Below are 57,671 nucleotides of genomic sequence, written 5' to 3'. Positions count from 1 at the left end.
CATGTTGGCCGGGGCTCCGGCCGCCTCGTTCTTGTTCGGCAGCCAGACGCTGGTGATGCGGCCGAGCGCGTCGAAGTCGGCCGTGCTCGTGTCGCCGGCGATGCCGGTCTCGGCCAGGGCCAGTTGCCGCACCGGGTCCAGGGTCCTGGTGGAGAGCTGACAGTCCTTGCTCGACACGGTGACGGCAGAGCAGTCGACCCCGGCGCGGGCCTGAACGACGGTGGTGACCGTGGCGGGCAGCGCCCCGGTGTCCGGCGAGTACCTGGTGAAGGTCTTCTGGGCCAGGCCGGTCGAATTGGGCGTACGGGTCATGGTCCGGGCCCGGCCGTGAACGTCGTACGTGGTGGCGGTGGCGTCCAGCCACTTGCTGACGGTCACCCCGTTGGTGGTAGCGGCCGTCTGCATCAAGGTGGGGTTGCCGGCGGTGGGCTTCTGCGGGCTGGTCTGCCCGTCGCCGATGAAGGAGAACGTCTTGCCGTCGTACGACGTCCGCGTATTCGAGATCAGCGTCCCGGACGGTGTCGCGCCGGCCGCCGAGCAGTCCTGGTTGGTGTTGATGACCTCGGCCGGCAGGACGAACGGGGCCGTGCCGCCGCCGACCAGCGAGACCGCGCCCTCGACGTAGCGGGTGAAGCCGCACCGGGCGACGTTGCCGGCCGCCCCGACCTCACCGCGGTCGTCGTTCTGCACCTGCATACCGGTGGTGCTCTGACCCAGCGTGGTGTTGTAGAACGTGCGGGTCTCGTTCGTGCGCCACCCGTACGACACCTTCTGCCGGGCGAACGTCTGCGCCGTGACCACCATGTTCGCCTTGAGCGCGGGCAGGCCTTCGCGGGCGCGGGAGGCGGTCGGCCCGATGACCTTCGGAACGGTGATCGACGTCGCGCTCGGGGCGCCGTTGAGGTAGCTCACCGTCTCGAAGGCCTGGCCGGAGAACTCCGCCGAGTCGGCGACCGTCACGGAGCCGTCGGTGCTGGTCAGCGAGGTCGCCGGACGGGTCTTGTCGCCGGGCAGGGTGTCGCCGTTCATGCCCCGGAAGTAGAAGGTCCTGGTCAGCGTCTTCTGGTCGTACACCTGGTTCTTGTTGGTGTAGTGGAAGACGGAGGTGTCACCGGTGGTGACGTCGACCTGCTCGTAGCCGCGGAACTGGCCCCAGGTCCGGTTCTCCTTCTTCACCACCTCGTTGTCGTCGTAGCGCCAGCCCGGGTCGCCCTTGTAGGCGTACTCGGTGACGGTCTTCGGCTGGCTGCCGTCCTGATAGTGGTTGTAGTTGTCGATCGTGGTGATCCGGGTGACCGGGTGCGTGTAGAACCAGTCGATCAACGCGCGCGGCTGAGCCTCGGGCGTCCAGTAGACCGGGAAGCAGCCGGTCTTGTTCGTCGACGCGTACGCCTGAGCCGCCGTGTCGTCGTCGTCGTTCAGATCGCTGGCCGGCACGCCGGCGCAGTTCGGCGTGGAGTAGTCGACGATCGTCTCGGCGCCCGCCTCGGACACGACAGTGCCGATCCGGTTGAACCACATCGCCTCCAGGCCCGGCAGGGTGCCGACCCGGTTGCGCAGCTGCCGCGGGTAGAAGGTGACGGTGCCGCCGTCGGCGTCGGCCGTGGCTCCGCCGAGCCGGTCGAGACCGGTGTGTTTGACCGACTCCAGCCACAGGGTCGGCGCCTCGTCGCCGTTGGCCGGGAACGTCTGGTTCAGGTCGTACTGGTCGACCGGCTTCAGCGCGCTGCCGACCAGCGCGTAGGTGACGATCTTCTTGGTGCGCTGCCGCGACCAGAAGGTGGGTGCGTGCGTGGTGCAGTCCTTGCCGCTGGAGCAGTTCAGATCGACCGGAGTGTCCGGCCAGTACTCGGGATGAGCGACGGTGAAATCGTCGCACGTGTTTCCGGCCGGAACGCCCACCAGGCAGCGCTCGTCGTTGGTGAAGACGATCCGCGCCGGCGGGTTCGCCACGTACGGCGTGCCGCGGAAGCCGTAGTCGATGCGCTTGAGCGCGCCGCCGCGGACGTACTCCACGGCGGTGTCCTTCATGTTGGCGCCGTAGTAGCCCAGCTCCTGGTTGTAGTAGTACGCCATCGCGTTGCCGTTGCGGTCGACGACGTAGTCAAGGCCGAACCGGTAGCCGAGCTTGCAGGCGGTCGCGGCGAACGAACCGTCCGGGCAGGCCGATATTCCGCCGTGTGCCTTGTAGACCGGCACCGTACGAACCGACTTGGTCTCCTCGTTGTCGGTGGTCCACCCGGGCAGACGGTTCAGGCCGAAGTAGTACTGCACGCCGTTCTCGACGACCCGGAAGTACTCGTTGTTCTTCGAGCCGTTGGTCGCCCCGAACAGGTTCTCGATCTTGGTGGTCGACGAGTCGTCGGCCGGGCGGAAGGTGTGCGTCGCGTCGTCGTAGACGATCGCGGTCGACTTGCCGTTGAGCGACAGCGTCAGGATCTGCCCACCCCAGCAGACGTCCCCGGCGTTGTCCGGCGCGCCCGAGTCGTCGATGTCGTCGCACGGCTTGTAGGTCCGCTCGACGAAGCTGTCCGGCAACGACCAGCCGTCACCGATCGCCGAGGACTGGTTGTTCGTCCCCGACGTCCGGGCGTCCAGGGCGTTGGAGCTGTAGGACAGGCTCAGCGCGGGCGCGCCACCACCGGGAGCGGGAGGAACGACGATCGGGTAGCTGTAGGTGAAAGCGCCGGTGTTGCCGCTGGTCGACCAGGAGCCACCGGGCGACAGGTCGGTCGCCTTGTAGTCGCCGGTCTCGCTGGAGGTGCCGGCCGTCGCGGCCAGCACGACCGAGCCCGAGGCCACCGTCGCCGACAACGCTTTTGTAGCGGGCAGCGGCGTCTGTGTGCGGCACTGCTCAAGCTGAGGCGTCGTCAGCGCGCACGAGGGCAGCTGGACCAACCGAAGGCGGGACGCGAAATTGCCGCCGTAGGCGTTGCGGAACGTGGACGGGTCGACGTCGACGTCGACCGGGCCCGCGGCGTCTCGTACGGTGAACATCAAGCCGTTGACGCCGGCCGCCTGGGCCGTCTTCTGGTCGGCGGTGGTGACCCGGACCTGGGTGGCCGCGGCGCTGCTCACCGAAACCGGGGAGGAGCCGGCGCGGACCTTCGACCGGCCGGTCAGCTTGACCGTGGTGTCCTGGGCGGCCGGCAGCGCGGCGTTCTTCGAAGCGTCGAATTTCGCGTAGGTCTTCTTCGGGATGTCGCGGGGCTTGACCTTGCTCTTGCCCAGCTCGACCCGCTCGATCTTCTGCGGCTCGGGGAAGTCCGGCTTCTTCGGGTCCGCGGCCGCCGCGACCGGCGTCAAACCGATCAGGGCCGGGCCCGTCACCGCGACCAGGCCCAGCACGGCCAGGCGGCGCCATCGCGCCACCAGTCGCGGAGTCCACCTGTTCTTGGGCAGCATCCAGCGTCCTTCCCCGTTTACGCACTTCAGAGCGCAGGCCTACGCCCGGTGCGGCGTAACGCCACACCGGTTGATCAAGCCCCAGGCGGATCAGAGTACGAAACGGGGAGACCCCGGTCTATATCGATGAACTTTGTCACTTTCATCGACAGTGGACACTATTGGTATTGACTAAATTCCGTAGTAACGGCCAGTAACTCTCAGCGACTGGTCGGCGACTCAGTCGTCCACGGGCTCTCGGACCAGGATCTCTTCCAGGCTCGCGATCTGCAGCACCATGCGGACCATGGCCGTCGGTTCCTTGAGCATCAGGGTGATGCCGCGGGCGGCGGCCGCCCGCTGGGCGGCGACCAGCACGCCGATGCCGCTGGAGTCGAGGAAGGCCACCCCGCTCATGTCCACGTCGACGCGGTCGGTGTTCGGCGCCTCCACGGTGCTGCGGAGGACCTCCCGGAGCACGTCGACCGTCTCCAGGCTGATGTCGCCCTCGGGCGCGACCGTGACGGTGTTCGCGTCGCGTTCGATCCGGTACTGCAAAGACATGTCGATTCCTGTCGGTCACGTGGCGGCTCGTCGCCGCGCGATACCCCATCGCGCGCGCGTCAAACGTCTGCCCGGTAGAACGACCAGCATGCGATCATGACGCGTGACCGGCACACCGAGCTTCGCGGCGATGCTACGCGAACTGCGCTCACAGGCCGGGCTGACGATGGACGAGCTGGCGGCGACCTCCGGGGTGAGCGCCCGCGCCATCAGCGACATGGAACGTGGCCGGAGCCGCCGGCCCCAGCGCCGCACGATAGCGGCGCTGGCCGACGCGCTCGGCCTGGACCTCCGGCAGGGCTCGCAGCTCATTGCCGCAGCGCGAGGGCGCCCACTGTTGCCGTTGCCGGAAGACGCGGAGCCCTTCGTGGGCCGCGAGGCCGAGCTGACCCGGTTGCGGCAGCTGGCGCGGCAGGCGCTCGGCGAGCGCACCGCCCCCGTCGTGGTGATCTGCGGCCTGGGCGGCACCGGCAAGACGGCCCTGGCCGTGCGCGCCGCCCGCTCCCTGGCCGCCGAGTTTCCCGGCGGCGCGCACTTCGCCGACATGAGCGGTGGGACGGGGGACGATCTCCTGCGGGCGCTCGGAGTGCCCGAGCGCGACATCCCGGCCGGCGCCGAGGACCGGGCCGGGCACTATCGCGAGACCGTACGGGAACGGGCCGCCCTGGTGGTGCTGGACGACGCGGTTGACGAGGCACGAGTGCGGCCGCTGCTGCCGGCCGACGGGGCGGTGCTCACCCTGGTGACCAGCCGCCGGCTGCTCAGCGGGCTCGAAGCGGTGCACCGCGTCCACCTCGGTCCCCTCGAACCGGCCGACGCGGCCCGGCTCGTGGACGGTGAGGTGGCCGCCCTCTGCGGTTTTCTTCCGCTCGCCCTGCGGGTGGCGGCCGGACAGACCGCCGGTGACCTGGCGACCGCCGACCGGCGCCTGGATCGGCTCGCCGATCTGGGATTCCCGGTCAACGACGTGCTCGCACGGCCCTATCGCGCGCTGACGCCACCGGCAGCCCTGGCGCTCCGCCGACTTGCCCGGTACGAGGCCGTCGACGACGAGGACGCCTTGGAGGAACTGGTCGAGGCGGGTCTGGCCGAGATCGGCAGCGGCGGCTACCGGCTGCACGAGCTGGTCCGGCTCTTCGCCGGCCGGTCGCCCGGGTGAGTCACAGGGTGGCCAGCTCCTCCCGCACCGCCGCGACCGACTCGTCCATGCCGGTTCGCACGAAGAGTGCCTCGGCCTGCCGCAGCGCGATCCGGGCCGGCTCGGCCCGGCCGTCATCGCGCAACACCCGCCCCAGAGCCAGGACCGCCTTGGCCTGCATGTCCCATACGCCGATGGCGGCGTACCGTTCGGCAGCCTCGCCGAACACCACCGCTGCCTCCTCGTGCCGGCCGGCCTTCCACAGGGCGTGGCCCACCCCCAGCCGGGCCCGGCCCGCCATCAACCCCGCCACCGAGGGCAGCACCGGACGGGCCGGATCGTCGATGACCTCCAGCACCTGGCCGAAGAACGGCAGTGCCTCGGCCGGGCGGCCCGCGAAGTACTCGATGTCGCCCCGGGCCAGCAGCACCTGGCACATCGCGTCGTAGTCACCGGTCTCCTCGAAGATCACCGCGGCCCGCTCGTCGTAGGCCGCCGCCTCGGTGAGGTTCCCTCGGTCGACCTCGGCCTGCGAGGCGTAGTGCAGGGCCCAGCCCTCCTGTGCCCGGTCGCCGCCGAGCCCGGCCAGCCGCAGCGCTTCGAGGGCCCGGCGCAGCGCCTCCTCCTCGTCCCGGCGAAAGGTGAAAACCCAGGACAGGTAGTTGGTCTGCGTGGCCTCCTGAGCGAGGTCGCCGAGCTCGCGGGCGGCGTCGCGGCCGAGCGTGAAGACCTCCTCCCAGCCGTCCCAGTAGGACCAGAAGTCAGAGAACCAGTGCATGGCCTCAGCGGTGTCGAGCACGGCCCGGGGCCGATCGGCGGAGCGCATCGCGGCCAGCCAGTTGTCCGCCTCGGCGCGCAGCCACGCCTCGGCGTCACCGGTGGAGCCGAGCCGCAGGCCGCCGTCGAGCGCCGCCGGGGTGCCGTCGCCCTCGTACCAGCGCCCGGCCGCAGTCGCCGCGTCCAGCAGCCAGCCGGTCATCCGCCGCGCCGAGGCGTGCCGCTGCTCGGCGGTCTCCTCCTCGACCAGGCGGGCGCGGGCGAAAAGCCGTACGAGATCGTGGAAGTGAAAGCGGTCCGCCGTGTCCGACTGGAGCAGGCCGAGCTCCAGGAGCTCGTCGAGCGCGTCCTCGGCCACCGGCCGGTCGGCGCCGGCGACCACGGTGGCCAGAGCGGTGCCCGCGTCGCCGCCGGGCACCAGCGACAGCCGGCGGAAGGTCTGTGCCGCGGTTGGCGACAACTGGGCGTACGACAGGGCGAAGGCCGTCGTCATCAGCAGATCGCCGGCCACCAGACGGTCGAGGCGGCGTTCCTCGTCGGACAGGCGATCAGCCAGATCGCGGAGCGTCCACCCTGGACGGCTGCGCAGCCGGTTGCCGGCGATTCGCATGGCCAGCGGCAGATGGCCGCAGAGAGCGGCGACCTCGGCCGCCGCCTCGGGTTCCGGCGGGGTCTCGCCGGCGAACGGATCGCTCAGGATGGCGTGCAGCAGCTCGATCGCCTCGTGCGGCGAGAACGGGCTCAGCTCCAGCCTGGTCACCCCGTCGAGGGCGGCGAGCCGGCGCCGGCTGGTCACGACACTCACGCCACGGGCTTTCCTGAGGTACGGCTGTACGTGCTCCTCGTCCGCGGCGTCGTCGAAGACGATCAGGGCCTGTTTCTCGACGAGGAGCCGCTCGTACAGTTCGGCCCGCTTGCCCGGCCCGGCCGGCAGGGCGTTCGGCGGCACGCCCAAGCCGTGCAGGAGCCGGGTGAGGATCTCGTCGGTTCCGGCCGGGCGGTCGGCCATGCCGCGCAGGCCGACGAAGAGCACCCCGTCCGGGAAGCCGCCGGCCAGCGACCGGGCCGCGTGCGCGGCCAGGGTGGTCTTGCCGGAACCGGCCGGGCCGCTGATCACCACCGGTGGGCCGCCCGGCCGCGCCGAGAGCCGCAGCCGGTCGAGCTCGACCGCGCGGCCGACGAAGTCGCCCGGCACCCGGGGCAGCCACGCGCCGCTCGGTGAGGCCGTCTGCCGCCGGCGCCGGTTCTCCCGGGCCGCGGCCAGCAGCGCCTGCCGGTCGTCGCCGTCCAGCCCGAGCGCGTCGGCCAGTGCGGTGATCGTCCGGCGTTGCGGCGTGTGGCTGCGCTCCCGCTCGAGGTCGCTGATCGCGCGCACGCTGAGCCCGGACGACCCGGCCAGCTCCTCGAGCGTCAGACCGGCACGCTGCCGAAGCTCACGCACCACCGTGGCCAGCGATTTCTCCGCCATGAGCGCCTCCCACGATCACTGTAGGCCGCGGTTCTGCGTGTGTTTCCGCATGGTCATCCGGCGTGGCGGGCGCTTGGCTGATCACGGGGCGTCGGAGGAGGAAGGATGCCGGGGAGAACTTTGCATGTGATGGGCGACGCCGCGATGGCTCGTGGCGACTTCACCAGTAGTGCGCGGCTGCTGTCCGGTGCGGCCGACCTGTGGCGGGCCGAGGGGCGGGCCGGGCCGCTGGCCCGGGCACTGACCGGGGCCCGGAGCCGGATTCCCCTGGGCGACCTGGCACGGGCCTGGTCCGACGCCGGCGAGGGGCGCGCCCTGGCCGGTGCGACCGGCGAGACCGCGGCCTGGCTCAGCCTGACCGGCACGGCGGCGCTGGTGGCGACCATGCGCGGCGACCACGACGAGGCGGCCGGGTTGGTGCGGGACCTTCGCGTCGCGGCCACGGTCGGCCGGGCGCCGGGCGGATGCGAGGCGGCCCGGCAGGCCGAGGGGCTGCGCGCGCTGCTCGAGGGCCACGCCGTGGAGGCGTACGACATCATCAAGCAGTTGTTCCTGGCCGGAGGGCCGCTGCGGCGGTGGCACGTGGCGATCGACCTGGCCGACGCCGCCGCGGCCGCGGGTGAGGTGGAGGAAGCCCGGGCGCTGCTCGCCGAGCTGCCCGCAGCGGCCAGGCGCCTGCCTTCGGAGTTGCTGATTTCGGCCCGCGTGTACGTCGAAGCGGTGCTCACCAGGGACGACGGCGGCCATGCCGGAGCCTTGGCCGCGCTGCCGCCCGGATGTGTGCTGGCGCGGGCGCGGCTGCACCTGCATCACGGTCGCCGCCTGCGGCGGCAGCGCCGCTATGTCGACGCCCGGGAGTCGCTGCGGGCCGCGCACGATCTGTTCGACGGAATGGGCGCCGTGCCCTGGGCCGAGGCGGCCCGGAGCCAGCTGCTGGCCACGGGCGACTCGTGCGCCCGGCGGCGCGGGGAGACGTACCTCTCGGCTCAGGAAACGCAGATCGCCGAGCTCGCCGCACGCGGCCTGAGCAACCGGGAGATCGCGGACCGGTTGTTCATCTCGCACCGGACCGTCGGATCGCACCTCTACCGGGTCTACCCGCGGCTGGGAATCACCAGCCGCGGGCAGCTCGCGGCGGCCCTGGCTACTCGCCGGGCTTCTTGAACTCGACCTGCTCCTGGCCCTCCATGTAGTCGGCCAGGGTGCGGTAGACGACCGGGTTGACGATGCTGTGCGGCATCCGGTCGGTGTGGTTGGCCCAGTCCGGGTTGACCATGTAGCCGGCCACCACCAGGTTGCGGGAGCCCACGACCAGCGACGCGGTCTTGTCGTTGTCGGTGGTTCCGGTCTTGCCGAAGATCGGGTGACCGATCGTGCGGTACGCGTTCGGCTCCGTCGAGCCGGCACAGTTGCCCAGCTGCGCGCGGTCGCCGACCGGGCAGCGGGCCGCGTCGAGGGCCTTGCGGGCCACGTCGGCGCTGGTGGCCCGCTTGCAGGCGGGCTGGCCGGCGTTGACCTTCGAGCCGTTGGCCGCGTAGATCTGCTTGATCGGCGTCGGCGCGCAGTACATGCCGTCGCCGGCCAGCGTGGCGTACGCGTTCGCGATCTCCAGCGGCGTCGACGCCGTCACGCCGAGGGTGAACGCGCCGAACTGGTGCGCGGCCTCCGGGGTGGCGATCAGGTCACGGTCGCCGCCGCGGTACTGGAGGCCGAACCGCTTCGAGACGTCGACGACCTTCTCGGCGCCGACCTGCTCCTGCAACGGCACGAAGTACGTGTTCACCGACTTGCCGAAGCCGGTCCACATGTTGAACGTGCCCTTCTCGCTCTTCGAGGCGTTCTCCGGGCAGTAGAACGAGGTGCCCGGGCAGGCGGCCGGCGAGTTGCGCGCCACCGGGTAGCTCGACTTGTAGAAGTAGTCCGACGTGATCGAGTGGCTGAGCTCCAGGCCGTTCTCGAGCGCGGCCACCATCGTGAACATCTTGAACACCGAGCCGGCCTGATAGCCGCTGATGTCGCCGCCACCGGTGATGATCGGGTTGGTGGTGTTCGGATAGGTGGCCCGGGCGCCGGCCTTGCGGGTCTGCGGGTTCGAGCTCAGCGGGTTGGTGCCGTCGTCGAGTTTGTAGTTGCGGTTGGCGGCCAGCGCCTTCACCCGCCCCGAGCCGGGCTCGACCGCCGCGATCAGGACGGCGTTCTTGTTCTTGTCCTTGATCTTTTTGGTGATTTCCGTACGGGCCGCGGTCTGCGCCTTGACGTCGAGCGACGTGACGATGCGGTAGCCACCGGTCTTGAGCTGGCGCTCCCGCTCGTACGAGTTGTCACCGAACGCGGACTGACCCATCCACCAGCGGTAGAAGTAGTCGCAGAAGAAGCCCCAGTTGTTCTTCGCGACCGAGGTGCAGCCGTTGCCGGGACGGTTCGTCGTACGGCCCAGCTTGACCTTCTTGGCCTCGTCGCCCTGCGCCTTGGTGATCTGGCCCAGCTGAACCATGTTGTCGATGATGTAGTTGCGCCGGTCCAGCGCCTGCGGGTAACCGGTCGCGGTGGTCGGGTCGAACGCGGTCGGCGCCTTCACCATGCCGGCCAGCAGCGCGGCCTCGGCGATCGTCAGGTCCTTGGGCGACTTCTTGAAGTAGACCCGGCTGCCGGCGTAGACGCCGTAGGCGCCGTTACCGAACGGGGCCAGGTTCAGGTAACGCTCGAGGATCTGCTTCTTGTCCAGGTCCTTCTCGACCTGCAAGGCGTACTTGATCTCGGTGACCTTGCGCTCCGGGCTGTCCCGGGTCGCGTCGATCGCCTCCTGCGGGGTCTTGGCGCCGTACGCCTGCGCCATGCGGACGTACTGCATGGTCAGGGTCGAAGCACCCTGCTTGGAGCCACCGTTGTTGTTGTTGACGGCGGCCCGGGCGATGCCCTTGAGGTCGACGCCGTTGTGCTCGTAGAACTTGTGGTCCTCGGCGGCGACGATGGCGTTCTGCATGTTCACCGAGATCTGGCTGATCGGCACATCGCTGCGGAACTCGTCGTAGAGGACGGCGATCTGCGTCTTGCCGTCGTTGGCGAACACCCGCGTCACCTGCGGGGTCGACTGCTGCACGAGCGTGCTCGGCAGCGACGAGAACTCCTGAGCGCCCGCCTTGGCCACCAGCCCGCCGAGCGCGAACGCCGGGAACGAGGCGGCCGACACCACCACGCCGGTCAACAGCCCGCACAGGAGCAACAAAACAGCCTTGGTAGGCCACTTACGGTCTTTCGTCCGGTTACCGACAGACACGGAGCTCCAGACCACCTTTCTCCACGAATACCCCGAACACGCCGGCACAGGGAACCATCCCCGCGCAACAGGCAGGCGCCAAGACTACGTGATCTTGTTTAGGGTTGCCTGGGAGCGTCGATGAGCCCGCGGGCCCCTTGACGCAGCAGCGACAACGCCACAGCAACACCGAGAGTAACCGGATCGTCGTCCCATTCGCGCGCTTCGAGCACCCTCTTGCCGTCCGGCGAGAAGACCCGCCCCTTCAGCGACAGCCGCCCGCCCGCCTCACTGACCGCGTATCCGGCGATCGGGCTGTTGCAGTGCCCTTGCAGCACATGAAGCAGCATCCGCTCGGCCACAGTCTGCCGCCAGGTCTCCGGATCCCCCAGCGCGGCCGCCGCCTCAAGCGTGGCCGTGTCATCCTCCCGGCATTGAAGCCCGAGCACCCCCGCCCCGACCGGCGGGCACATGACATCGACGGGCAGAACCTCGGTGATCCGTTCCGGCTGCCCGATCCGCTCAAGCCCCGACACCGCGAGAAGCAGCGCGTCGACCTCGCCGGCGTCGAGCTTGGCCAGCCGGCTGTTGGCGTTCCCCCGGAGAGGAACGGTCTCGAGCTGCGGAAACTCCCGCCCGAGCTGAGCCACCCGCCGCACCGCCGAGGTGCCGACCCGGGTCCCCGCCGGCAGCGCCGCCAGCGACAACCCTCCGGGATGCACGAGAGCGTCCCGAATGTCATCCCGAGCCAGATAGGCGGCGAAAATAGTCCCGTCTGGCACCGGTCGATCCCCCGGCACGTCCTTCATGCAGTGAACGGCCAGGTCACAGCGCTTCTCAAGCAGCGCCTGATCGATCTCTTTGGTGAACGCTCCCTTGCCGCCCAGCTCCGACAGAGCCCCCGCCCACCGATCCCCGCGAGTGGTGAACGCCACAACTTCAGTCACCACATCGGGCCGCTTGACCGCCAGCTCCACCCGAACGCGCTCAACTTGAGCCAGCGCCATAGGCGACGACCGACTGCCGATCCGAACAAGGTGCTTCTGAGGCATCAATCCACCCTAAAGCCCCCACTCGAACCGCGACGTCTCCGCCATGCGTCATCATGCTCGCCGTGAGATCGAAGTGGCCCTCGTGGCAGTGTCGCGGCCCTGGCGGGAGCGGCGGCGTACCACATCGTCGACACGTGGCCGCGCGATGGCGGAACCCCGCAGTCCCAGACCGTCAGCATCGCGCCGGCCACCTTCCGCATCAGCGGGGAGGCGGTCAGGATCAACCTACGGTGCAGGCGCCGCCGCACATGCCGGCCAGCGCTCTGGCGCTGACCGCCAGGACCACCGGCAAGCAAGCGGACGCCGTCGTCACTTGCCGCATCGTCAGCACGGAGTTCCCCGGCACGGCCTCGGCCGAGGACACCGATTCGGGCCCGCACGCCGTGGTCAACTGCTGAAGCCGAGTCCCAGCTGGACTCAAGCTTGGTGGACCGGGACCGGCGGGTCTGGAAAACGCGCGTCACAGTCATCGCACAGCGTCAGTTCCGTGGTCCGCCATTCGCGAAGTTTCGCGGCGGCACCGCACCACTCGCACACAGTTTGGGAGAGAGTTCCGAACCAGGCCGTAATGGAGTCCAACTCGGCCGCCTCTTCAGACGACCACTGCCGCTGGCCTTGAACCCAGCGGCGTGGAAACGCCTGGTAGGACAGCTCGCCGTACTTCTGTTTGATGGCCAGAAGCTCGTACTGCGGGAAGACGGCCAGGAGCCGGTCATGGCACTCCTCAACGAGGGCCCGCCATCCCTCACCAACCCACGCAACGTCAAAGTCACCGTCGCGGCCGTGCGGCCGCAGCTTACCGACCAACTCAGGGCTGTTGCCGGGATCGAGGCACCACACAGACCAAGCTTCCCATGCGATAGACATCGCTGCGCGCCTCATCGCCACGAGCAGGCGTCGAGCGCCCACGCCGCGCGACAAGCGGCATGAGAATGCGCATCTCGCTGATTGGAAACGTGCTTGCCCGTATCATTTTTTATTGGTGTGATCGTTTCTTTGCTGTCGATCTTCGGGGTGGGGTGCCGAGCCATTCGCCGGAGATGCTGGCGTTCCGGCGCGATGCGGCGGAGCGGCGGCGGCGGGGTCTTAAACGACGCCATGCGTTGAAGTTGTGTCGGCTGCATGGTTGTTCGCGGTTGCGCGGAGAGCTGGGTTTGCCTGATCCGACCGAGCGGATACCGCCGCTGGTCTGGGATGACGAGGTCAGCTGGGTGCGGCGCCGAGACGCCAACGCGGCCCGAATCGACGGTTCGGGCTGAGGCGGTGCAACGGGTTGAGGCGGCGACGCCGGACCGGCTGGGCCGGGCGAAAGTAACCGCGCGGGCCGAGTCCACCGGACCGGGCGGATCCTCACGCGCCGCTCGTCGGCGCCGGACGGGCCATTCGGGATCGGACGGCACGCATGACTCTGGCCGACGGCGCGCAATTTCGGCAGCACACCTATCGGCAGCGACATCACGAAATGATCGGCGACACCAGAATGGCGACCGGGCGATCTCCGCAGTCGACTGAAAAGCGCCGCCGATGCTTCGACGACGGGCGCCTCGAAAGGCATGTAAAATCCGGACGATCAATTTGCTGCCTGAAGGCAGCTTCCGTAGTGAACTGTCTAGCGCAGTTGCGGCGACCGGCCCGCACAGCGAACGCTTCAGGTCGCAAGCCAGTCCCTCCCATCAACCCGCGCGACCGGCCTGGAATTGCCGCGCGACCCACCACCCAGCGTGCCTGCGTGACCGGCTTACCCTCCGGACCACAGCGCGGCAGCGAACAGCTCCATCCACCCACCGCGCGGTGCCCGCCGGCCGGACTCACCGCTCAGCCGCGAGTGACCCCTCCCCTGGCCGACACCAAGCTCCCCGGCAAGGCCGGGGGCGGAGGGTGCCCACTCATGGCGTAAAGCGCTCCCCAGCCAGCCGTGAGTGGACACCCTCCGCCCCCGGCCGTCCAGCGCGAGCAAGCCCACCCCGCCCAGCCATCGCGTCATGTGATCGCGCCACCACCGAGATGAACTTTCGACGGATGACGTAAAAGTTTAAGACGGTCGATCCAAAAGTCTGGACACGGACGACGCGAAGTTCATAACGTGAGCAGCACTACGGGAATGTTTCCGGCAGATGTCCCCCTCGCTCATCCCCAGGTAAGGAAGGGACTCCGTGAACCATCGAACCCGAATCCATCGATTAACTGCGATGGCTTCAACCACTCTCCTCCTCTCCCTAGCGGCCGCCGCCCCAGCGTCCGCAGTCATCAACCCCGCCGACTTCCAGCAGGTCACCCTGGCCAAGGGCGTCGCCGAGACCGGCGAACCCATCGGCCTCGCCGTCCTGCCCGACCGCTCCGTTCTGCACACCTCCCGGGACGGCACCGTCCGGCGCACCGACGCCGCCGGCGCCACCTCTGTCGTGGGCACCATCCCCGTCTACACCCACGACGAAGAGGGCCTTCAGGGCGTCGCCGTTGACCCCGGCTTCGCCACCAACCGGCAGATCTTCCTGTTCTACGCTCCTCCGCTGAACACCCCCTCCGGTGACGCCCCCGCCACCGGCGCCGCTGCCACCTGGGCCACCTGGGCCGGCGTCAACCGCCTCTCGCGGTTCACCCTCAACGCCGACTTCACCATCAACCAGGCCAGCGCCGTCACCGTCCTCGACGTGCCCACCGACCGGGGCATGTGCTGCCATGTCGGCGGTGACATGGACTTCGACGCCGCCGGCAACCTCTACCTGTCGACCGGCGACGACTCCAACCCGTTCGACTCGGCCGGCTATTCGCCGATCGACGAGCGCACCAACCGCAACCCGGCCTACGACGCTCAGCGCAGCGCCGGCAACACCAACGACCTGCGGGGCAAGATCCTGCGGATCAAGGTCAACGCCAACGGGTCGTACTCGATCCCCGCCGGCAATCTCTTCGCCCCCGGCACCGCCAACACGCGGCCCGAGATCTACGCCATGGGCTTCCGCAACCCGTACCGGATCAGCGTCGACAAGGCCACCGGCCACGTCTACGTCGGTGACTACGGGCCGGACGCCGGCACCACCTCGGCCACCCGCGGCCCGTCCGGTCAGGTCGAGTTCGACCGGGTCACCGGCCCCGGAAACTTCGGCTGGCCCTACTGCACCGGCACGAACACCACGAACGAGACCTACAACGAGTGGGACTTCGCGGCCAACACCGGCGGCGCCAAGTACAACTGCACCGGCGGGCCCACCAACAACTCGTTCCGCAACACCGGCCTGACCACCCTGCCGCCGGCTCAGCCGGCCTGGATCCGCTATGCCGGTGACGCCGGTTCCCCGCCCGAGTTCGGTGGCGGCTCCGAGTCCCCGATGGGCGGTCCCGTCTACCGGTACAGCGCGAGCAACCCCTCCACCACCAAGTTCCCGCAGTCGTTCGACGGGCAGTTCTTCGCCGCCGAGTTCGGCCGCGGCTGGATCAAGCCGATCGTGGTCAACGCCAACGGCACACCGGGCGCGATCGACACGTTCCCGTGGAACGGCAAGCAGGTCATGGACTCGGCGTTCGGGCCGGACGGCTCGCTGTACGTCCTCGACTACGGCACCGGCTACTTCAACGGCGACGCCAACTCGGCCCTGTACCGCTACGACTACGTGGCCGGGGCCAACCGCGCTCCGACCGCCGTGGCCAGTGCCAACCCCACTTCCGGGTCCGCCCCGCTGACCGTCACGTTCTCCTCCGCGGGCAGCAGCGATCCCGAGGGCGGCGCCCTGACGTATTCGTGGGCCTTCGGGGACGGCACAACGTCAACGGCGGCCAACCCCACCAAGACGTACGCCACCAATGGCACCTATGCGGCGACGCTGACCGTTCGTGACCCGCAGGGCGCGACCGGCACCGCCAGCGTGCCGGTGACCGTCGGCAACACCGCGCCCAGCGTCACCATCACCACCCCGGCCTCCGGTCAGCTCGTGTCGTTCGGCGACAGCGTTCCCTGGAGCGTCACCGTCACCGATCCCGAGGACGGCACGATCGACTGCTCGAAGGTCACCATGGCCTACGTGCTCGGGCACGACCAGCACGGGCACCAGATCACGTCGCAGACCGGGTGTTCCGGCACCATCGCCATCCCGACCGACGGTGAGCACGACGACGCCGCGAACATCTTCCCGATCTTCGACGCGTCGTACACCGACAAGGGCGGGCTGACCACCCACGCGCAGCACATCCTGCAACCGCGCAAGCGGCAGGCCGAGCACTTCAAGACGTCCTCCGGCGTCAACAAGTTCAGCAAGACCACGGCCGAGGGCGGCCAGACGGTCGGCGACATCAACAACGGCGACTGGATCCAGTTCGACCCGTACAAACTGAACAACGCCACCTCGTTCACGGCCCGGGTCTCCTCGGCCGGCAGCGGCGGCACGGTCCAGGTCCGTACGGGCTCCCCGACCGGCACGGTCATCGGGTCGGCCACCGTCGCCCCGACCGGCTCGTGGGACACCTTCGTCAACGTCACGGGCACCATCTCCGGCGCCCCGGCCGGGACGACCTCGCTCTACCTGACCTTCGCCGGTACGGGAACGGGCGCGCTCTACGACGTCGACAGCTTCACCTTCAGCACGGCCAACCTGCTGTCGCTGAACAAGCCGGCCACGGCGTCCAGCACGGAGAGCGCCACCTATCCGGCGTCCGCCGCGGTGGACGCGTCAACCACGACGCGGTGGTCGAGTGCCTTCGCCGATCCACAGTGGATCCGGGTCGACCTGGGCAGTTCACAGGCGATTTCCCGGGTACGTCTGCAGTGGGAGGCCGCCTACGGCTCGGCGTACCAGATCCAGACGTCGCCCGACGGCAGCACCTGGACCACGGTCCGCTCGGTGACCGGCGGCGACGGCGGCGTGGACGACCTGACCGGCCTGAACGCGCAAGGCCGCTACGTCCGCGTCAACGGCACGGCCCGGGCCACCGCCTGGGGCTATTCCCTCTTCAACTTCGAGGTGTACGGCAGCTGACCTTCCCCGCAAGAAGGTGGGCGCTCGTTCCCCCACGCGGGCGCCCACCCTCCCCCTAGCAAAGGAGGTTCCATGCGCAAGCTCCTGGCAGGCGCGATGGCCCTGACCGCCATCGCCGCCTGCACATTCACCGCGTCGAGTGCGAACGCCGCCGACGCGCCGTACGACGTCCTGGTCTTCTCCAAGACCGCCGGCTTCCGGCACGACGCGATCCCCGTCGGCATCCAGACGATCCGCGATCTGGGCGCGGCCAACAGCTTCACGGTCACCGCGACCGAGGACGCGGCCGCCTTCAGCACGGCCAACCTGGCCCAGTACGAGGCGGTGGTCTTCCTCAACACCACCGGCGACGTCCTGAACGCCACGCAGCAGAGCGCCTTCGAGACGTACATCAAGGGTGGTGGAGGTTTCGCCGGCGTGCACGCGGCGGCCGACACCGAGTACGACTGGCCGTTCTACGGCCAGCTGGTCGGCGCCTACTTCCATTCGCACCCGGCCATCCAGCAGGTCACCTCGAAGGTCGAGGACCGGGCGCACGCGAGCTCGGCCCACCTGCCGCAGTCGTGGACACGCACCGACGAGCTGTACAACTACCGGACCAACCCGCGCAGCAGCGCGCACGTGCTGGCCACCTTGGACGAGTCGACGTACTCGGGCGGCAACATGGGCGCCGATCACCCGATCGCCTGGTGCAAGACCGTCGACTCGGGCCGGTCCTGGTACACCGGATTCGGGCACACCCAGGCGTCGTACGCCGAGAGCAACTTCCGCAGTCACCTGCTCGGCGGGATCCGTTACGCGGCCGGCCGGGCCAAGGCCGACTGCCGTACCGAGACCGGATACACGCCCATTTACAACGGCAGCACGACCGGATGGACGCAGGCCGGGCCGGGCAGCTTCACCAACACCGACGCGACCCTCACCTCGACCGGTGGGATGGGCCTGCTCTGGTATTCGGCGCGGCAGTTCACCTCGTACTCGCTGAAGGCCGACTGGCGCCTGACCGGTGACAGCAACTCGGGCATCTTCGTCGGCTTCCCCAACCCGAACAACGACCCGTGGGTGGCCGTCAACCAGGGCTACGAGGTGCAGATCGACGCCACCGACGCGGCCGACCGCACCACCGGCGCCATCTACACCTTCAAGTCGGCCGACCTGGCCGCCCGCGACGCCGCGCTGAACCCGCCCGGCGAGTGGAACACCTACGAGCTGCTCGTCGAGGGCCAGCGGATCCGGGTCTACCTGAACGGCCGGCTCGTCAACGACTTCACCAACACCGACCCGGCCCGCAACCTGGACGGCTACATCGGCCTGCAGAACCACGGCAGCGCCGACACGGCCGCCTTCCGCAACGTGCGGGTCAAGGACCTGAGCGTGGCGCCGCCGGCGTCGAACGTGGCCCTGAACAAGCCGACCACGGCGTCCAGCGTCGAGAACGCGAGCTACCCGGCCTCGAACGCGGTCGACAGCTCGTCGACGACCCGCTGGTCGAGCGCGTTCAGCGACCCGCAGTGGATCCGGGTCGACCTGGGCGCCACCTACACGGTGTCGCGGGTGCGCCTTCAGTGGGAGGCCGCCTACGGGTCGGCGTACCAGATCCAGACCTCGGCCGACGGCACCACCTGGACCACCGTCAAGTCGGTGACAGCGGCCAACGGCGGTGAGGACGACCATCCGGGTTTGAGCGCGCAGGCCCGGTACGTGCGGATCAACGGAACGGCGCGCGGGACCCAGTGGGGCTATTCGCTCTACAACTTCGAGGTCTACGGCAACTGAGCAGTAGGAACAGGGAGGTTCATATGACGACCGGCGTGTGGTTGATCGGAGCTAGAGGATCTGTGGCGGTGACCAGCATGGTCGGGGCCACCGCACTACGCGCCGGGCTCGCCGAGCCGCTCGGTTGCGTCACCGAGCTGCCGGCACTGGCCAGCAGGGCCGTTCCCGGCCTGGGCGAGCTGGTGTTCGGTGGCCACGACATCAGCGACATCACCCTGGAGAAGAAGGTCGAGGACCTGGTCGCCGCCGGCGTGCTCCCCGCGGGCCCGGCGGCGGCCGTCGCCGACCAGCTGCCGGCCCTGCAGCGCGAGCTGCGGCCGGTGCCGGTGGCGGCGACCCAGCTCGAGGTGGCGCGTCTGATCGCCCAGGACATCGACGACTTCCGGCGGCGGCGCGGCCTCGAACGCGTCGTCGTCGTCAACGTCTCCTCGACGGAGCCGGCGGCCGTTCCTCATCCGGGCCACTCCTCGCTGGCCGCGCTGGAGACGGCGCTGGGTGCGCCCGGCGTCGTTCTGCCGCCGAGCTCCCTCTACGCGTACGCCGCCTTCACCGCCGGCTGCGCGTACGTGGACTTCACCCCGTCGACCGGCACGCGGTTGCCGGCCCTGCGGGAGCTGGCCGACTCGGTGGGCCTGCCGTACGCCGGCCACGACGGCAAGACCGGCGAAACGCTGGTGAAATCGGTGCTGGCGCCCATGTTCGCCATGCGCAACCTGCGCGTGCGCACCTGGGCCGGCACCAACCTGCTGGGCGGCGGCGACGGCGCCAACCTGGCCGACCCGGCGGCCAACGCGGCCAAGGCCGGCAGCAAGCAGCGGGTGCTGGCCGAGACCCTCGGCTACCAGCCACAGGGCAGCAGCCACATCGAGTACGTCGACGACATCGGCGACTTCAAGACGGCCTGGGACCTGATCACCTTCAGCGGCTTCCTCGGCACCCGCATGCGCATGGAGTTCTCCTGGCACGGCTGCGACTCGGCCCTGGCCGCCCCGCTGATCCTCGACCTGGCCCGCCTGACCGCGGCCGCACACGCGGCCGGCCGCAGCGGCCCGCTCACCGACCTGGCGTTCTTCTTCAAGGACCCGATCGGCGAGGTCCCACACGCCCTTCCCGACCAGTGGGCCCGGTTGGTCGCTTTTGTCCATGGCCTGTCCGATGGGTGATCCCGCCGTCGCCGCAGTGCCGGCCTCCGCTGCGGCGCCTGCCTCTAACGCGGCTCCCGTCTCTGCCGCGGCGCCCGTCTCTGCCGCGGCGCGTGGGGACCGGCCGAGCTGGCGCGATCTCGCCGAGCTGGTCCGCGCCCCCGCCGCGCTGTCGGTGCCGGGCGACACGATCGCCGGGGCCGCGGCGGCCGGCGGAATGCGGCGTTCGACACCGGCGCTGATGGCCTCGTCGGTCTGCCTCTACTGGGGCGGGATGGCCGCCAACGACTGGGCCGACCGGGAGCTCGACGCCCGCGAACGCCCGGAACGGCCGATCCCCTCGGGCCGGGTCAAGCCGCGACAGGCCTTGCTGACCGCCGCCGGCCTCACCGCGGCCGGCGTCGGGCTGGCCGCGCTGGCCGGCGGCCGGCGAGCGCTCGCGGTCGCCGCCCCGCTGGCCGCGGCGGTCTGGGCCTACGACGTCTGGGCCAAGAACACGCCCGCCGGCCCGGCCGTGATGGCCGCCTGCCGTGGCCTCGACGTGCTGCTCGGCGCCAGCGGCGGCGACGTACGGCGGGCCGTGCCCTCCGCCCTGACCGTGGCCGCGCACACCTACACGGTCACGGCCCTGTCCCGGCGCGAGGTCTCCGGCGCCACGGCCGCCCTGCCGTCGGCCACGCTCGCCGGCACGCTCGGCCTGGCGGTGGCCGCGGCGGCGGCACCCACCCCCGGTCGCCGCTTCTCCGCCGCGCCCGGCGCCCTCGCCGTCTGGTATCTGGCCGGATACGGCGGAGCGCAGATCCGCGCCGCCGCCGACCCCTCGGCCGGTCGGATCCGCGCGGCGGTCGGGGCCGGCATCACCGATCTGCCGCAGCTTCAGGGTGCTCTCACGGCCCGGGCCGGCTCCCCCGCGTACGGGCTGGCGCTCGCCTTGGTCGCGCCCCTGGCCCGGCGCCTGGCCCGGAAGGTGTCGCCCACATGAGATTCGGCTACGGAACCAACGGCTTCGGCAACCACCGCCTGCCCGAGGCCCTGGCCGTCATCGCCGACCTCGGCTACGACGGCGTCGCCCTGACCCTCGACACCAACCACCTGGACCCCTTCGACGCCGACCTGGCCCGCCGCACCGCCGAGGTCGCCGCCGACCTCCAGCAGCACAACCTGGCTGTTGTCATCGAGACCGGCGCCCGCTATCTGCTCGACCCGTGGCGCAAGCACTCGCCCACCCTGATGGACGACGATCCCGCGCTCCGGCTCGAATACCTCAAAAAGGCGGTCCAGGTCGGCGCCGATCTGGGCGCCGAGGCCGTCTCCTTCTGGGCCGGCATCGGGCGGGCGGAGCATTGGGGCCGGCTCGTCGACGGCTGCCTCGAAGTCGTCGATGTCGCGGCCTCGGCCGGAGTGACCCTCGGCTTCGAGCCCGAGCCCGGCATGCTCGTCAACGACATCGCCGACTGGCGGCGGCTGTACGCCGATCTGGGCGAGCCCCCGAACTTCGGCATCACGCTCGACATCGGCCACTGCCGTTGCCTGGAGCCCCTCCCGGTCGCCGACTGCGTCACGGCCGTCATGGACCACCTCGTCAACGTGCAGATCGACGACATGCGGCGCGGGGTGCACGAGCATCTGGAGTTCGGGACCGGCGAGATCGACTTCCCGCCCGTGCTCACCGCGCTCGCGCCCTATCCGGGCCTGATCTCGGTCGAGCTGCCCCGCCATTCGCACGCCGCGCCGGCGATCGCCGCGCAGTCGCTGGACTTCCTCAGGAACGCGGCCAAGGAGGTTTCGCATGACCACATTGGATGACCTGCACGCGAGGCTGGACGGCAACGAACGGCTCACCGCCGATCTGAAACGGGTCAACAACGATCCCGGCGCGGTCGCCGCGCTCTTCCCGGCGGCCGGCCGCAAGTACGGGCGGGAGCCGCTCACCGGCGACTGGGCGACCGACGAAGCCGCCCGCGCCCTCCTGCTGGCCGCCGTGCCGCCCGAGCAGGTGGGCGACATCTACCGCTACGGGGACACGGCCGAGAAGCTCGCCGTGCTGAAGGCGTTGCCGTTGCTGCCGATCGGGCCCAGCGCCGTCCCGCTGCTCGAGGACGCGCTGCGCACCAACGACACGCGGCTCGTCGCGGCCGCCCTCGGGCCGTACAGCGACCACCTCGACCAGGAGGCGTGGCGCCAGGCCGTGCTCAAGTGCGTCTTCATGGGCGTACCCCTGCAAGGAATCCACCGCCTGTCCGAGAGGGCCGACGCACGGCTCGGGGCGATGCTCCGCGCCTTCGCCCTCGAACGCCAGGCCGCCGGCCGCGACATGCCGCCCGACGCGCTCGCATTGCTCGACCAGCTGAAGGAGGCCTGATGCGCATCTTCGATCCGCACATCCACATGACCTCGCGCACCACCGACGACTACCAGCGGATGGCTGAGGCCGGGGTGCGGGCGGTGGTGGAGCCCGCGTTCTGGCTCGGGCAGCCGCGCACGAACCCCGGCTCGTTCACCGACTACTTCGACTCGATCATCGGGTGGGAGCCGTTCCGGGCCTCGCAGTTCGGCATCCGCCATCACGCCACGATCGCGCTGAACCCCAAGGAGGCCAACGATCCGCGCTGCCGGCCGGTGCTCGACCTGCTGCCGCGCTATCTGGCCAAGGACGGGGTGGTGGCGGTCGGCGAGATCGGGTACGACTCGATGACACCGGCCGAGGACGAGGCGTTCTCGGCCCAGCTGGCCCTCGCCCTCGACCACGACCTGCCGGCGCTGGTGCACACGCCGCACCGGGACAAGGCCCGCGGCACCCAGCGCAGCATCGACGTCATCAAGGAGTCGGGCATCGACCCGGGCCGGGTCGCCCTCGACCATCTCAACGAGGTGACCGTCGACGCGGCCCGCGACGCCGGGGTCTGGATCGGCTTCTCCATCTATCCGGACACGAAGATGTCGCCCGATCGCATGGTCGAGATCCTTCGCAAGTACGGCACGGAGCGCGTCCTCGTCAATTCGGCCGCCGACTGGGGCAAGTCCGATCCGCTGCTGACCGTGCGCACGGCCGAGGCGATGCTGGCCGGCGGATTCTCGGACAAGGACGTCGATCAGGTGCTGTGGCAGAACCCGGTCGCCTTCTACTCGCAGTCGGGCCGGCTCGACCTGTCGGACGTCGAGGGCGCCGAGGCGACCTTCGCCGGCAACTCGATCCTGCGGGGAGGCAGCTGATGCATCTGAGCTACTGCACCAACGTGCATCCGGCCGAGGACCTCGACGGCATCATCGGCCAGCTCGACACCTACGCCCTGCCGATCCGGCGGCGCCTCGGCTCGGACGTGCTCGGCCTCGGCCTGTGGCTGGCCGCGCCGGCCGCGGCGGCGCTCGCCGGCGATCCCACTTTGCGAAGGAAACTGCGTCGAGAGCTTGATGTACGGGGTCTGGAGGTGGTCACTCTCAACGGCTTCCCGTACGAGGCGTTCCAGGCGCCCGTGGTCAAGCACGCCGTCTACTACCCGGACTGGACCGAGCGGGAACGCCTGGACTACACGCTGAACTGCGCGCGGGTCCTGGCCGATCTCATGCCGGACACGGCCAACTACGGTTCGGTGTCGTCGCTGCCGCTGGCCTGGCGCACCCCGTGGGACGTGGAACGGCAGGCCGCCGCGACCCGGCATCTGGACGACCTGGCGCGGGGCCTCGACCGGATCGCGGGCGAGACCGGGCGGACGATCCGGGTCGGCTTCGAGCCGGAGCCGGGCTGCCTGGTCGAGAACACGGCGCAGGCGGCCGAGCTGCTGGCCAAAGTGGACACCCGATGGCTGGGCGTGTGCCTCGACCTCGCCCATCTGGCGTGCGCCTGGGAGAAGCCGGCCGAGGCGCTCGACCGGCTGCGGCGGGCCGGCATCCCGGTGGTGAAGACCCAGGTGTCGGCCGCGCTCCAGGCCGACGATCCGCTCGCGGCCGAGGAGGTGCTGAGGTCGTACGCCGAGAAGCGTTTCCTGCATCAGACGCGCTCGGCCGAGGGCGGGTCGGCCGACGACCTCGACGAGGCGCTCGACCGACGGCTGCCGGGGCCGTGGCGGATCCACTACCACGTGCCGCTGCACGCCGAGCCCGAGGCGCCGCTGACGTCGACCGTGCCGGCGATCCGGGAGGCGCTGTACGAGCTCCTGACGGCGCCCGGCGAACGATGCGAGCACTTCGACGTGGAGACGTACACCTGGGGTGTCCTCCCGGAGTCACAACGGCCGAGAGATGAAGCGGGGCTGGCCGACGGCATCGCGGCCGAGCTCGCCTTCGCGCGCGACCTGATGGCGGTGAACCGATGAGCAAGCTGCTGGTGCTCGACGTGGTCGGGCTGACCCCGCGCCTGCTGGCGCACATGCCCCGGCTGAAGGCCTTGGCCGGTAAGGGTTTCCAGGCCGAGCTCGGCACCGTGCTGCCGGCGGTGACCTGCTCGGCCCAGTCCACGTTCCTGACCGGGGCCCTGCCCAGCGAGCACGGGATCGTCGGGAACGGCTGGTATTTCCGGGAACTGGGCGAGGTCTTCCTCTGGCGGCAGCACAACGCGCTCGTCGGCGGCGACAAGATCTGGGACGACGCCCGGCGGCTGCGGCCGGACTTCACGGTGGCCAACGTCTGCTGGTGGTACGCGATGGGCGCCCGGGTCGACTGGACCATCACGCCGCGCCCGATCTACCGCGCGGACGGCCGCAAGGAGCCCGACTGCTACACCTATCCCCCGTCGCTGCACGACGAGCTTCCGCCGTTCCCCCTGTTCACATACTGGGGACCCGGCGCGGGCATGCCGTCGTCGCAGTGGATCGTCGACGCCGCCCGGCACATGCTGAGGACCAAACAGCCCGATCTCACCCTCGTCTACGTGCCGCACCTCGACTACGACCTGCAACGCTTCGGCCCCTCGGCGCCCGAGGCGTCGGCCGCCGCGGCCGAGCTCGACAAGGTGCTGGCTCCGCTGCTCGACGACGCGGCCGCGAAGGGCACCACCGTGGTGGTGCTGTCCGAGTACGGCATCACCGACGTGAGCCGGCCGGTCGACGTGAACCGGTTGCTGCGCAAGGAAGGGCTGCTGGAGGTCTACACCCAGGACGGGATGGAATATCTCGACCCGTGGGTGTCGCGGGCCTTCGCCGTGGCCGACCACCAGGTGGCCCACGTCTACGTCCGCGACCAGGCCGACGTCGCCGAGGTGGCCAAGCTCTGCGCGGCCCTGCCCGGCGTCGACCAGGTCCTCGAGGGCCCGGACAAGGCGCGGTACGGGCTCGGCCACGAGCGGGCGGGCGACCTGGTGCTGGTGGCCGAGCCGGACTCCTGGTTCACGTACTACTACTGGCTCGACGACGCGCGGGCGCCCGACTTCGCCCGGGTCGTCGAGATCCACCGCAAGCCCGGCTACGACCCGGCCGAGCTGTTCTTCGACCCGGCCAACCCGGCGGCGGCCAAGCGGCGCGCGGTCACCGCGGTGGCCCGCAAGAAACTGGGCCTGCGCTACGTGATGGACGTGGTCGGCCTCGACGCCGGGGCCAAGGCCGTGCGCGGGTCGCACGGCCGATTGCCCGACGATCCGGACGACGGCCCCGTGTTCCTGTGTTCCGACCCGGCCCGGGCCCGCAAGGAGATCGCGGCGACGGAGGTGAAGGCCCTGTTGCTGGAATTGGCGGGGCTGGCGTCATGACGCTCCAGGCGACGCGCCGGCCCCTGAGTCAACGGTTCGACACCGCCTTGGCCGAGTTCATCGACCGCCAGGACCCGGCGTGGCCGGACGGCGCCCCGCGCGGCGCGCTCGACTCGCTGCGCCGCTTCGTCCTGGCCGGCGGCAAGAGGCTGCGGCCCACCTTCGCCTACTGGGGGTGGCGCGGCGGCGGGGGCGAGGACTGCCCCGAGGTGATCCGGGCCGCGGCGGCGCTGGAGCTGTTCCACGCCTTCGCGCTCATCCACGACGACATCATCGACGGCAGCGACCGCCGTCGCGGCCAGCCGTCGATGCACCGCCTGTTCGCCACCGTCCACGACCGCCACGCCTGGCGAGGCGACTCGCTCGCCTTCGGCCGCAACACCGCACTGCTCTGCGGCGATCTGTGCGCGGCCTGGGCCGAGCAGATGTTCCACGAATGCGGGCTACCCCCGAGACAGATTCACCAGGGGTACGCCGCCTTCGCGCTCATGCGGACCGAGGTCATCGCCGGCCAGTACCTGGATCTGGTCTCCGGCGTCGGCGACGGCTCCGTGGCGAGCGCGCTGACGGTGATCCGCATGAAGTCGGCCCGCTACACGGTCACCCGCCCACTGCAGATCGGTGCCTGCCTGGCCGGTGCGCCGCGCTCGCTGTCGGCGTCGTTCACCGAGTTCGGCGACCCGCTGGGCGACGCTTTCCAGCTACGCGACGACGTGCTGGGCGTCTTCGGCGACCCGGCCGTCACCGGCAAGTCCACACTGGACGACCTGCGCGAGGGCAAGATGACGGTGATGATGGCGCTGGCCCGCGACGCCGCCGACCGCGACCAGGCGGCCCGCATGTCCGAGCTGTTCGGCGACCCGGCCCTGGACGCCGACGGCGCCGAGGAGCTGCGCTCCATCATCAAGGAGACGGGCGCGCTCGACCGCATAGAGCAGATGATCCGGGTCCGGGCCGAGGCCGGCCTGACGGCCCTGGAGGCGGCCCCGCTGCCCGACTTCGTCCGCACGGCCCTGGCCGACCTGGCCTCAGCCGCGGTCGACCGCACCACCTGACGGATCGCCCACCACGCCGGAACCACCGGCGCGGTGGGCGTCTCAGTCGAGGTCGAGGGTGAACTCGGCCCGCTGGACCTTTCCTTCCACCTGGAACTCGAAGAAGGCGCGGTAGCGGGCGGCGGCCGGGATCGAGGTGGCGACCTTGATGGCCCCGTCCGAGAGGTCGGCGTCGGGGTGCACGTGGACATAGCCCAGGTCACCCTCGCGGAGGATGACCAGATGGCCGTACGAGCCCAGGTAGCGCTCCAGGCTCACCGGCGCGCCGCCCCGGGTGACGCGGAAGAGGACCGGAACCGTCGCACCGGGGCGCGGCGTGCCCTCCATGGTGACGGTGAACGGGCCGGCCTGAGCGGTGGTGGCGGCCGGCGGCAGGTCGGCCTGCGGGCCGTCGCCGGGCACGTGGTGGTCGGCGCCGAGAACGAGCGGGACCGTGGACCCGGCCGCGTTCTCCACGGTGAAGTCGGCGAAGATCCGGTAGGCGCCGGGCTTCGCCAGCGCCAGCGGCACCGTCCACAGGCCGTCGGGCGACATCGTGGGGTGCAGATGCTGGAAGTCGGCCAGGTCACGGCCGACGACCACGAGGTGCAGCGGCTTGTCGTGGACCACGGCGTACCGGGTGGCCGGCTTCTTGTCGGCTCCCAGGATCCGGAACGTGTAGTCGGTGGTGGTCTTGGCCGCCTGCGAACGATGAACCGGCTGAAGCGTGTAGCCACCGGAGCTGATCGCCGTCCCGGACGCCTCCAGCGTGGCCGCGCCGCCACTGTGCTGATGCCCGGTGGCCATCGCCGCGGCCGCCGCCGGGGCGGGCGGCGCGGCCGGAGCTTCCGGGGCGGCGGTCGAGCGCCCCAGCGCATAACCCCCGATCAGCGCCACCACGATCGCACCGACAGCGATCGGCCCCATCGGAACGGACCGCCGCTCGTCGCCCTCTTCCGCGGGCGGCTTTGTCCGCCCGATGGCCTGCCCTGACTTCCGGGGCCAGTCCCGGCTTGAAGCCGAGGCCGAAGTCCGGCCCGAGGCGCGGCTGGAAGTACGGCCACGGTTCAGTGCGGGCGCTCGGCGCCAGATCACGAAGCCGGCGGCCAGGACCACCACCAGCGCCGCACCCAGCCAAACAAATAGGGCATTTCCTCCCTCGTCAGCCGGCGGGGGCGCCGCAATCGGGGCAGGCGCGGCCGCGGACGCGGGAGCGGGAGCCGGGGCGGCGCCCTGTCCCTCGGACAGCCCGAGCGCCGGGTCGGGCTGACTGGTCGGCGGCGCCCACCCGACGGGCGCGGCAGTGGCCGGCCCCGTGTACTTGAAGGTCAGTGACCCCCGCACGGGATCACCGTCCGACGCCTTCGACTGATAGTCCACCCGGTATTCGCCGGTGGCCGGCAGATGCGCCACGCGCACCCGGGCCGGATATCCGGTCGTGTACTGCCGGGGCTCGAACTTGCCGTCCACCATGAAGTACTCGGTCACGGGCTTGTCGAGCGGACGCGGCGCCGCGTGCTCCCAGCCGTTGTCGACCCGCCCACCGCCCGGCGCGCTGATCGCGAAGTACGCGTTGTCCGGCACTTTCTCGGTGAAGAACAGCTCCACGCTGCCCAGCGGCGCACTGACCGTCGCCCCTTGAGCAGGCACGGACATGCCCAGCGTCCCGTGGGCCGCGGCCGGTGACGGCGGCAGTCCGAACAGAACAACGGCGACAGCGGCGAGCGCGAGCAGACCCCGGCGGAGCGGCTTCATCCCCCCATCCTCGGAGCCCGGAAGCTTTAGTCAAGACATCGAGAACTTTTAACTTCTCTGAGAAAAGTTCCGTCCCATTGCTACATCGAAATATCTAAGATTCTATGAGCGGACGGACGTAGCTTTCTTGAAGGAGTGACCCTCTTGAGGAAGACATTCAGCGTCGCGCTGGCCGGCGCGGTGGTGGCGACCCTCATCGCCACGCCAGCCGCAGCGGCGCCCGCCGCGGGGCCGGACCGGGCCGATCGGGAGCCCACCGCGTCGCTCGGCGAGGACAACCTGCCGCACCCGCTCGCTGAGCAGCGGGAGGCGGAGCGCACCGAGGCCGTGCGCAAGCTCATCGCCGGCCAGGTGACCACCGAGAAGAAGAACGGCTCCGAGGTCGTCAAGCTCGGCAAGGGCAAGTACGTCGAATACCGCAAGAAGGAGACCAAGACCGACCCGGTCCTCACCTTCCTGACCGAGTTCGGCGACGCCACCCTCCCGGCCAGCGGCGGCACCCCCGGCCCCGTGCACAACCAGATCCCGCAGCCGAACCGGGCCGACGACAACACGACGATCTGGCAGGCCGACTTCAACGCGGCGCACTACAAGCAGCTGCTGTTCGCCAAGAACAAGGAGTCGATGGCGAACTTCTACTACAAGCAGTCGGGCGGCCGCTACACGGTCGGCGGCGACGTCTCGGACTGGGTCAAGCTGCCCTACAACGAGGCACGCTACGGCAGCAACGAGATCGCCGAGGACGACGGCTACTGGAACTACATCAAGGACAGCGCGACCGCCTGGTACGAGAGCCAGATCGCGGCCGGCAAGACCCCGGCCGAGGTCGCCGCCTATCTCAAGACCTTCGACGTCTGGGACCGCGACGACTTCGACGACGACGGCGACTTCAACGAGCCGGACGGGTACGTCGACCACTTCCAGGCCATCCACGCCGGTGAGGGCGAGGAGGCCGGCGGCGGCGCACAGGGCGAGGACGCGATCTGGTCGCACCGCTGGTACGCCTTCTCCGACCTCGAGGGCACCGCGGGCCCGGCGAACAACCTGGCCGGCGGCGTGCAGATCGGCGACACCGGCATCTGGATCGGCGACTACACGACCGAGCCGGAGAACGGCGGCCTCGGCGTCTTCGCCCACGAGTACGGCCACGACCTGGGCCTGCCCGACCTCTACGACACCGCGGGCGGTGACAACGGCACCGGCTTCTGGACGCTGATGTCGGCCGGCTCGTGGCTCGGCCGCGGCGCGCCGACGATCGGCTCGACGCCCGGTTACATGGGCGCCTGGGAGAAGATCTTCCTCGGCTGGTCCAACTTCGTGACGGTCAAGCCCGGCAAGAGCCAGTACGTCACCTTGGGTACGGCCGCGAACGGCGAGAGCAAGCTGCCGCAGGCCGTGGTGGTCCCGTTGGCCGACGGCTCCTACTACGCCGCCGAGTACCGCACGTACACCGGCTACGACGAGACCCTCAAGCTGGGCCCGTACAACTGGGGCTGGGCCGACACCAGGCCCGACTGGGCCGAGCGCTTCCCGTACCAGGACGGCCTTCTGGTCTGGTACGTCAACCCGGCCGCCGGCAACAACAACACGAGCCGTCACCCGGGTGTGGGTCTCAGCCTCCCGGTCGACGCCCGCCCGAAGCCGGTCGTCTTCCCGGACGGCGTGCTGCTGGGCAACCGCCGCCAGCCGTTCGACGCGACCTTCGGTCTCCAGTCGACCGACCCGGTCACGTTCCACCGCAACGGCGCCGGAGTGTCGGTGCCCCGTCAGAAGGCCATCCCGGTCTTCGACGACTCCGACCCGCTGAAGTACTACGACAGCACCAACCCGCAGGGCTCGGTGAAGGTCGCCGGCGCGGGCGTGAAGCTCGAGGTGAAGACGCAGATCACCGGCCCGCTTCCGCTCATGCTCCTCAAGGTGACCCCGCCCAAGAAGTAAGGATCGCGGGACGTCGCGCCGCGCCACCTTTCCGGGGTGGCGCGGCAGCGACAATCGCCGATAGGTTCCCGGCATGGGGGAACCGCAGCCGCCGTTGCTGAGCATGCCGTCGTACGTGCCGGGCACCACACTGAACGACGCGACCCGGCAGTTGTGCGGGGCGCCCTATCTCGACCCCGACTTCGCCAACGACGTGATCCGCGAGGTCGTCGAGGAGGAGCGCAAGGCGGTCCCGCCGTCGTACGGCTTCGATCTCGACCCGGTCGTCCGGCATTGTCTCCGCGCCCGCCGGCTGCTGCTGATCCGCTACGCGATAGTCACCGGACTGCTCGTGGCCGGCCTGTGCGCCGCCAGCTTCGCGACCGTCGGATGGCTCGGGCTGTGCGCGGTCATCGTGTTCCTGCGCTCCTCGTCCTACAAGGAACTGCCCCGCGGGGTCCGCATAGCCGGGCTGGCCGCGGTGGCCGGTCTCCTGTTCTGCTTCCTCGGCTACCTGCTGCTCCAGGTCGTCGCGGCCAGCTTCCTGGCCGACCTCGGCTCCTCCTACTCCTCGTACTCCTATTCCTCGCCGGTCTCCGGCGGCGTGGGGGCGTTCTTCGTGGTGGTGCCGATCGTGCTCGCGATCGGCATGTTCGCCGCCCTGTTCCTGTCCCGGCGGCAGGCGTACGGCATCCTCACCACCGAGCTGGCGCCGGGCATCCCGCCGGTCGTGCCCCGCGGGTTCAACGCCCGCGTCGAGTGGCGGCTCGGTGTGGTCGCGGCGATGCAGCGCGGCAACATCTGCGTGCAGGACACCGATCCGTACGCGGGCGCCGGTTTCATCGAGCACAGCTGGTCGTTCGCCATCACGCTGCGGCCAGAGGCCGGCGCCTCACGCATCGCGATCGACACGGTGGCTCTGAATCAGCGCGTGCACGACGCCGTGATCGGCTTGCGCGACGAGAAGCTGCGCGAGGGCGAGCGGATCCCGAACATCTACGTGGTGCCCTATGTGGCCGCCGACGGCCATCGCCGCGGCGACGACCCGCTGATCGACCCGCAGACCCGCACCCCGCGCACCTTGGCGTCGCCCGAGACCATCCAGGCCATCATGGGCAGCCCGCAGGGCGGCCTGCGGCACTACCTGCGGGCGGTGATCCCGGCCAGCGGCAAGGAGATCCGCACACCCGACGGCCGGCTCGTGCTGCCCGCCCAGGACTCGGGCATCGGCGTCACCGCGTTCATCCACCTGGCGGCCGAGGGCGGCATGCTCTACACCGAGTTCGTGTGCACGGTCATGCCGCAGGTCAAACCCCGCTATCAATTCGTCGACAACGTACGCCCGGAGCGCGTGCCCGGCCACGCGCTGGCCGACACGCTGCGCAACTTCCTGCGCGACAACATCCTGGGCCCGTTCCACCTGGCCCGGCTCGGCTGGGACACGCTGCGCCTGCCGAGCCGGATGGCCCGGTCCGGCCACAGCGCCGACGACTTCCGCTTCTACGACTACGGCGCCCACTTCAGCGTGCGCGAGCTCGCCTCGCAGCGCCCGACCGTGAAGTTCATGCAGGTGCTCGACGCCGAGAAATACGTGAAGCTGCTCGACCGGGTGGTGAACGAGACGGTCCTCGACTACTTGGCCGAGCAGGGCGTCGACACGGCCGAGTTCCGCGCCGCGGTGGCGTCGGTCTCCATCGACAACGCCACCTTCTACGGCGGCCAGCAGAGTTTCGGCGGCCGCAACACCTTCACCCAGCACAACGCGCCCGGAGGATCCCGTGCCTGAGCCGGAAATCAAGATCGGCACCATGAACGTCCACGGTGGCCAGCAGAACATCGGCGGCCAGAACTCGAACGTCCAGAACAACTACTTCGCCGCCCCGGCCGACGAGGTCCGCTCCCGCCTCGACGTCATCCGCGGGGAACACCCCCGCGAGGTCCAGGCCATCGAGGGCGACATTCAGGAGGGTACGCCGGAGGCCCGCGACCGCGTACAGACCCGCCTCCGCTCGCTGGCGGAGAACGCCACCAGCACGCGGACGGTCGTGGAGGCCGCGGCCGCGATCGGCGCCATCGTCGCCTCACAATGGCCGTTCTGATCCGGCGTCAACCTTGAGTTGACGATTCCGCCACCGTCAACCTATGGTTGACGCATGACGGATTCCGTACGGCTCGACGACCTGATCGAGACCATCAAGACCAAGAACTCCACCGCCCTCGACCAGCTCTCCGACGCGGTCCTGGCCGCCGAGCGCCTCGGCGACATCGCCGACCACCTGATCGGCCACTTCGTCGACCAGGCCCGCCGCTCCGGCGCCTCGTGGACCGAGATCGGCCAGAGCATGGGTGTCACCAAGCAGGCGGCCCAGAAACGCTTCGTGGCCAAGCCGGACACCCCCGGCCTGGACGCCAGCCAGGGCTTCAGCCGCTTCACCGACCGCGCCCGCAAGGTGGTGGTGACGGCTCAGGAGGAGGCCCGCAACCGCGGCAACGACCAGATCAGCGTCTCCCACCTGCTGCTGGGCCTGGTGGCCGACCCGTCCGCCCTGGGCGCCCGGGCGATCGTCGCGCAGGGCGTGACCTTGAAGAAGGTGGGCGAGGTCGCCGCCAAGACCCTGCCCGCCGCGGCCGAGTCGGTGCCCGCCATGATCCCGTTCGACGCCCACGCCAAGAAGGCCCTGGAGCTGACGTTCCGCGAGGCCCTGCGCATGAACCACACCCACGTGGGCACCGAGCACATCCTGCTCGCACTGCTGGAACTGGAGGACGGCACAGGCGTCCTGGCCGGCCTGGGCATCGAGAAGCCCACCGCCGAGGCGGCCGTCACGGCCGCCCTGGCCACTCCGAAGGCCTGAGGCCGCGACTCACCTCACCGGACCGGTGGTTCCCCGGACGACGAGGTGGGGCGGCACGACGATTCCGCGCCGGCTGACCTCGGCGCCGTCGATGCGCTCGACCGCGCGGGCGACGGCAAGCCTCGTCATGGTGGCGACGTCCTGGGCGATCGTGGTGAGGTCGACGTGAGCGAGTCGGGCCAGGTGACTGTCATCGAACCCGACGACACTGATGTCCTCGGGCACTCTCACCCCGGCACGGATCAACACATCGAGGACGCCGGTCGCACAACGGTCGTTGAAGACCGTGATCGCGGTCGGCGCCTCACCCTCGTTGCCAGTCAGCAGCTGCCGGCCCGCGCGGGCGCCGTCCTCCTCGGTCAGGCCGCCGGGGACGATGCGGGCATAGGCCCCCAAGTCGCGGGCTTCCATCTCCGCCCGATATCCGCGGCGTCGATCGGCGGCGCCGGGAGCCCGACCACCGTCGATGTGAGCGATCCGGCGGTGACCAAGACCGGCCAGGTGGTCGACAGCCTGCCGGAGTCCCTCGGCGTCATCGGTGCGGATCACATCGGCGTTGCGGGCGTCGCGGGCCAGAACGACGACGGGCAGGCGGGTCGCCAGCCGGGTGAGACGGGCCGCCGAAGTCTGCGGACCACACATGATCAGGGCCTCACACCGGTCCTGGAGCAGGCTCTCGGTGGCCTCGGCCTCGTCACGCCCGGGGGTGACGGCACTGAGCGCCACCTCGTACCCGGCCTCCCGGGCCGCTGCATAAAGCCCGGTGACAAGGTCAACGTGGAAGGGATGCTGAATGCCGAACACGACGCCCAGCAGCCGGCTGCGCCCACTGCGCAGCAACCGCGCCCGGCTGTCCGGGTGATAACCAAGCTCAGCCGCCGCGTCAAGAATGCGCCGACGGGTCTCAGCCCCGGCACCCGGCTCATCACGCATGACCAGCGACACCAGAGACTTCGAGACACCGACCCGAGCAGCCACATCGGACAGCGTCGGCCGGGCATCCTCGTTAGCCATAGAAGCATCTTAGGGCTGGAACGTTCCAGCCCGCCACAAGCATTCTGACCACTGGAACCTTCCAGCCGCCCACCACACCCCACCGCCCCAACTGGAACCTTCCAGCCAGCCAGCCATACCCCACCGCCCCAACTGGAACCTTCCAGCCAGCCAGCCATACTCCACCGCCCAACTGGAACCTTCCAGCCCAACGGCCACGCCCCTCCGCCGAACTGGAACCTTCCAGCCCGCCAGCCACGCCCCTCCGCCCAACGGGACCTTCCGACCCACCCTTCGCGCGGCATCCGCTCCAACGCGGTCTTCCCGGGCATCCCGAACTGGAACCTTCCAGCCCGCCGCCGCACCCCCGCCGCACCCCTCGGCCGCACCCCTCGGCCGCACCCCTCCACCCAGCCGGACCTTCCAGCCTGCGCCACCCCTCTGTCCGACTGGAACCTTCCAGCCCGCGGCACCCCTCTGTCCGACTAGAACCTCCCGGTCCGCGTCCCCTCGGTCCGGCTGGAACGTTCTAGTTTCGCCATGTGCAAATCGATGGACTGGAACGTTCCAGGGCTGGAGTCGTACCGTGCCTTTATGGAACGTTCCAGATTCGCGCTGATCGGAGCCGGCCGGATGGGCCTGTTCCATGGGGAGACGTTGGGCCGGCGTCTGCCCGGGGCCCGGCTGGTCGCCGTCGCCGATCCTGTGGGTGGCGGTAAGGAGCTCGAGGCGGACCGGTTCTACACCGACGTTGCCCAAGTGTGGGACGACCCGGAGATCGACGCCGTGGTGATCGCTGCGCCCGCTCGGTTCCACGCCGACCTGATCGTGGCCGCGGCCCGGGCCGGCAAGAGCGTCTTCTGCGAGAAGCCGATGGCGCTCACCCTGGCCGACGCCGACCGCGCCATCGCCGCCGCCCGCGACGCCGGCGTCTTTCTCCAGGTCGGTTTCCAGCGGCGGTTCGCGCCCGACTGGGCCGCGGCCCGGGCGCTGCTCGACGGCGGACAGATCGGGACGCCGCGGCTGCTGCGCTCGCTGACCCGCGATCCCGGCGGCTTCGACCCGGCCCGCGTGCCGCCGGACACCATCTTCTACGAGACCCTGATCCACGACTTCGACGTGCTGTGCTTCCTCAACCCCGGTGCGCACGCCGTCGAGGTCTACGCCACCGCCGACGCCCTGGTCGAGCCGGACTGGCGCGATCGCGGCCTGCGCGACACGGCCGCCGTCATCGTCCGGTTCGACAACGGCGCCACCGGCTTCGCCGAGGCTTGTTTCGCCACGTCGTACGGCCATGACGTCCGCGCCGAGGTCTTCGGCTCGGACGGCGCCGCCACCATGGGCGATGCCCGCCGCACCGCGATGACCTTCTCCGGCCCCTCCGGTCGCATGGTGGCCACCATGCAAAGCGACCAGGAGCTCTTCGGCGGCGCCTACATCGCCGAACTGGCCGCCTTCGCCACCGCCGTCCGCGACGGCACCCCACCACCGGTCACCGGTGAAGACGCCCGCGCCGCCCTCGCGATCGCTCTGGCCGCCGCGGAGTCCGCGCGGACCGGCCGGCCCGTACGGACAGCGGCATGACCGGCTTTCGGCTGGCCGTGTGCGCGGAGATGGTGTTCGTCGACCGGCCTTTCGCCGAGCGTGTCGAGCGCATCGCCGGGCTCGGCTTCGAGGCCGAGATGTGGGGCTGGGCCGGGAAGGACATCGAGGCGCTGGTGAACACGGGCGCCACCGTCTCCTCCATGACGGGATATCTCGGTGGGACGCTCGCCGATCCGGACGGCGCCGAGGAGCTGGTGCGGACGGCTCGGGAAGCACTTGCCGTGGCCGAGCGGCTCGGCTGTCCGCGCCTCAACCTGCATGGAACCGGACTGGACGATCGAGGGCTTCCCGTCGTGGCGGCCGCCGTGGTGACGCCGCGGATGTGGCTCACCGCGGCGCGGACGCTCGGGCGTTTGGCCGAGCTCGGAGAGCGTGCGGGCCGGGTCTTCACGCTGGAGAATCTGAACACCGCGGTCGATCATCCGGGTACGCCGTTCGCTCGAGCGTCCGACACGTTGGCGCTGGTCGAGGCCGTTGACAGCCCTCATCTGCGTCTCAACCTCGATCTCTATCACGCGCAGATCGGCGAAGGGAACCTCGTCGAGCTGGTTGAGCGAGCGCTGCCGGTCGTCGGCGAGATCCAGGTCGCGGACGTGCCGGGACGGTGCGAACCGGGTACCGGGGAGATCCACTACCCGGCGGTCGCGGCCGTGCTCCGGCGGCTCGGCTATCGGGGCGTGGTCGCGCTCGAAGGGTGGGCCTCGGGCGACCCGGAGATCGCTCTCGACCGGTTCCGCCAGGCCTTCGACGGCTGAACCTAGATGCCCTGCCGGGTCCGGGTGGGCAGGCCCAGCTGGCCGGCCACCGGGTTCCAGACGGCCAGGAAGGCGATCTTCGAGGTGCCGGCCTGTTCGGACTCGGACAGGCCCCGGGCGTAGGCGGCCTTGCGGCCGGTGGTGTCGGCGCAGCCGTTGGCGACGGCGGCCGCGGCCCACTCCACGAAGGCGGCATCGGCGTCCAACGAATGCTGGAGCGCGGTGACCAACGTGGAGCGGATCGACTCGCCGTTGCCGACCGCGGACAGGTCGGCGTTGCGGACCTCGTCGATCTGGGCGCGGCGCTCGTCGCCGACCGCGCGCATGTCGGCCAGGGCGCCGCTCAAGCCGGTGCAGCGGCCGACACGGTCGATGGCGCTGTTCAGCTTGTCGCGGCTGGACTTGCTGCGGACCAGCACGTCGTCGACCACCCGGGCCTGCGGCAGAGGGTCGCCGGTGGTGGTAGCGGTCGTGGGCGGGGCGGTGGTCGGGTCCGTCGTCCCGGTGGTCGCCGGGGCGGTCGTCGTCTGAGTGACCGGCGGCGGGCCGGCCACGGGATCGTCCTGGCCGTTGCGGTAGAGGACCAGGCCGGCGATCAGGGCGATCAGCACGACGACCGAGATGCCGGCCACCAGGGGGAGCCAGTTGCGGGGCGGCCGGCCGTAGACCGGCGGGGCCGACGGGGGCGCGGGGTAGCCGTTCCCCGGGTAGCCGGGTGTGGGCTGACCAGAATCGCCGTACGTGGGCTGCGGGGTGTAGCCCGGCGGCGGGGAGGACGGCGGGGCCGCGGGGGTGGGGCCCGGTGGCGGCCACGCGGGGGCCGCGAGCATCGCGGTGTTGCACCGGGCGCAGGCCGCGGCGCTGGGATCGTTGTCGAGGCCGCAGGTCGGACACACCATGCGGGCCACCTTATCGATGGATGGTCACCTCGTGTGTGCCTGTGAGAGCGACACGTGATGACCTGCGGGGGCCGGAGAGCTGTCGACAGCTGGCGGTAATGTTCGGTCCGTGAACCGGCCGCTGCGTCCCGACGACCCGCCCCGGCTGGGCCGATACGAGCTGGACGGCCGTCTCGGCGAGGGCGGCATGGGCACTGTCTTCCACGGGCGCACCCCGGCCGGGCGGCCGGTCGCCGTCAAGGTCGTGCGGAGCGAGTTCGCGGCCGACCCCGAGTTCGTGCGCCGGTTCCGCAGCGAGGTCAACCGGGCCCGGCAGGTTCCGCCGTTCTCCACGGCCGAGGTGCTCGACGCCGACCCCGACCACGATCCGCCCTATCTGGTGGTCGAGTTCGTCGACGGGCCGAGCCTCGACGCCGTGGTCCGTGAGAAGGGGCCGCTGGGCGGGGCCGCGCTGCACAGCGTGGCGGTCGGCATCGCCACCGCGCTGTCCGGCATTCACGGCGCCGGCGTCATCCACCGCGACCTCAAGCCGGCCAACGTGCTGCTGGCCATGGGCGGCGTCAAGGTGATCGACTTCGGGATCGCCCGGCCGACCGAGGTGACCAGCCGCCACACCGGCACCGGGAACATGGTCGGCACGATCGCCTACATGGCGCCCGAGCGGTTCGACTCCGACACCGCGGGCTTCCCGGCCGACATCTTCGCCTGGGGCGCGGTGGTCGCCTTCGCCGCCACGGGCCGCACCCCGTTCGGCGGCGACTCCCCCACCGCGACCGCCATGCGCATCATGACCCAGCCGCCCAACCTGACCGGCCTCGACGGCCCCCTGCGCGGCATCGTCGAGAGCGCCCTGGCCAAGGACCCGGCCGCCCGCCCCACGGCCCGCGAGCTGCTCGACGCGTTGCTGGGAAACCCGACGTCGGCCCTCACCGCGACACCCCCGCCGCCCGCCTGGAACGAAGGGCCGCCCCCACCGTCGCCCGTCCCGCCCGACTACCCAACTCATCCCCGGCGCGGCCGCGCATGGGCCATTGCGGCCGCCGTCGTGGTCTTCGCGCTGGCCGCCGGCGCAGCCGGGTTCGTGCTGCGCAACCGCCACAGCGAAGCCGCCACCCCGGCCCCCGCGTCGTCCTCCCCCGCGCCCGCCCCGGCCGCCACCGGCCTCCCCGGCATCCTGGCCGGCAAGCGCCGCACCCTGCTCCATCTGGCCAACGTCGACAAAGACCTCTACCTGCCGCAGAACGCCCCGGCCAAGGCCGGCGGCGGCACCACCCCCGAGTCCGTCTTCATGCTCATCCCGCACGGCGAGCAGTTCCAGATCGCCTCGGCCGTGCCCACCCTGTCCGGCGAGCGCCGTTGCCTCGGCATCGAGCCCTCGGACACCCGGGCCTCCTCGGCGCTGGTTCCCCTCGACTGCGCCGTCTCCGACGAGACCCTGTTCGCCATCTCCGCGACCAGCGAGCTCGACGACAAGAACCGCCCGACCTATTCGCTGATCAGCGAGCCGTACGGCATCGTGCAGTGGAGCGAGGACGACGCCCGCCTCTACGTCGAGCTGGCCGGCGATTTCCCGGCCACCATCCCGTTCAGCTTCGTCGACCGGGGACCGACGTAGGCAGCCGTACGGTGAAGGTCGTCCCGAGGTGCGGCTGGCTGGTCACCTCGATGCTGCCCTGGTGGTCCGTCACGATGCGCTGAGCGATGGTCAGGCCCAGCCCGGTGCCGCCGGTGGCGCGCTGCCGTGCCTTGTCGGCCCGCCAGAAGCGCTCGAAGACGTGCGGCAGGTCGCCGGCCGCGATCCCCACCCCCGTGTCGCGCACGGTCAGCACCGCCTCGCCGTGCTCGGCCCGGACACGTACCACCACCTGCCCGTCCCGATCGGTGTAGCGGATCGCGTTGCTCAGCAGGTTGCCCAGCACCTGCCGCAGCCGGTCCTGGTCGGCTTCCACCCACACCGGCGGGGATTCGTCCAGGGTCAGGGTCACCCCGGCCTCGGCCGCCCGGGCCCGATGGGCCGTCACCCCGGCCGCGGCCAGCTCGGTCAGGTCGGCCGGCGTCTTCGTATAGCCGAGGTCGCCCGCCTCGGCCAGGGCCAGCACCTGCAGGTCGTCGAGGATGCGGCCCTGGAGAAGGGTCTCCTCGTGCAGCGAGGCGAACAGCTCGGGGCTCGGCTCGACCACCCCGTCCGAGAGCGCCTCCAGATAGCCGCGCAGGTTCGACAGCGGCGTCCGCATCTCGTGGGCCACGTCGGCGATGAGCCGCCGCTGGCGTTCCTCGCTCTGCTCCAGCGCCCCGGCCATCGTGTTGAACGAGGCGGCCAGCCGGGCCAGCTCGCTCTCGCCCTTGACGCGCACCCGCACGTCGAGCATGCCCGCCGCGAGCATCTGGGACGCGCCGGTCAGGCGGCGCACCGGCCGGCTCACCTGCCGGGCGATCAGGAACGTGCCGACGATCGCCACGACGACCAGGCCGGCCACGCCGATGATGGCCGGGCGGCCGAAGTCGGCGATGTCGACCGTGCCGCGCGCGCCCAGGAAGAGCCGCAGCGGCATGGCCGAGCTGGTGACGACCGTGTCGGCGTACGCCCCGGCTATGCACTTGGAGCCCAGCGGGTCACCCACGAGGCGCCGGGGCGCGCCGACGCAGGTGTCCAGGTAGTCCCAGTAGCTGGCGAACCAGGCCTTGTCGCCCAGCACCTTCGCCTCGGCCTGCTTGAGGCACTCCGGTGACTGGGCGCGCTGCTGGGCGGTGACGTACGGAGGCCGGTCGCTGCCGAGCGCGGCCTCCGTCCCCTTGGCCTTGTTCAGACAACGGACCAGGACGAGGCCGGTGCGGTACTGCGCCGCCTGCCGGGCCGCCAGCGCGGCCGGGCCGCCGTACAGCTCGTCGGTCGGGGTGGGGCCGAACAGATCTCGCGGAATCAGCGCCGCTTGCCGATAGAACCGGGGTGTCACCACGGCCGACGGGCCCGGGCTGACCGACGGCGCCGGAGCGGTGTCCTGCAAGGCCGGTTGCGGGTTGATGTCGTATCCGACGGCCTGCACCGCGCCGGCGGCCCGGCCGGCCTCGGTGTCCGAGTCGACCAGCACCTGCTTGTCCAGGGTCTGCAACTGGATGTGCAGATGGGTGCGGTCGGACAGCTCGGTCACGAGCCGGTTCACACCCGGCCAGTTGCCGTGCCGCAGCCCGTACCGCTGAATCTCCTGAACGATCTCGGCCCGATGGCGGGTCTGCGCCTCGAGGGCGCCCGAGACCTCCCGCTGGGTCAGGTTGAGGGTCAGCCACGCCGTCGCGCCGATGGCGCTGAGCGCCACCAGCATGACCAGCAGGAAGATACGGACCCGGAAGCTCAATGCTCGGCCATCCGATATCCCCGCCCGTACACCGTCTGCACGTATTCCGGCTCGGCCGGGTTCTCCTCGACCTTGCGGCGCAGGTTGACCACGTGGGCGTCGACCGTGCGCTCGGACACGTCGTGCTCGAAGCCGAACGCCTTGTCGATGATCTGGCCGCGGGTGAAGACCCGGCCCGGCTCCTTGGCCAGCAGCTCGAGGATCGCGAACTCCTTGGCCGTCAGCGTGACGGCCTCGCCGCGCACGCGTACCTCGAACCGCCCGGCGTCGATCTCCAGGTCGCCCACCTTCAGCAGGCCCGTGTCGGACGAGCCGGCCCGGCGCAGCAGGGCGCGGACCCGGGCCGTCAGCTCGCGCGGGCTGACCGGCTTGGCCATGTAGTCGTCGGCGCCGATGTCGAGCCCGAGGAGCATGTCGTTCTCCGACGAGCGGGCGGTGACCAGCAGGATCGCCACGTCTGACTCGGCCCGCAGGATGCGGCAGACGTCGAGCCCGTCGACCAGCGGCATCATCACGTCGAGCACCAACAGGTCGGGTTTGCGGGCGCGGGCCACGTCGAGGGCCGACCGGCCGTCACCGACAGTGATCACCTGATGCCCCTCGCGCTCGAGGTAGAGGCGGATGAGCTGGGCGTGTTTCGGGTCGTCGTCGGCCACGAGGATACGTGCGGTCACGCGGCGATTCTGACCCAGCACCGCAAGCCTCGACCACTGAAGCCACCGAATGTTGGAATCCTGTGAAGGTCCGTGCCGATTGCGATGAGCCCACAAGTTCTTCACAGGATGCGACCTACGTTTCCCCGGAACCGAACCTGGGGAGGTACGTATGTGTGGGCTCAGCGTCTTCGTGAGCAGCCGCCCGGCCGCCGGAACGCCCGATGAGGCGTCCGCCGCCGCGTTCGCCGGCGCTCTCGAGTCGATGCACCACCGCGGCCCGGACGATACCCAGGTGGAGTTCGCCGACGGCGCCGCCTTCGGGTTCAAGCGGCTGGCGATCATCGACCGGGCCGAGGCCCAGCAGCCCGTGCACTACCGGGACAGGTGGACCGTCGTGTTCAACGGCGAGATCTACAACTACCGGGAGCTGCGCGAGGAGCTGATCCGCGAGCACGCCGCCACCTTCGCCACCGAGGGTGACAGCGAGGTGCTGGCGGCCGCCTTCCACTTCTGGGGCCCGGCGGCTCTCCCCCGGCTGCGCGGGATGTTCGCCTTCGTGGCGTACGACCGATGGACCGGCACCCTGCACGCCGCGCGCGACCCGTTCGGCATCAAGCCGCTCTACATCCTCGAGACTGTGGACGGGCTGTTCCTGGCCAGCGAGCGCAAGGCGCTGCTGTCGTTCAGCGGCAGCTCCCGCTCGGGCCTCGACACCGACGCCCTCGCCCACTACCTGACCTTCCAGTACGTCCCGGACCCGCTGACCCTGCACCGCCAGGTCAAGCGGCTGCCCCCGGGCCACCGGATGACCTGGACGGCCGGCGGCGGCATCCGCATGGAGCGCTACTTCCGCCCGTCGCTGCGCCCGCTGGCCATGAAGGCCGAGGAGGCGCAGAAGGGCATCCGCGACGCCCTGCGCGACAGCGTGCACAAGCACCTGCACGCCGAGGTCCCGGTCGGCGCGTTCCTGTCCAGCGGCGTCGACTCGTCGGCCATCGTGGCGCTGGCCCGCGAGGTCAAGCCCGATCTGCACGTCTTCACGGCCGGTTTCGGCACCGACGGCTACTCCGAGATCGATATCGCGCAGGACACCGCGAACCAGCTCGGCGTGAAGCTGACCCCGACCCTGGTCACCGAGGACGACGTGATCCGCGAGCTGCCCCGCATCGTCTATCTGCTCGACGACCCGGTGGCCGACCCGTCGCTGATCCCGCTCTACTTCCTGGCCCAGACCGCGTCGCGCTACGTCACCGTGGTGCTCTCCGGCGAGGGCTCGGACGAGCTGTTCGGCGGTTACACCATCTATCGCGAGCCGGCCTCGCTGTCGAACGTCGACCGGCTGCCGGCCGGTCTCAAGCGGGGCCTGCGCGGCCTGTCCCACGCGATGCCCGAGGGCATGCGCGGCCGCAGCTTCATCGAGCGGGGCACCACCCCGATCGAGGAGCGCTACTACGGCAACGCCCGCATCTTCTCGGCCGCCGAGAAGGCCGAGCTCATGCGCTTCACCGCCGAACCACACACGGCGATCACCTCACATCTGTACGCCGAGACGGCCGACGTCGACGACGTGGCCTCCATGCAGTACGTCGACCTGCACACCTGGCTGCCGGGCGACATCCTGACCAAGGCCGACCGCATGTCGATGGCCCACTCGCTGGAGCTGCGCGTCCCCTTCCTCGACCAGGCGGTGTACGCGGCCGCGGCCGGCCTGCCGACCGACCTGAAGCTGCCGCCGCACAGCCGGGCCACCAAGCACGCGTTCCGCGAGGCGATGCGCGGCATCGTCCCCGAGTCGGTGCGCGACCGCCGCAAGCTGGGCTTCCCCACCCCGACCCGGCTCTGGCTCAAGGGCGCGATCGGCGACTGGGTGGACGGCCTGCTGGCCGGCTCGGGCGCCCGCCACCTGCTCGACCTCGAATACGCCCGGCGCCTGCTGGCCGAGCACCGGGCCGGGCACGCCGACAACTCCCGCAAGGTCTGGACCGTGGCCATCTTCTGCCTCTGGTACGCCATCTTCGTCGACGGCACGATCCGCCCGTCGACCACGGCTCTGGCTCCGGCCCTCGTCGCGCAGGTGTGACCGGTATGGTCGAAAAGTGTGACGATCGTCGTCGGCTACGACCACTCTCCTGACGCCCGCGCCGCGGTCGCGTGGGCCCTCGGCGCCGGATCCCCGGTCACCCTCCTGTACGCCCACGAGGTGCCCAGCTGGATCCCGTCGAACGCCGGCGAGATCCTGCCCGGCGGCGAGTGGGAGCAGACGGTCCTGGCCGCGCTCGACGAGGTGGTCGCCGAGGCCGGGCGGACACATCCGCACGTGCGGGTCGAGGCCCGGGCGGTGCATTCGCCGCCCGTGCAGGCTCTGCTCGACATATCGGCCGAGGCGGAGATGATCGTCTTCGGCAGCCGGGGCCACAGCGCCGTGGCCAACCTGCTGGGCACGGTCAGCACGACGGTCAGCGCCCACGCGTACTGCCCCGTCGTCGTGGTTCGCGGGCAGGCCGTCCCCGGAGCTCCCGTGGTGGCCGGCGTCGACGGCTCGGCCGCCGAGGAGGCGGTGCTGCGCTTCGCCACCGAGCAGGCCGGCGCCCGCGACGCGCCGCTGCGGATCCTGTCCGGCCCCCGCTCGGGCGTCCCCTCCACCCCCGGCGTCACGGTCGAGCCCGTCGCCGGCCACGCCGCCGAGGCCCTGACCGCCGCCAGCCACACCGCGCAGTTGATCGTGGTCGGCAGCCGGGGCCGCGGCCCGGTCCGCGGCCTGCTCCTGGGCTCGGTCAGCCAGCACCTGCTGCGGCACAGCGCCTGCACGGTGGCCGTCGTGCACCACTCACCAGTCGTGGACTGAGCCGTCGAGATTGCGCGCGACGGGCAGATATCGCGGCTCGTACGGGAATCTCGCCGCCACCTCGTCGTCGTACCCGATGCCCAGGCCGGGCTCCTCCGACGGGTGGAGCAGGCCGTCCGTGACCTGCGGCGTGCCGGGGAAGACCTCGTACGTCTCCGGGGTGTGGCCCATGTGCTCCTGAATGCCGAAGTTGGGCTGGCTGATGTCCACGGCGACGGCCGCCGCGACCGTGACCGGTGAGAGGTCGCTGGCGCCGTGCGACCCCGTACGGACCTGGTAGAGCGCGGCCAGATCGAAGATGCGCCGCAGATGGGTGATGCCGCCGGCGTGCACCACCGTCGTGCGGACGTAGTCGATGAGCTGCTCGGTGATGAGCTGTTTGACGTCCCAGATCGAGTTGAGCACCTCACCGGTCGCGATCGGCGTCGTCGTGTGCTGCCGGATCAGCCGGAACGCCTCCTGGTTCTCGGCCGGCGTCGGATCCTCCATCCAGAACAGCCGCAGCTCCTCCACGCTCTTGCCGAAGCGGGCGGCCTCGATCGGGGTCAGCCGGTGGTGCACGTCGTGCAGCAGATGGAGCCCGAAGCCGAACTTCTCCCGCACCTTGGCCAGATAGGCCGGCGCGAAGTCGAGATAGGCCTCCGTGCTCCACAACTGTTCCTCGGGCAGCGCCGCCGAGGCCGGCTCATAGTAGGCACCCTGACGAATTCCGTACGTGCCACTGACGCCGGGCACGGCCGCTTGCGCTCGGATCGCTTTGAAACCCTTTTCCCGGTACGCCGCCACGTCGTCGACCAGCGCCGCCACATCCACCCCACTCGCGTGGCAGTAGACCAGCACCCCGTCCCGGGAGCGCCCGCCGAGCAGCTGATAGACCGGCAACCCGGCCACCTTGCCCTTGATGTCCCAGAGCGCGACGTCCACCGCCGCGATCGCCGTCATGGTCACCGGCCCCCGCCGCCAGTAGGCGCCCTTGTAGAGGTACTGCCAGGTGTCCTCGATGCGGGCCGGATCGCGCCCGGCCAGCAGCGGCGCCACGTGGTCGCGCAGATAGGACGCGACGGCCAGCTCGCGCCCGTTCAGGGTCGCGTCCCCGAGACCGGTCACCCCGTCCGAGGTGGTGATCCGCAGGGTCACGAAGTTGCGGCCCGGCGAGGTGACGAGCACCTCGACCCGATCGATAGTTGCCATTTTTCTCCCCGGACCGTAACCATCGCGGCGAACTCTCGTTGGTTCTGCATCATGGCAGGCGGACCCCCTCTCCGGCTGATCGTGCCCGCGCTGCTGGCGACGGTCGCGCTGATCCACGCGTTCCTGCTGTTCCCGGCCCTGGCGGCGCTCCCGGTGGGCAGCCTGGCCGGTCTGCTGACCGCCGCCTCGGCCGCGACGGCGGTGGTGATGGCGCGGTCCGCCCTGTCCGGCCGGTCGGCCGGGCCACGCGCCCGGGCCCTGGCGCTGGCCGGCGGTCTCGGGCTCACCGCGCTGGCCGGCGCGGCCAGCGGCGTCGCCTCCGCCGTGGCGCCGCATGCGCTGGTCGACGGCGTCCCGCTGCCGGCCGAGATCCCGCTGGTCAGCCTCTTCTTCGTGGCCGCCCTCTATCTGCCGGCGATCCTGCGGCCACCACAGCAGCGCGCGGGGCTGGCCCGGCTGCGTACGGCCCTCGATGTCCTGGGGGTCTGGTCCTGCCTGATGTTCTCGGCCTGGCTGCTGCTGTTCAGCAACGGCGGCGAGCAGCGCGGCGCCACCATCACCGCGCTGATCTTCGGCGGCGGGGCGGCCACCACGGCCGGGGTCGCGGGCGTGCACGCCATCCGGCACCGGACCGCCCTGCTGTGGTGCGGACCGGCCGCCGCGCTGTCACTGCTCGGGCTGACCGCGCTCGTCATCGGCCTGGACTATCCGGCCGTGCCGAACGCGGCCATCGCGGCCGTCATCGCCGCCGTGGCGATCAACGTGGCCGGCGGCCTGCTCTGGTACGGCTCGGTGCGGCTCTCCCCCGACCTCGCGCCCATGCCGCCGCCCGGCAGCGAGCCGTCGGCGAGCTTTCCGCTGCTCACCGTCCCGATCCTCGGATCGGCCCTGATCACGGTCTATCACCTGCTCAACGGCGGCGGCGTCGACGCGCCGGCGATCATGCTGGGCGCGCTCGGGGTGGCGGCGGTGGCGGCCCGCGAGTTCGTGTCGGCGGTCGCCCTGCGCCGGCAGGCCGGCCACCTCACCGACCAGGGGAACCGGCTGCGCAGCCTGATGTTCGGGGCGACCGACGTGGCCATGGTCCTCGACGCCAACCTGGCCGTGCGCTGGCAGTCGCCGGCCTCGTTCCGCCAGTTCGAGCTCCCGCTCGGGCGCTCGGTGGCGCTGCTGATCGACCCCGTCCAGGTCGACGACGTCCACGCGACGCTGACCGCCCGCCTCGCCGACCCGGGCTCGGGCGACGTCATCGCGGTGCGGCTGCGCGACGGCTTCGGCCGGTGGCGGGAGACCGAGTGGACCACGAGCGGCGCCGACCCGGCCGAGCCCGGGCGCACCCTGGTCGTGCACATCCGCGACGTCAGCCAGGCCCGCGACCTGGAGCAGACGCTGCGCCAGGAGACCCACCTCGACCGGCAGACCGGCCTGGCCAACAGCGAGGGCCTGCTGCGCGCGGCCGAGCTGATCCCCGGCGCGGCGGCGATGATCGTCATCGAGCTGGGCGGGCTCACCGCCGTCGGCGACGTGCACGGGCGCGAGCTCGCCGAATCGGTGCTGGTCGAGGCGGCCCGCCGGCTGCGGACCGGCGTGCCGGCGGCCGACGTGCCGGCCCGGGTGGGCGAGTCACGCTTGGCGGTGCTGACGCATCATGGTGCCGTACGGGCCCAGCTGCTCGCCGGTCAGCTCGTGAACGCCCTGTCGGCGCCGTACACGGCGGCCGGCACGGTCTCGCACCTCTCGGCCTGGGCCGGTCTGGCCGACATGGCCGGTGACGAGCCGGCGGGCGAGGTGCTGCGGCGTTCCCAGCTGGCGCTGCGGTCCGTGCGCTCCGGCCCGCCCGGCGCCGTCGAATGGTACGAGGCCGAGATGGAGACCCGTCTGCTGCGCCGGTCCACCCTGGAGCAGGACCTGCCGGGCGCGGTCGTCGACCTCGACTTCCAGGTGATCGTGGACCTGCCCGGCCGCCGCCCGGCCGGCGTCGAGGTGGCGCCGGTGTGGCGGCACCCGACCGTCGGCCCGGTGCCCACCGGCGAGCTGCTGGCCCTGGCCGAGGAGCTGGGCGTCCTGTCCAAGATCGGCGACCACGTGCTGCGGACGTCGTGCCGGCTGCTGGCCGGCTGGCGCCGCCTGCACCCCGACCTGTGGCTGGCCGTCACCGTCCGCCCGCGTCAGCTGGCCGACCCGTCCTTCCAGGCAAGCCTGCACACGGCCCTGGAGTCGCACGGCCTGCCGCCGGCGGCCCTGGTCGTCGAGATCTCCGAGGACGACGTCCGCCAGCCCGGCGTCGACAAGGTGGCGGCGTCGCTGGGGCGGCTGCGAGCCGAGGGCGTCCGCACCGCCGTGCACGACTTCGGCACCGGGCCGACCTCGCTGAGCCGCCTCCGGATCCTCCCGGTCGACCTACTGAAGATCGACCACGTCTTCGACGAGCCGGCCGTCCTGGAGGTCGCCGTCACCGTGGGCCACCGGCTGGGCATGGACGTCATCGCCCACGGCGTGACCGACCGGGCCGACCTGGACACCGCCGAGACGGCCGGCTGCCGCCTGGCCCAGGGCGACCTGCTGGGCCGCCCCATGCCGGCCGAGCGCCTGGAGGCCTTGCTGGAGCGGCATCACGACGCCCAGCCGCGTCAGCCCTGAGCCTCGATGGACAGCGGCTGCCACTCGCGCCACTCGGCCAGGCGGGACTCGTAGTCGGCGGTGGCGATGGCCAGCGGCGCCTCGCCGAAGAACACGCGCAGCGGCGGCTTCTCGGCGTCGACGATCTTCAGGATGGCCGCGCCGGTCGCGGACGGGTCGCCCGGGTTGGCCACGCGCTTGCTGCGGGCCTCGGCTGCCTGGGCACGCACCTTCTCGTACGTCTCCGACTGCGTCGCGTGCCGCGCCGACGAACCACCCCAGTCGGTGCTGAAACCGCCCGGCTCCACCAGCGTCACCTTGATCCCGAAGAGCGCGACCTCCTGCGCCAGCGCCTGGCTGAACCCCTCGAGGGCCCACTTGGACGCGTTGTAGACGCCGATGTTGGCGAACGCCGAGATGCCACCGATCGACGACACCTGGATGATGTTGCCGCCACCGGCCTTGCGCAGGTACGGCAGCGCGCCCTGGGTCACCCACAGCGCCCCGAAGACGTTGGTCTCGAACTGCGCCCGGGCCTCCTGCTCGCTGATCTCCTCGATCATGCCGAACTGCCCGTACCCCGCGTTGTTGACGATCACGTCGAGCCGCCCGAAATGCTCGTCGGCCGTCGCGAGCGCGTCGAGCGCCGCCTGACGATCGGTCACGTCCAGCGTCAGCGGGAGCACGTTGTCGCCGTACCGCTGAACAAGGTCTTTCACAGAGCCGGCATCGCGGGCCGTGGCGGCGACCCGGTCGCCCCGCTCCAGCGCCGCCGACGCCCACTCCCGCCCGAAGCCCCGCGAGCTGCCGGTGATGAACCAGGTCCTGGCCATCGGTATGTCCCTTCCGCCGGTTGTCATCCCCACCCTACGACCGCGCCACCGGTGGGCAGGCGGACCAGGAAGGTGGTCCCGCCGTCTTCGGCCTCGCCCTCGGCGCCCTCGCGCTCAAGCGCACCGGCAGCAGCGGGGCCTGACCGCCTACCCTGTCGTGATGATCATCCGACTCGGCCCGGCGAAGCTGATCCTCATCGCCGCGGGGGCGACGGTAGCCGTACTCGCAATCCTCTGGGGTTTGTGGTTCTCGTTCCTGCTGCTGCTGGGCGGTGAAGGGTCGCTGCCGCCGAAGTCGCGGATCCCCGAGGTGCCGGCCGGCGCGACCGTCGCCGACCAGCGCGAGGCCTGCGGTTCCGGCGGATGCTGGTGGCGCCTGACCGTGACGCCCCCGCCCGGGCAGTCGCCGGCCGAGCTGGCCCGGACGATGGGCCTGGAGGAGGAGAAGACGCTGTCCCCGCGGCTCTTCGATCCCGGTTTCGTGCAGGTCGGAACCGAACTCCACGAGGACCAGCTCGTGATCTACGTGGGTTATCGCTGACGGGTTCGGCCGCTGAGGCGCAGGACGAGATCGCCCGCCGGCGCCTCGACCAGCACACCGTCCCCGCGTTCCCAGTCGAGGTCGGTGGCGCGCAGCCGCTGCCCCGTGGTGTCGACGCCGAAATGCTTGCCGTCGGCCAGCCCGTCGAGGACGAGGCGGGTGGCCTCGTCGCTCGCCGTGCGAGGCAGGCCGAGGGCGGCGGTGATGTCGAGGCCGTGGATGACCACGTGGCTGAGCGCCCCGGCCGCGCCGCCGCCGGGCGGCGCCCACCGGGCCATGGTGTCGCCACGCAGATCGGCCAGCAACGTCGCGAACGGAAGTTCGCCGTCGCGGCGGGCGACCTTCTCGGACAGCGCGTCGAAGTCGTAGCCCACCGACGCCAGCTCGGCCATGAACGCCGGCCCGTCGTAGCGGGCGGCCATCGTCATGTGCGCGACCACGTGGCGTACCTCCCAGCCCTCACACAGGGATGGCGCGGTCGGCGACTGCCCGGCCAGCGCCTCGGCGAGTGCCTGGAACTGCGGCCCGGCGAGCGCCTGGACCGCCACGTGCGCCGCGGCACGGTCGAGCGCGCTGCGCCAGCCGGCCCGCGCCTCGGGTGTCAGCATGTGCGGTGGTAGTCCCTGCTGGACGGTCACGACCTCGGTGGTGCCGTCGCCGCGGTCGGTGAAGGTGATCTCGGTGAGCACGCCGGAGCCGGCCTCGCGCCACGACAGGAACCGCGGCGGGTCGACGGCGACGTACACGGCACGCATCGTGTACGTCTCGCCGCTGCGGTCGTTCACCATCGTGGTCTCGAACGCGCCGCCCGGCCACAGGTCGACCACGATGTTCGGCAGCGGCGTGTGCGTGCCGTCCGGGCCCCAGAAATGGGTGAGATGCTCGGGCGTGGTCAGGCAGGCGAAGACCAGTTCGGCGGGCGCGTCGTGCACGTACCTCATCTCAGCCCCCGCAGGTGCTCGGCCAGGCGGTCGTGCCGGCCGGCCCACTCGGCCCGGCGGGCGTCGATCCAGGTCAGCATCTCGATCAGCCGCTCGACCTCGAGGCTGGCCGGCCGCGCCTGCGCCTGCTGTCGTCGCGTGACGAGCCCCGCGTCGGCCAGCACCTTGAGATGCCGCGAGACGGCCTGCTGGGTGAGGTCGAACGGCTCGGTCAGCTCCTTGACGGTGGCGTCGCCGGTGGCGAGCCGGGCCACGATCGCCACCCGGGTCGGGTCGGCCAGGGCCGCGAAGGTCCGGGCCAGAGTTGTCGCTTCCACAACCAGACCTTTGCACAACTAATCAGTTGTGTAAAGGCGCCCGGGTGATGAGGTCGGCGGCCCGTTCCGCCACGACCATGACCGTGCCGACCGGGTTGACGGCGGGAATGGCCGGGAACACCGACGCGTCGACCACGCGCAGGCCCTCGACGCCGAGGACGCGCAGGTCACCGTCGAGCACCGCGCCCATCCGGCAGGTGCCGGAGACGTGGTAGACGGTCTGGTGGGTCGCGCGCAGGGCCTCGGACAGATCCTCGTCGCTGACCACCGACGGGCCGGGGAAGACCTCACGGACCAGCCAGGAGCGGAACGGCTCCTGTTCGGCGATCTTCCGCGCGGCCCGGATGCCGGCGATCAGGATGCGCTCGTCGTGGCCCTCGGGGTCGGTGAAGTAGCCGTAGTCGATCTCCGGCGGGTCGGAGGGGTCGGCCGACGTGATGCGGACAGTGCCGCGGCTGGCCGGCCGGGCCACGTTCGGGGCGATCTGCACGATGTTCGCCGGCAGATCCACGCCGTAGGTCTCGGCGTGCACGGCCCAGGCCTCGACCGGGAAGTGCATGAGAACGTCGGGCCGGGTGAGATCGCCGTCGACGCTGACCATGCCGCCGGCGTCCCAGCCGCTCGCGCACTCGGCCGGCGGCCGCTTCACCGACTCCCACAGGATCAGGCCCTCGGCGTGGTCCATCAGGTTCTCGCCCACCGGCAGGTCGGCCACGACCGGCACCCCCGCGGTCTCCAGCACCTCGCGCGGCCCGATGCCCGAGAGCTGCAGCAGGCGAGCCGAGTCGATCGCCCCGGCACAGAGGATCACCTCGCGGGATGCCCGAAATGTCCCGGACGAGGTGTGCACGCCGGTCGCGCGGCCGTCTTCCAGGAGCACGCGAAGCGCCCGCACCCCGGTGTGCACGGTCAGATTCGGACGGGAGAGGGCCTCGTGCAGATAGTGAATCGACGTGGAACCCCGCACGTTGGTGGCCGGGTCGTAGCCGACCTCGAAGAACCCCACCCCTTCGGCCCGCGCGTCGAGCCGCCCGTCGTTCCACTGCTCCTGCACGGGCACGTCCAGCGCCTTGGCGGCGGCGGCGACCACGTCGGCCACGTAGGCGTTCTGATCGGCCGGAGCCACCGGAGAGATCGGGATCTGGAGCTTGTCGTAGTACGGCAGGACCGCCTCGGGCTCCCACCCGGTCGCGCCCAGCGACACCCATTCGCGCAGGTCGGAGGCGAGCGGCCGCCACGTGATCATCGTGTTGGCCGTCGAGCAGCCGCCGAGGATCCGCATCCGCGCCTGCCGGATGTCGCTGTTGCCGCGCGCCTGCGGGACGCTGCGGTAGTCGAGGTCGTACTGGCCCTCGAGCATCTCGGCCCAGCGCCGGATCGACCGCGCCCGCGGCTCGCCGACGTCCGACGGCCCCCATTCGAGCAGCGTGACGCTGACCGACGGGTCCTCGGAGAGGCGGGCGGCGAGCAGCGATCCGGCCGTGCCGCCGCCGACGATCAGATAGTCGGTCATCGGTAGTTCACCCAGGTGGTCTTGAGCGCCGTGAACTTGTCCAGCGCGTGGAGCGAGAGGTCGCGGCCGAAGCCGCTCTGCCCGAAGCCGCCGAACGGCGTGGTGACGTCGAGCGCGTCGACCGTGTTCACCGAGACCGTGCCCGCGCGCAGCCGCCCGGCGACGCGATGGGCCCGCGAGAGGCTGTCCGACCACACCGAGGCGGCCAGCCCGTAGATCGAGTCGTTGGCCATCGCCACCGCCTCGTCCTCGCTGTCGAAGGCCTGCACCGCGAGCACCGGCCCGAAGACTTCCTCCCGGGAGAGACGGCTCTCCGGACCAACTTCGAAGATCGAGGGATTGACGTACGCCTTCGTGGGCGCCCCTTCGAGGGGACCGCCCGGCAGGATCGCGCGCCCTTCGGCGTGCCCGACTTCGACGTACGAGAGAACCCGCGCCGCTTGGGCGTCACTGACCAGCGGCCCCATCGTGGTCGCCTCGTCGAGAGGATCGCCTTGCCGGATTTGCCGGGCTTTCTCGGTTATCTTCGCGATCAGTTCATCGGCGACCGGGCGCGCCACCAGCAACCGTGAGTTCGCCGAGCAGACCTGGCCGGCGTTGGTGAAGATGCCGAAGCACACCCCGGCCGCGACCGCGTCCAGGTCGGCGGCGTCGGCGAAGACCACGTTCGCGCTCTTGCCGCCGCACTCCAGCCAGACCTGCTTCATGTTCGACTGACCGGCGTACTGGAGGAACAACTTGCCCACCGGCGTCGACCCGGTGAAGGTCACCGCGTCCACGTCCGGGTGCAGCCCGAGCGCCTTGCCGGCCTCCGGCCCCAGACCGGGAACGACATTGAGTACGCCCTCCGGCAGCCCCGCCTCCACGGCCAGTTCGGCCAGCCGCAGCACCGACAGCGGCGACTCCTCGGCCGGCTTCAGCACCACCGCGTTGCCCGCCGCGAGGGCCGGCGCGACCTTCCAGATCGCCATCTCGAGCGGATAGTTCCACGGCACGACCGCCGCCACCACGCCCAGCGGCTCCCGTGTGACCAGCGCCAGATCACCTCGCCCGGTCGGGGCGATCTCCCCGTACGCCTTGTCGATCGTCTCGGCGTACCACTGAAGAATCGCCGCCGATCCGGGCACGTCGATGGTCGAGGTGTCGCTGATCAGCTTGCCGGCGTCCAGACTGTCCAGCAGCGCCAGCTCGTCCGCGTTCTCCCTGATCAGCGTGGCGAGCCGCAGCAGAACGGCCTTCCGCTCGCCGGGAGAGGTGGCCGCCCATCGGGGGAAGGCGCGCCGGGCCGCCGCGACGGCCCGGTCCACGTCCTGTTCGCCGCACGCGGCCACCTCGGCCAGCACCACGCCGGTGGCCGGGTTGACCGAGGGGATCCGGCGCCCGTCGGCCGCCGGCACCGATTTGCCGTCGATGAAGGCGTCGGAGCGGGGTTCGACGGTACGGGCGAGAGCGTGCCAGTCAGTCATGGAAATCAGGCCTCCTGTACGGCCACCGCGGGCGCGGCGTTGGTGCTGGTGCGCTTCATCAGCACGTAGTAGAGCGGGCAGATCACGGCCAGGCCGACGATCCACGAGATGTCGACGCCGCCGAGGCGGGACGCGATCGGGCCCGTGTAGATCGTGGTGCTCAGGAACGGGATCTGAACGAGGATGCCGGCCACATAGCAGCCGATGGCGACGGCGTTGAACCGGCCGTAGACGCCGCCGTCGCGCTCGAAGAGCGACTTGATGTCGTACTTGCCGTGCTTGAGGTAGTAGTAGTCGACCAGGTTGACCGCGGTCCACGGCACCAGCACGCACATCAGCAGCAGCATGAAGTTGGTGAAGTTGACCAGGAAGTTGTCCTTGCCGGCCAGCGCCATCACCATCGCCACCGCGAACAGGGCGATCGAGATGACCGTGCGGGCCGACGCGCCCGGCTTCCAGCGCGGGAAGATCGTCTGCCCGACCGTGATCGAGGAGAGCGCGCCGCAGTACAGGTTCATGCCGTTGCTGACCGCGATGCAGAGCCCGAAGATGGCCACCACCAGCGCGCCGACGCCCGAGGTGAGGTGGCCGAGGCCGGTCACCGAGTCTTCCTCGGGGAAGGCCGCGCCGACGAAGACGCCCAGGATCATGGTGAGCAGCGAGCCGAAGACCGCGCCCGACCAGGTGGCCCAGAAGGCAGGCCGCACGCCGGTGTCGCGGGGCATGTAGCGGCTGTAGTCCGAGACGTACGGGGCGTACGCGATCTGCCAGAGAGCCGCCAGCGACAGCACCCCGAAGAAGCCCATCCAGCTGAACGAACCGCTCGACGCGACACCCGAGGGCAGGCCGTTGATGCCGAGCGCCCAGATGAAGGCGATGACCAGCGCGCCGCCGGCCACGACGCTCATCAGGCCGCCGAGCATGTGCAGGAAGCGGTAGCCGAGCAGCGGCCCGAGGACGCTGATGGCGCCCATGAGCACGATCGACGGCGTCTCGGGCAGGCCGGTGACGCTGGCCAGGGCCTGGCCGCCGAGCACCATGTTCGAGGCGAAGAAGCCGACGTACATCAGGATCACGATGACGACGACGAGCAGGCTGCCGTACGACCCGAACTGTGCCCGGGTCTGCAACATCTGCGGCACGCCCATCTGCGGGCCCTGCGCCGCGTGCAGCGCCATGACCACGCCGCCGACCAGGTTGCCGATGGCCAGGGCGACGACAGCGGCCCAGATCGGCAGGCCGTAGACGGCGGTCGCGACGGCGCCGGTGGCCACCGTGAGCAGCATGATGTTGGCGCCGAACCAGATGGTGAAGAGGCTGCGCGCGGTGCCGTGGCGCTCGGTCACCGGAATGTGCTCGATGGTGTGCGACTCGACCTGGAGCGTCGAGGCGTTCTGTCCGTCCATGGCGTCTCCTGGCAGGCCGTGGGGTGTGACCTGCACTATCAAACGTGCGTGGTCCATCGGACAAACATTTGTAATCGCTGCCTTGCATCTGATTTCCCGATGCAACGCTTTCCCGGCATCAGCCGGTAACGGTCCGGTAATCGTCGACGCCCGCCGGTGACGCTGTGATGTCCGGGCCATCGGCTCAGCCGATGCTATGCATCGGAATTTCGCCGGTAGGCGTCTTTCGCCATGCTGACGAAGGCCCGGGCCCGGTGCGTCAGCCGTACGCCCTTCATCCAGGCCACCACGATCTCGAGGGGCTCGACCTCGTCGCGGAGGCGGAGCGCGACCACGGGACGGCCGTCGTAGGTGTTGTCGCCGGCCGGGCGCTGGTTGAGCAGGGCGTAGCCGCGGCCGTGGGCGACCAGGGCCCGTACGGTCTCGAAACCGGTCGTGCGATGCCGGATCACCGGGGCGATGCCCGTGCGCGCGATGAGCGCCTCGAAGTAGGCGCCGCTGTGCGGCAGGTCGAGCAGGATCATCGGCTCCACCGCGAGCTCGGCCAGCGACACCTCCCCGCGCGCGGCCAGCCGGTGGCCGGCGGCGACGATCGCGTACGGCGGCGACGCGTCGATCACCTCGCGGTCGATGTCCTCGGCGAGGTCGTAGCCGTACGAGACGGCCACCTCGCACTCGCCGGCCCGCAGCGCCCGCTGGAGGGTGGCGTGCTCGGCCTCCAGCACGTCGATGCGCACCTGCGGATAGGCCTCCTCGTAGCGGGTGAGCAGGCCGGGCAGCCGGAACGGGGCCAGCGTGGAGAAGCAGCCCACGGTGAGGTCGCCGACCAGGCCCTGCCCGGCGTTGCGGGCCGACTCGGCCAGCTCGACGGAATGGGCCAGGAAGCTGCGCAGCTCCCGGTGGAACGCCTTGCCGGCCGCGGTCAAAGTGAGGCCGCGGGCGTGGTGGCGCAACAGCAGCTGCACCTTGAGCTCCTTCTCGAGCTGGGCGACCGCGGTCGAGACGGCGGACTGCGAGACCCGGAGCTCCTTGGCGGCGGCGGTCATGCTGCCCAGCTCGGCCGCGGCCGCGAAGTAGCGCAGCTGGAGGAACGTGTAGGCGGGGTCGGCCATGTGCTCAGCCCTTCAGTTCGCGGCCGGTGGCCATGCTCAGATAGGCCAGGATGTTCGCGACCGCCCCGGCGGCGGTCACGTGCGCGTTGCGGCCGACGATGTGCAGGCCGTACGCGTCCTCCAGCGCCACCGCGTTGGAGGCCACCGTGGCCGAGGCGGCGGCGTCGAGCCCGAGCGCGCGCAGAACCTGCTGGTAGAGGGAGACCTCGCGGTCGTAGAGCGCGGTCATCAGCACGGCGTGGGTGCGGTTGCGGGCGGCGTGCACGTGCAGCTCGTAGAGGACCCGGCAGGTCGGATCGTCGGCACTGGCCGGCATGCCGGCCCGCACGAGGGCGGTGAGCTGGGCGGCGGGCTCGTCGGAAGCCTCGATGGCGGCCAGCCGCTGCCAGTAGAACCGGTCGACGGCGTCCTGGTGAACGTCGGCCAGCAGGTCGTCGAAATCGCCGTAGTAGTAACTGACCGAACCCGGCGACAGCCCCGCCTCCCGTGCGACATCCTTGATCCGGAGACCGGCGAGGCCGCGCTCGACGATGGCCCGCTGCGCCGCGGCGACGATCTCACCCCGCCGGGCGGTCTGCTCCTTGGGCCTGGCCACGCACTCCCCCACCTGCGCTCATGCGCTTTTTTGATGCTGAGCATAGAAAAATCATTCTCGCTGATTCACCAGTTTGAAACGGAGTTGAGGCAGGGTCAACCGCCATAGTTTGAGATGCAGCGCAAAGAATGGAGGCAGCCGGTGACCGCAGCCGACTGGATCTTTCACGGCGGCGCCATCCACACCATGGCCGGCCCCATGACCGACGCCGTGGCCGTGCGGGACGGCGTGATCGTCGCGCTCGGCGACGTGCGCTCCTGGCTGGGCCCGCGCACCGAGGTCGTGAACCTCGACGGCGGCGCGCTGCTGCCCGGTTTCCAGGACGCCCACGTGCACCCGCTGCCGGCCGGCCTCCAGCTCACCGGCTGCGACCTGTCCGGGGTGCACAGCCTGGCCGACTACCGAGCGCTGATCGCCGCTCACGTCGCCGGCGCATCGCCCACGCCGAACCTTCGCGGTGGCGCTTCACCCACCTCGGATCCGCGCGGGGGCGCATGGGTGCTGGGGTCAGGCTGGTACGGCGACGTCTTTCCGGGCGGGTTTCCCGATCGGCACGAGCTCGACCGGCTGATCCCGGACCGGCCCGCGGCCTTCCTGAGCCACGACGCGCACGGGGTGTGGGTCAACTCGGTGGCACTTGCTCGCGCCGGCATCGACCGCGACACGCCCGACCCGCACGCCGGGGTCATCCACCGCGACGCCGCCGGCGAGCCGACCGGGATGCTCAGCGACGCGGCCGCCGACCTCGTGTTGCGGCTGGTGCCCGCGCCCGATCGCGCGGCCCAGGAGCAGGCGTTGCGCACCGCGCAGAGCTATCTGCACCGACTCGGCGTCACCGGCTGGCAGGACGCGGCGATCGGGGCGGTTCTCGGCGGGCCCGACCCGTACGACACATATCGGGCGGCCGAGGCCGCCGGCTGGCTGACGGCCAAGGTGACCGGGGCGCTGTGGTGGGACCGGGACGCCGGCCTCGAGCAGATCGAGCGGCACCTGGCCCGGCGGCACGAGACGGCCGGCAAGAAATTTCGTACGACCGCAATCAAAATCATGCAGGACGGGGTCTGCGAGAACCTCACGGCGGCGGTCCTCAGCCCGTACGCCAATGTGCCGCACACCCACGGCCTCAGCTTCATCGAACCCGAGGCCCTGGCCGAGGTCGTCAGGCGCCTCGGCGCCGAGCGTTTCGACGTGCACCTGCACGCGGTCGGCGACCGGGCGGTCCGCGAATGCCTCGACGCGATCGAGGCGTCGGACCGCGCGTGG

The 57,671-nt window shown here is 70.8% G+C and carries 47 protein-coding genes (2 of these 47 running past the window's edge); 27 read left to right on the top strand and 20 right to left on the bottom strand.

Annotated elements, in window-relative coordinates; all coding sequences use genetic code 11:
• Together ACFY36_RS04700 and ACFY36_RS04695 are read right to left on the bottom strand one after the other, a co-directional pair.
• Positions 1–3,405, bottom strand: the beginning of a protein-coding gene (locus ACFY36_RS04700) for a polymorphic toxin-type HINT domain-containing protein (RefSeq protein WP_499744519.1). 3,642 nt of this gene lie to the left of the window's left edge; the window shows 3,405 of its 7,047 coding nt (coding positions 1–3,405); its start codon is at positions 3,403–3,405; its stop codon lies beyond the left edge, outside the window.
• 219 nt (positions 3,406–3,624) lie between these two features.
• Positions 3,625–3,948, bottom strand: a complete 324-nt coding sequence (locus tag ACFY36_RS04695) for an STAS domain-containing protein (RefSeq protein ID WP_499744518.1) — start codon at positions 3,946–3,948, stop codon at positions 3,625–3,627.
• A gap of 103 nt (positions 3,949–4,051) precedes the next feature.
• Here ACFY36_RS04695 and ACFY36_RS04690 point away from each other — a divergent pair, with 103 nt between their 5' ends.
• Positions 4,052–5,107: a helix-turn-helix domain-containing protein gene (locus tag ACFY36_RS04690; protein WP_499744517.1), complete on the top strand. Its 1,056-nt coding sequence runs from the start codon at positions 4,052–4,054 to the stop codon at positions 5,105–5,107.
• A gap of 1 nt (position 5,108) precedes the next feature.
• Here ACFY36_RS04690 and ACFY36_RS04685 read toward each other — a convergent pair whose 3' ends face one another.
• Entirely contained in the window at positions 5,109–7,331 is a 2,223-nt protein-coding gene (locus ACFY36_RS04685; RefSeq protein WP_499744516.1) for a helix-turn-helix domain-containing protein, read from the bottom strand.
• Positions 7,332–7,436: 105 nt separating this feature from the next.
• On the opposite strand from ACFY36_RS04685, the gene ACFY36_RS04680 reads away from it, so the two are divergent.
• Positions 7,437–8,495, top strand: a complete 1,059-nt coding sequence (locus ACFY36_RS04680; RefSeq protein WP_499744515.1) for a helix-turn-helix transcriptional regulator — start codon at positions 7,437–7,439, stop codon at positions 8,493–8,495.
• On the opposite strand, the gene ACFY36_RS04675 is transcribed toward ACFY36_RS04680, so the two are convergent.
• Positions 8,476–10,557 (bottom strand): transglycosylase domain-containing protein, encoded by a 2,082-nt coding sequence (locus ACFY36_RS04675; RefSeq protein WP_499744514.1) that lies wholly within the window; start codon positions 10,555–10,557, stop codon positions 8,476–8,478. The two genes, ACFY36_RS04680 and ACFY36_RS04675, sit on opposite strands and share 20 nt — an antisense overlap.
• Positions 10,558–10,706: 149 nt before the next feature.
• A complete protein-coding gene (gene hemC, locus ACFY36_RS04670; protein ID WP_499744513.1) occupies positions 10,707–11,639 on the bottom strand; it encodes a hydroxymethylbilane synthase in 933 nt (310 codons plus the stop codon).
• A 230-nt stretch (positions 11,640–11,869) separates the two neighbouring features.
• Between hemC and ACFY36_RS04665 the strand changes: the two genes are divergently transcribed.
• Complete coding sequence (locus tag ACFY36_RS04665) at positions 11,870–12,037, top strand: hypothetical protein (protein ID WP_499744512.1); 168 nt, start codon at positions 11,870–11,872, stop codon at positions 12,035–12,037.
• A 19-nt stretch (positions 12,038–12,056) separates the two neighbouring features.
• Here ACFY36_RS04665 and ACFY36_RS04660 read toward each other — a convergent pair whose 3' ends face one another.
• Positions 12,057–12,506 (bottom strand): hypothetical protein, encoded by a 450-nt coding sequence (locus ACFY36_RS04660; protein ID WP_499744511.1) that lies wholly within the window; start codon positions 12,504–12,506, stop codon positions 12,057–12,059.
• 65 nt (positions 12,507–12,571) lie between these two features.
• Between ACFY36_RS04660 and ACFY36_RS04655 the strand changes: the two genes are divergently transcribed.
• The 11 genes from ACFY36_RS04655 (at position 12,572) to ACFY36_RS04605 (ending at position 26,262) form a co-directional block, all read left to right on the top strand.
• Positions 12,572–12,898 carry a hypothetical protein gene (locus ACFY36_RS04655; protein ID WP_499744510.1) on the top strand — a complete coding sequence of 109 codons (327 nt, stop codon included), beginning with the start codon at positions 12,572–12,574 and terminating at the stop codon, positions 12,896–12,898.
• Positions 12,899–13,828: 930 nt separating this feature from the next.
• A complete protein-coding gene (locus tag ACFY36_RS04650) occupies positions 13,829–16,609 on the top strand; it encodes a carbohydrate-binding protein (RefSeq protein ID WP_499744509.1) in 2,781 nt (926 codons plus the stop codon).
• 72 nt (positions 16,610–16,681) lie between these two features.
• Positions 16,682–18,385 carry a ThuA domain-containing protein gene (locus ACFY36_RS04645; RefSeq protein ID WP_499744508.1) on the top strand — a complete coding sequence of 568 codons (1,704 nt, stop codon included), beginning with the start codon at positions 16,682–16,684 and terminating at the stop codon, positions 18,383–18,385.
• Between the two features lie 23 nt (positions 18,386–18,408).
• On the top strand, positions 18,409–19,548 hold the full coding sequence (locus ACFY36_RS04640) for an inositol-3-phosphate synthase (RefSeq protein WP_499744507.1): 1,140 nt from the start codon (positions 18,409–18,411) through the stop codon (positions 19,546–19,548).
• On the top strand, positions 19,541–20,509 hold the full coding sequence (locus ACFY36_RS04635; RefSeq protein WP_499744506.1) for an SCO3242 family prenyltransferase: 969 nt from the start codon (positions 19,541–19,543) through the stop codon (positions 20,507–20,509). Before ACFY36_RS04640 ends, ACFY36_RS04635 begins: the two co-directional genes overlap by 8 nt.
• On the top strand, positions 20,506–21,333 hold the full coding sequence (locus tag ACFY36_RS04630; protein ID WP_499744505.1) for a sugar phosphate isomerase/epimerase family protein: 828 nt from the start codon (positions 20,506–20,508) through the stop codon (positions 21,331–21,333). Before ACFY36_RS04635 ends, ACFY36_RS04630 begins: the two co-directional genes overlap by 4 nt.
• Positions 21,317–21,889, top strand: a complete 573-nt coding sequence (locus ACFY36_RS04625; protein WP_499744504.1) for an EboA domain-containing protein — start codon at positions 21,317–21,319, stop codon at positions 21,887–21,889. Before ACFY36_RS04630 ends, ACFY36_RS04625 begins: the two co-directional genes overlap by 17 nt.
• Positions 21,889–22,740: a TatD family hydrolase gene (locus ACFY36_RS04620; protein ID WP_499744503.1), complete on the top strand. Its 852-nt coding sequence runs from the start codon at positions 21,889–21,891 to the stop codon at positions 22,738–22,740. The genes ACFY36_RS04625 and ACFY36_RS04620 overlap by 1 nt, the downstream gene beginning before the upstream one ends.
• The gene (eboE, locus tag ACFY36_RS04615) at positions 22,740–23,840 is read left to right on the top strand and encodes a metabolite traffic protein EboE (RefSeq protein WP_499744502.1); all 1,101 of its coding nucleotides are present in this window, start codon (positions 22,740–22,742) and stop codon (positions 23,838–23,840) included. The genes ACFY36_RS04620 and eboE overlap by 1 nt, the downstream gene beginning before the upstream one ends.
• A complete protein-coding gene (locus ACFY36_RS04610) occupies positions 23,837–25,207 on the top strand; it encodes an alkaline phosphatase family protein (protein WP_499744501.1) in 1,371 nt (456 codons plus the stop codon). Before eboE ends, ACFY36_RS04610 begins: the two co-directional genes overlap by 4 nt.
• Positions 25,204–26,262 (top strand): polyprenyl synthetase family protein, encoded by a 1,059-nt coding sequence (locus ACFY36_RS04605; protein ID WP_499744500.1) that lies wholly within the window; start codon positions 25,204–25,206, stop codon positions 26,260–26,262. Before ACFY36_RS04610 ends, ACFY36_RS04605 begins: the two co-directional genes overlap by 4 nt.
• Before the next feature lie 42 nt (positions 26,263–26,304).
• On the opposite strand, the gene ACFY36_RS04600 is transcribed toward ACFY36_RS04605, so the two are convergent.
• Entirely contained in the window at positions 26,305–27,996 is a 1,692-nt protein-coding gene (locus ACFY36_RS04600; protein ID WP_499744499.1) for a copper resistance CopC family protein, read from the bottom strand.
• Between the two features lie 144 nt (positions 27,997–28,140).
• Here ACFY36_RS04600 and ACFY36_RS04595 point away from each other — a divergent pair, with 144 nt between their 5' ends.
• From ACFY36_RS04595 to ACFY36_RS04580, 4 genes are all read left to right on the top strand, one after another.
• Positions 28,141–29,934: an immune inhibitor A domain-containing protein gene (locus ACFY36_RS04595; protein WP_499744498.1), complete on the top strand. Its 1,794-nt coding sequence runs from the start codon at positions 28,141–28,143 to the stop codon at positions 29,932–29,934.
• A gap of 73 nt (positions 29,935–30,007) precedes the next feature.
• Positions 30,008–31,699 (top strand): AbeC-like domain-containing protein, encoded by a 1,692-nt coding sequence (locus ACFY36_RS04590; protein ID WP_499744497.1) that lies wholly within the window; start codon positions 30,008–30,010, stop codon positions 31,697–31,699.
• On the top strand, positions 31,692–32,012 hold the full coding sequence (locus tag ACFY36_RS04585; RefSeq protein ID WP_499744496.1) for a hypothetical protein: 321 nt from the start codon (positions 31,692–31,694) through the stop codon (positions 32,010–32,012). The genes ACFY36_RS04590 and ACFY36_RS04585 overlap by 8 nt, the downstream gene beginning before the upstream one ends.
• Before the next feature lie 54 nt (positions 32,013–32,066).
• On the top strand, positions 32,067–32,768 hold the full coding sequence (locus ACFY36_RS04580; protein ID WP_499744495.1) for a Clp protease N-terminal domain-containing protein: 702 nt from the start codon (positions 32,067–32,069) through the stop codon (positions 32,766–32,768).
• A gap of 9 nt (positions 32,769–32,777) precedes the next feature.
• Here ACFY36_RS04580 and ACFY36_RS04575 read toward each other — a convergent pair whose 3' ends face one another.
• Positions 32,778–33,782, bottom strand: coding sequence for a LacI family DNA-binding transcriptional regulator (locus tag ACFY36_RS04575; RefSeq protein WP_499744494.1), 1,005 nt, complete (start codon positions 33,780–33,782; stop codon positions 32,778–32,780).
• Between the two features lie 573 nt (positions 33,783–34,355).
• Here ACFY36_RS04575 and ACFY36_RS04570 point away from each other — a divergent pair.
• Positions 34,356–35,345: a Gfo/Idh/MocA family oxidoreductase gene (locus ACFY36_RS04570; RefSeq protein ID WP_499744493.1), complete on the top strand. Its 990-nt coding sequence runs from the start codon at positions 34,356–34,358 to the stop codon at positions 35,343–35,345.
• A complete protein-coding gene (locus ACFY36_RS04565; protein ID WP_499744492.1) occupies positions 35,342–36,121 on the top strand; it encodes a TIM barrel protein in 780 nt (259 codons plus the stop codon). The genes ACFY36_RS04570 and ACFY36_RS04565 overlap by 4 nt, the downstream gene beginning before the upstream one ends.
• Positions 36,122–36,123: 2 nt before the next feature.
• Here the strand turns inward: ACFY36_RS04565 and ACFY36_RS04560 are convergent, their stop codons facing one another.
• Positions 36,124–37,020, bottom strand: coding sequence for a hypothetical protein (locus tag ACFY36_RS04560; protein WP_499744491.1), 897 nt, complete (start codon positions 37,018–37,020; stop codon positions 36,124–36,126).
• 109 nt (positions 37,021–37,129) lie between these two features.
• On the opposite strand from ACFY36_RS04560, the gene ACFY36_RS04555 reads away from it, so the two are divergent.
• Positions 37,130–38,635 carry a serine/threonine-protein kinase gene (locus ACFY36_RS04555; protein ID WP_499744490.1) on the top strand — a complete coding sequence of 502 codons (1,506 nt, stop codon included), beginning with the start codon at positions 37,130–37,132 and terminating at the stop codon, positions 38,633–38,635.
• On the opposite strand, the gene ACFY36_RS04550 is transcribed toward ACFY36_RS04555, so the two are convergent.
• The gene (locus tag ACFY36_RS04550; protein ID WP_499744489.1) at positions 38,607–40,373 is read right to left on the bottom strand and encodes a sensor histidine kinase; all 1,767 of its coding nucleotides are present in this window, start codon (positions 40,371–40,373) and stop codon (positions 38,607–38,609) included. The genes ACFY36_RS04555 and ACFY36_RS04550 overlap by 29 nt on opposite strands.
• Entirely contained in the window at positions 40,370–41,047 is a 678-nt protein-coding gene (locus ACFY36_RS04545; protein WP_499744488.1) for a response regulator transcription factor, read from the bottom strand. The genes ACFY36_RS04550 and ACFY36_RS04545 overlap by 4 nt, the downstream gene beginning before the upstream one ends.
• A gap of 151 nt (positions 41,048–41,198) precedes the next feature.
• Between ACFY36_RS04545 and asnB the strand changes: the two genes are divergently transcribed.
• Positions 41,199–43,109, top strand: a complete 1,911-nt coding sequence (gene asnB / locus ACFY36_RS04540) for an asparagine synthase (glutamine-hydrolyzing) (RefSeq protein WP_499744487.1) — start codon at positions 41,199–41,201, stop codon at positions 43,107–43,109.
• Positions 43,110–43,127: 18 nt separating this feature from the next.
• On the top strand, positions 43,128–43,874 hold the full coding sequence (locus tag ACFY36_RS04535; RefSeq protein ID WP_499744486.1) for a universal stress protein: 747 nt from the start codon (positions 43,128–43,130) through the stop codon (positions 43,872–43,874).
• Here the strand turns inward: ACFY36_RS04535 and manD are convergent.
• On the bottom strand, positions 43,857–45,065 hold the full coding sequence (gene manD / locus ACFY36_RS04530) for a D-mannonate dehydratase ManD (RefSeq protein ID WP_499744485.1): 1,209 nt from the start codon (positions 45,063–45,065) through the stop codon (positions 43,857–43,859). The two genes, ACFY36_RS04535 and manD, sit on opposite strands and share 18 nt — an antisense overlap.
• Positions 45,066–45,116: 51 nt before the next feature.
• Between manD and ACFY36_RS04525 the strand changes: the two genes are divergently transcribed.
• A complete protein-coding gene (locus tag ACFY36_RS04525; protein WP_499744484.1) occupies positions 45,117–47,705 on the top strand; it encodes an EAL domain-containing protein in 2,589 nt (862 codons plus the stop codon).
• On the opposite strand, the gene ACFY36_RS04520 is transcribed toward ACFY36_RS04525, so the two are convergent.
• Positions 47,696–48,517 carry an SDR family oxidoreductase gene (locus ACFY36_RS04520; RefSeq protein ID WP_499744483.1) on the bottom strand — a complete coding sequence of 274 codons (822 nt, stop codon included), beginning with the start codon at positions 48,515–48,517 and terminating at the stop codon, positions 47,696–47,698. The two genes, ACFY36_RS04525 and ACFY36_RS04520, sit on opposite strands and share 10 nt — an antisense overlap.
• Before the next feature lie 20 nt (positions 48,518–48,537).
• Between ACFY36_RS04520 and ACFY36_RS04515 the strand changes: the two genes are divergently transcribed.
• Together ACFY36_RS04515 and ACFY36_RS04510 are read left to right on the top strand one after the other, a co-directional pair.
• Positions 48,538–48,660, top strand: a complete 123-nt coding sequence (locus ACFY36_RS04515; RefSeq protein WP_499744482.1) for a hypothetical protein — start codon at positions 48,538–48,540, stop codon at positions 48,658–48,660.
• Positions 48,661–48,677: 17 nt separating this feature from the next.
• On the top strand, positions 48,678–49,058 hold the full coding sequence (locus tag ACFY36_RS04510) for a hypothetical protein (protein ID WP_499744481.1): 381 nt from the start codon (positions 48,678–48,680) through the stop codon (positions 49,056–49,058).
• Here ACFY36_RS04510 and ACFY36_RS04505 read toward each other — a convergent pair.
• From ACFY36_RS04505 to ACFY36_RS04475, 7 genes are all read right to left on the bottom strand, one after another.
• Positions 49,049–49,999, bottom strand: coding sequence for a maleylpyruvate isomerase family mycothiol-dependent enzyme (locus ACFY36_RS04505; protein ID WP_499744480.1), 951 nt, complete (start codon positions 49,997–49,999; stop codon positions 49,049–49,051). The genes ACFY36_RS04510 and ACFY36_RS04505 overlap by 10 nt on opposite strands.
• Positions 49,996–50,316, bottom strand: coding sequence for an ArsR/SmtB family transcription factor (locus ACFY36_RS04500; RefSeq protein ID WP_499744479.1), 321 nt, complete (start codon positions 50,314–50,316; stop codon positions 49,996–49,998). The genes ACFY36_RS04505 and ACFY36_RS04500 overlap by 4 nt, the downstream gene beginning before the upstream one ends.
• A gap of 22 nt (positions 50,317–50,338) precedes the next feature.
• Positions 50,339–51,829, bottom strand: a complete 1,491-nt coding sequence (locus tag ACFY36_RS04495; protein ID WP_499744478.1) for a GMC family oxidoreductase — start codon at positions 51,827–51,829, stop codon at positions 50,339–50,341.
• A complete protein-coding gene (locus ACFY36_RS04490; RefSeq protein WP_499744477.1) occupies positions 51,826–53,295 on the bottom strand; it encodes an aldehyde dehydrogenase family protein in 1,470 nt (489 codons plus the stop codon). Before ACFY36_RS04490 ends, ACFY36_RS04495 begins: the two co-directional genes overlap by 4 nt.
• Positions 53,296–53,300: 5 nt before the next feature.
• Positions 53,301–54,701 carry a purine-cytosine permease family protein gene (locus ACFY36_RS04485; RefSeq protein ID WP_499744476.1) on the bottom strand — a complete coding sequence of 467 codons (1,401 nt, stop codon included), beginning with the start codon at positions 54,699–54,701 and terminating at the stop codon, positions 53,301–53,303.
• A gap of 194 nt (positions 54,702–54,895) precedes the next feature.
• Positions 54,896–55,813, bottom strand: a complete 918-nt coding sequence (locus ACFY36_RS04480) for a LysR family transcriptional regulator (RefSeq protein ID WP_499744475.1) — start codon at positions 55,811–55,813, stop codon at positions 54,896–54,898.
• Between the two features lie 4 nt (positions 55,814–55,817).
• The gene (locus ACFY36_RS04475) at positions 55,818–56,408 is read right to left on the bottom strand and encodes a TetR/AcrR family transcriptional regulator (protein ID WP_499744474.1); all 591 of its coding nucleotides are present in this window, start codon (positions 56,406–56,408) and stop codon (positions 55,818–55,820) included.
• 141 nt (positions 56,409–56,549) lie between these two features.
• Here ACFY36_RS04475 and ACFY36_RS04470 point away from each other — a divergent pair, with 141 nt between their 5' ends.
• Positions 56,550–57,671: the 5' portion of an amidohydrolase gene (locus ACFY36_RS04470; protein ID WP_499744473.1), read on the top strand. 555 nt of this gene lie beyond the right edge of the window; only the first 1,122 of its 1,677 coding nucleotides appear in the window; its start codon is at positions 56,550–56,552; its stop codon lies beyond the right edge, outside the window.

The organism is Actinoplanes sp. NPDC000266, from assembly GCF_042899005.1.
Classification (GTDB): Bacteria; Actinomycetota; Actinomycetes; order Mycobacteriales; family Micromonosporaceae; genus Actinoplanes.
The sequence above is the reverse complement of the archived record's forward strand: the minus strand, read 5'-3'. Positions and strand labels throughout refer to the sequence as shown.

Coding starts and splice junctions, on each gene's coding strand:
- ACFY36_RS04695 (WP_499744518.1), bottom strand. CDS start 3,948: ATGTCTTTGCAGTACCGGATCGAACGCGACGCGAACACCGTCACGGTC.
- ACFY36_RS04685 (WP_499744516.1), bottom strand. CDS start 7,331: ATGGCGGAGAAATCGCTGGCCACGGTGGTGCGTGAGCTTCGGCAGCGT.
- ACFY36_RS04680 (WP_499744515.1), top strand. CDS start 7,437: ATGCCGGGGAGAACTTTGCATGTGATGGGCGACGCCGCGATGGCTCGT.
- hemC (WP_499744513.1), bottom strand. CDS start 11,639: ATGCCTCAGAAGCACCTTGTTCGGATCGGCAGTCGGTCGTCGCCTATG.
- ACFY36_RS04660 (WP_499744511.1), bottom strand. CDS start 12,506: ATGTCTATCGCATGGGAAGCTTGGTCTGTGTGGTGCCTCGATCCCGGC.
- ACFY36_RS04655 (WP_499744510.1), top strand. CDS start 12,572: ATGCGCATCTCGCTGATTGGAAACGTGCTTGCCCGTATCATTTTTTAT.
- ACFY36_RS04650 (WP_499744509.1), top strand. CDS start 13,829: ATGGCTTCAACCACTCTCCTCCTCTCCCTAGCGGCCGCCGCCCCAGCG.
- ACFY36_RS04645 (WP_499744508.1), top strand. CDS start 16,682: ATGCGCAAGCTCCTGGCAGGCGCGATGGCCCTGACCGCCATCGCCGCC.
- ACFY36_RS04640 (WP_499744507.1), top strand. CDS start 18,409: ATGACGACCGGCGTGTGGTTGATCGGAGCTAGAGGATCTGTGGCGGTG.
- ACFY36_RS04635 (WP_499744506.1), top strand. CDS start 19,541: ATGGGTGATCCCGCCGTCGCCGCAGTGCCGGCCTCCGCTGCGGCGCCT.
- ACFY36_RS04630 (WP_499744505.1), top strand. CDS start 20,506: ATGAGATTCGGCTACGGAACCAACGGCTTCGGCAACCACCGCCTGCCC.
- ACFY36_RS04625 (WP_499744504.1), top strand. CDS start 21,317: ATGACCACATTGGATGACCTGCACGCGAGGCTGGACGGCAACGAACGG.
- ACFY36_RS04620 (WP_499744503.1), top strand. CDS start 21,889: ATGCGCATCTTCGATCCGCACATCCACATGACCTCGCGCACCACCGAC.
- eboE (WP_499744502.1), top strand. CDS start 22,740: ATGCATCTGAGCTACTGCACCAACGTGCATCCGGCCGAGGACCTCGAC.
- ACFY36_RS04610 (WP_499744501.1), top strand. CDS start 23,837: ATGAGCAAGCTGCTGGTGCTCGACGTGGTCGGGCTGACCCCGCGCCTG.
- ACFY36_RS04605 (WP_499744500.1), top strand. CDS start 25,204: ATGACGCTCCAGGCGACGCGCCGGCCCCTGAGTCAACGGTTCGACACC.
- ACFY36_RS04600 (WP_499744499.1), bottom strand. CDS start 27,996: ATGAAGCCGCTCCGCCGGGGTCTGCTCGCGCTCGCCGCTGTCGCCGTT.
- ACFY36_RS04590 (WP_499744497.1), top strand. CDS start 30,008: ATGGGGGAACCGCAGCCGCCGTTGCTGAGCATGCCGTCGTACGTGCCG.
- ACFY36_RS04580 (WP_499744495.1), top strand. CDS start 32,067: ATGACGGATTCCGTACGGCTCGACGACCTGATCGAGACCATCAAGACC.
- ACFY36_RS04575 (WP_499744494.1), bottom strand. CDS start 33,782: ATGGCTAACGAGGATGCCCGGCCGACGCTGTCCGATGTGGCTGCTCGG.
- ACFY36_RS04570 (WP_499744493.1), top strand. CDS start 34,356: ATGGAACGTTCCAGATTCGCGCTGATCGGAGCCGGCCGGATGGGCCTG.
- ACFY36_RS04565 (WP_499744492.1), top strand. CDS start 35,342: ATGACCGGCTTTCGGCTGGCCGTGTGCGCGGAGATGGTGTTCGTCGAC.
- ACFY36_RS04560 (WP_499744491.1), bottom strand. CDS start 37,020: ATGGTGTGTCCGACCTGCGGCCTCGACAACGATCCCAGCGCCGCGGCC.
- asnB (WP_499744487.1), top strand. CDS start 41,199: ATGTGTGGGCTCAGCGTCTTCGTGAGCAGCCGCCCGGCCGCCGGAACG.
- manD (WP_499744485.1), bottom strand. CDS start 45,065: ATGGCAACTATCGATCGGGTCGAGGTGCTCGTCACCTCGCCGGGCCGC.
- ACFY36_RS04525 (WP_499744484.1), top strand. CDS start 45,117: ATGGCAGGCGGACCCCCTCTCCGGCTGATCGTGCCCGCGCTGCTGGCG.
- ACFY36_RS04520 (WP_499744483.1), bottom strand. CDS start 48,517: ATGGCCAGGACCTGGTTCATCACCGGCAGCTCGCGGGGCTTCGGGCGG.
- ACFY36_RS04510 (WP_499744481.1), top strand. CDS start 48,678: ATGATCATCCGACTCGGCCCGGCGAAGCTGATCCTCATCGCCGCGGGG.
- ACFY36_RS04505 (WP_499744480.1), bottom strand. CDS start 49,999: ATGAGGTACGTGCACGACGCGCCCGCCGAACTGGTCTTCGCCTGCCTG.
- ACFY36_RS04495 (WP_499744478.1), bottom strand. CDS start 51,829: ATGACCGACTATCTGATCGTCGGCGGCGGCACGGCCGGATCGCTGCTC.
- ACFY36_RS04490 (WP_499744477.1), bottom strand. CDS start 53,295: ATGACTGACTGGCACGCTCTCGCCCGTACCGTCGAACCCCGCTCCGAC.
- ACFY36_RS04485 (WP_499744476.1), bottom strand. CDS start 54,701: ATGGACGGACAGAACGCCTCGACGCTCCAGGTCGAGTCGCACACCATC.
- ACFY36_RS04480 (WP_499744475.1), bottom strand. CDS start 55,813: ATGGCCGACCCCGCCTACACGTTCCTCCAGCTGCGCTACTTCGCGGCC.